Source organism: Burkholderia sp. S171, assembly GCF_009766085.1.
Classification (GTDB): Bacteria; Pseudomonadota; Gammaproteobacteria; order Burkholderiales; family Burkholderiaceae; genus Caballeronia.
The window spans coordinates 57071-114741 of sequence record NZ_LMUF01000010.1 but is presented as its reverse complement, the minus strand read 5'-3'; the positions used below and the strand labels follow the sequence as shown (position 1 = coordinate 114741).

The following is a 57671-nucleotide window of genomic DNA, read 5'->3' as shown; positions in this document are numbered from 1 at the left end:
TGTTTGGCCAAATCCGCAGACAAACCGCATGCTGCCATTGATACGACGAAGGATGACCATCAAATTCGACACGCCGAGAAGAAAAAATCCACTTTTTTGGCAACCGGTCCCTAAAACCCGGACCTTACAAGACATGTGACTTCCAGATCATCTGAAACGCAGCGGCAAGTATAAAAAGCAGCACCAGAATCCGGAATGAGCCCGGCGGCAGTTTGTCGCGAAGCGGGCGCACAAGCATGATGCCGATAATGACGGGAATACTTGCCGCGGTCGAAATAGCGATGTCGGTCAGGCTCGTGTGAGCGCCTCCGCTGAAAGTGAGAATCAGGGTGACGATCGACACAACGAGAATGATCGCGATCTGTTTCGTAAATGCCTTGCCAGTTGCCCCTGTCGCGATCAGATACATTGCAAGCAAAGGGCCGGGAACCGACGCGATACTTTCCATCACGGCCGCGCCAAACCCGAACACAAAACCCGCGGGCCTGGCCAGCCGAGGCGAAAGCGTAAGCTTTGGCGCCGCGAGCAACAACAGCGCAGCTAGCATCAATAGGCCACCGGCCGCGGCTTGCGCGCGATGCGGCGCGAGTGAAATCAAGACCGTCACGCCCACGATATTTCCCAGCACGGTGCCAACAAGCGGAGCCGCAATCCGGCGAACGGTGGGCAGCATCTCGCCGCCTTCCAGCGCTTGCGGGATGTTGCCGAGAATAATTGGCATCGACAGAAGAAGCACTGCCTGCTTGATCGGCAAGAATTGACTCAAGATTGGCATTGCAACGAGCGGCACGCCAATGCTGACAATCCCTTTGACCATGCCACCAAGCACCAGCGCGACAACGACCCCGAGTATTTCGGGCATATTGAGCGCATGAAGGCTAGCGCCGAGAACGCCGTCAGTAAAATTAATTTGGGCCGCCGTGAGAATGAGAGACGCCTTGGCCGCCGTGCGATACAAACGACCGAATCGTATGGATTTGCGTTGGAGACCCAACGCATTTCAAAGGCGATTATTTTAGCGCCAACTGCACGGCTTCATTGCCTGTGTCATGTGGCTCGTCAGTGCCGCAAACGTTTAAGTAGATCAGCGGTGGCGCTAACGCCTGGACCATACAGGCATGCGCTCGCTCATTTACTTCCGCTCTACTCGGAAAATCCCGCCGGCGGACGCGGTCGAAAACCCACGATCACAGCATTGGCATCTGCGAAAAATACATCCGGGAAGATTGTCGAGACCTGGGTCAGCGCAGTGCGGGCTGCCGTGAGCATCATCGATAGTTGCTGATCTGATGCCGACTCACCGAACAGCAGCCGTTGAACAAGTGCTACGCCGCCGATCCTCGCAAAGAGGCGCAAAACGTAGCCAAGGGAGGAATTGGTCAGCATTTCAGCGCCGTATGTGTCAGCAAGCGCTGTAAGGACGGCAAGTTCCACCTTGTTCGGTCGACGGGGCACGCGAGGCTCCGTTTGGCTTGTCCCCCTTAACGGCATGCCGCCGCGCGAAAGCGTGACGCGTGACTCCCGCGCAACAAGCGGGCTCTCTGCATCGAGAGCTTGAATCCCCGACCTCAGCCCCGCCCTGAATGCAGAAATGGCTGCGTCCATCCTAAGCACGAGACGAGCAGTCTCCTGGCTGGCTTGATCTGGCATAGGTTCGGACATGGGGAAAACTCAAGTCGACGGTGCCCAACTTTACACCGGAAATGCACACCCCACAAAGTGCGCGATGCGCCGCGCGAGCGAGCTTGTACAGACCCGGATCCAGAGCCCCTTTTCGCGCAAGCGCATAAGCCGGAGCCCGACACCGTTGCAAACGCTCAGGCATGTTTTTGGACTAAACGAACGATGGTGTTCCAACTACGCGTTGTAACAGGAATACCGAGGAGCTTCTCAAGAAATGCGTTGGGACTTCCTGGCGAATTTCCGACTTTGACACTGAGGCTAAACGCCTCGGAATGGGTTAATTGCAGCACCTTTACGTCGCCACGTTTCGATTCCAAGGGTAGCTGCAAAGCGGACGAATCCTCTGCTGCATGAAGGAAGGACACACAGCACGCGTGAACGCTATTCGACTCGATTTCGCCGAAAGGGTCGAGCGTGATGAGCTGAGTCAAATAAGCAATGGTGCGAATGTAGCCCGGCTCTTTAAGACCACACGTTCCACGAAGCGTCTCGCAAGCACGATTGAGCACTTTTTGCGGTTGACTGCCAGGGCTTGTTGTGAAGACCATGGTTCCATTTGTCAGGAACGAAGACGCCGACACCGCGCCTGCGGCAGCGAACGCTTCTTCGAACTGGACCTTGGTAGGGCAATTCGGCCGTCCGAGATTCAAGTTCCGAAAGAAGGCAACGTGCTTATTCATTTCGCAAGGCAAGGATGAGGAAATCGACAAACGACTTAACGCGCGGGGTCGTTTGCAGATGCTGCGGAACGACCGCGTAAATATCGGCATCCGGAGTCCGGTAGGCCTGCAATACGTGTATCAAGCGGCCGTCGCGCAAGTATTCGGCAATGTCCCACTCTGCGCGCATCAGGATGCCGTGACCGTCAAGCGCCCATTTGACTGCGATCTCGCCATCGTTCGTAGTGAGGTTGCCTCGGACCCGTATGACCTCGGCTTTCTCCGTCGCGCCGCGCCCCGTTATCAACCGCCAGATGCCGTAGCCATCATCGCCCTGGCGTATGCCGATGCAATTGTGCTGCGCGAGATCCTGAGGATGCCGGGGAAGTGGATGATCAGCAAAGTAAGCCGGTGCGGCGCAGAGCAAGCGCCGGTTCGGCGCTACCCGCCAGGCAATGACGCGCGAGTCCGGCGCCTCGCCGAACCGCACGCATACATCGAAGGAATTTTCGCTAAGGGGAGGAGGATCGACCGATAGCTGCAACTGCACGTCGACCTCAGGATACAGCTTAACGAATCGCGAGATGACAGGGGCAATATGACTGCGGCCGAAACCCAGCGTGGCATTCACGCGCAGCAACCCGCTCGGCGCAGCCGTCGCGCCGCCAAGCAGCTGCGCGAGCTCATCCATGTCGCTAAGGATTTTCCGCGCACGGGTCGCGTAGAGCTCGCCCTCAGGCGTGAGGCTCATCCGGCGGGTCGTCCGGCTCACCAGCGCGACGCCTGCGCGCGCTTCCATTTGAGAGAGGTGCTTGCTGACCGCCGCCGTGCTTAATCCCAACTCGCGCGCAGCGGCTGTCAGGCTGCCACAGCTCGCCAGGATGGAGAAAAAACTCAAGTCTTCTGCCTGTATTGGAGAGGTCATTGAGAGATCACTGGGAAGTCATTAGCCACAACATTATTAACTCAAAGTTAAAGACAGTTTAACTCCGGCCGCGTTTTGCGGGCTAGTTGCGCTTTAGCATGGCCGCATGTTTTCCAATTTCAGAGTCCACCGATGAAGCGTTATCAGATCGCCACCATCCCCGGAGACGGCATCGGCAAAGAAGTGGTGCCGGCAGCACAGGAAGTGCTGGAAGCACTGGCCGCGCAAACGGGTCGCTTTACGTTCGAGTTCGAAAACTTCGTCTGGGGCGGCGACTACTACCGTGAGCACGGAGTGATGATGCCAGCCAACGGCCTTGATGCGATCCGGCATAAGGACGCCATTCTGTTCGGCTCAGCCGGCGACCCGGCGATCCCCGATCACGTCACGCTATGGGGACTCCGCCTCAAGATTTGTCAGGGCTTCGACCAGTACGCCAATGTGCGTCCCACGAGAATTCTGCCGGGCATCGATGGGCCGCTTAAACGCTGTGGTCCGGCTGATCTCGACTGGGTAATCGTCAGGGAAAATTCAGAGGGCGAATATTCAGGGGTTGGCGGCCGAGCGCATCAAGGCCATCCGATCGAAGTCGCAACCGACGTTTCGATCATGACGCGAGCAGGCGTTGAACGAATCCTGCGTTTCGCCTTTCGCCTCGCAGCGTCGCGTCCACGCAAGCTGCTGACCGTTGTCACCAAGAGCAATGCACAGCGCCATGCAATGGTGATGTGGGACGAAATCGCCCTGGAGATTTCGAAGGAGTTTCCGGATGTCACATGGGACAAGGAACTCGTTGATGCCGCCACTGCGCGCATGGTGAATCGTCCTGCTACGCTTGACACGATTGTCGCGACCAACCTTCACGCCGATATCCTGAGCGACCTGGCTGCTGCCTTGGCCGGAAGCCTGGGCATCGCGCCGACGGCCAATCTCGATCCTGAGCGCCGCTATCCGTCCATGTTCGAGCCCATCCACGGGTCAGCGTTCGACATCATGGGCAAGGGACTCGCGAATCCTATTGGTACGTTCTGGTCAGTCGTCATGATGCTCGAGCATCTTGGCGAAATGGACGCGGCGCGCGTAGTGATGGAGGCCATTGAGCACGTGACGGCGAATCCCGCAACCCATACAGCTGACCTTGGCGGCACAGCAACGACCCGTCAAGTCACCAACGCAGTCTGCGCATTTCTCGCGGCGCATTCAACGCAAGCGCCGCAGGTTGCCTGAACGTGGTGCGTCAGAATGCTCGCCCCTTGCACGCAAATCGACAAGACGACTATCAACGTTGAGGGCGAGTAGACCTACCCACCTGCTTAGCAGCGCAACGCCGTAGAAATCCCCTTGAGGCCCGCTTCAAGTTCTGCGCGAGTCGGCCAGCCATATCCAAGCCTGAAGTACCGGTCGGACATTTCGAACCAGTGACCCGGACCTACGTAGGTCCCCTGCTCTTCAATCAGCCGGCGATAAAACGCGTCGGTCCCGCCTACAGGTTCGGATCGCATGCGCGGAAAACAAACCACGCCGCCCGCAGGCTCGACCCATTCAAGCAGATCTTCACCTGCAATCCAATTGCTTATTAATTCCAGGCGCTTGCGCATTTCGGTGAGCGTCGGTTCCAGAATCGCCTGCTTGTTGGAAAGAATCTGCTCGCCCACCCATTCGTCGATCACGCTGCCGCAAATGCTGATCTGCTCCTTCGCCGCCAGAAAGAGTTCCTGCAGCCGCGCATCCTTCGTGACGATCCATCCAAGCCGCAGGCCCGGCGCCCCATACGCCTTCGACAACGAGGACACGCTGATGACATGCGAACCTAACGATGCCGCGAGTGGCAACAGCCGACCATATGAAAGATCGCGATAAGTTTCGTCCACCAGCAGATAGCATCTACTTTTCCGCGCAAGCTCCACGAGCGCGTGCAACTCGGCCTCGGACACCACGACGCCCGTTGGATTGTGCGGGCATGTCACGCTGATCACCTTCGTTCGAGGCGTGATCGCTGCGGCGAGCTTATCGAAATCGATTGCGAAGGACTCCTCGAAAAGAAGATCGATATGCGTGATGTCGCAGCCGATCGCCTTCGGCGTTTCCAGATTCGTCGCATAGTTCGGACGGACCACGACCAGATGATCGCCCGCGGTTAGGAGCGCCGTGGTGATGATAAAGAGTGCCCCCGCTGCACCCGTCGTAATCAGAACATCATCGACGCCAAGCCCCGTGCTGTCACCGGCGATCAGCGACCGCAAGGCCGGGCTGCCCCGATGCTCGCCATAGAGCAGCTTCAGGTCCGGCACCTGCAGATTCAGGCTGGCAAGGGTCTGATCGGCGATCGAGCTTTCCGACAGATTGTATTGAATGCGCCCATACCCGAACTCTTCGGGGGACTCGACTTCGATGGACATCCGGACGTATTTCATCAGCCTCTCTCCACGTAAATGAAGGGCTTATGGTGACAGCCTGCGAAGGCCGCCGCCATCCCTCCACGGAGGGATCGGCTTGGCGCGTCCAAAGCCGTTCAGTCGAGCTGCCTCTGCAGGGCGAACAACTCGGCAAGCGAACCGACACCGAGCTTGCGAAAGATCTGCTTGCGATGATCCTTCACCGTATGGCGACTGATGCCAAGACGAAGCGCGATTGCCTCCGAGCTGCATCCGATCAGCAGCATTCCCGCAATTTCGGCCTCCCGCCGCGACAACGTCGCCATCAGCGCCGCCGCTGCGGGCTCCCGTGGTCCGCTTAGCACGGCCTGCCGGTCGAACGCCGCCGCCATTGGCGCGCCGAGGGCCGCCAGATCCTGCAGCTTGCCGGCGGACAACCTGCGTGCCGCGCGTTCGCGGTAGAAACTGAGTTCGACCACGCCCCCGCACGCCCCGAAGTACAGCCCGATTTCCTCCATTCGCGCGGGCCATCCCACCGTGCGGTAGCCGAGTTCCTCGTCCTCGCTCTTGATGAGATACGGCCGCACGTTTTCGCCGATGCCTTGCGCTCCAATCTCGTAGTCGCGCGCGCGAAATGCGCCAGGATGGGCGAGGGACTGCAGTACGGGATTCAGGTGATGCGTCACGGCGACGTAGTTCTGGATTCCCTGCGTGCCGTGCGCCGCATCGAAGTTATCGAACATGAGACCCGGCTTGTCATCCCGCCGATGAACGACGACCGCCGCCAGTTCGAAGCCGAGCCAATCGAGAACGGAGCGTGCCGTTACCGCCGCGAAATCGGGGTTGCCCATCGCGCCGATAATGCGCGGGAGGATAGCTGTCTGCGCTTGCATTTGAGGAACGCCTCGTGGAACGCTTGGGGTGCGGCAGATTGAATGACTGTCGGCAGCCCCTCCGGAGAGGGATGCACGAATGATCGAAGACGTGACACGATCATGGCACCGGCGCGGCGACATTCGCGCTGCGCCATTATTACTCTACACAAGACCAGAAAGGAATTCTTGCCATGCTAGTGGATCTATCAGGAAGGCACATACTCGTGACCGGCGCAAGCCGCGGTATTGGCGCGGCCATCGCCCGCAGGCTCGGCGCGTCGGGCGCGCGGGTTGCCGTGCATTATCGCGGGAGCAGGGAGGCAGCTGAAGCGCTCGCCACGGAGATCGGCAACGGCGCCGTGGCGTTCGGCGCCGACCTCGCATCCTCCGTTGCCACCGCAGCCCTTTGGACAGAGGTTGAGGCCGAGTTCGGCACGCTCGACGCCCTGGTGAACAATGCGGGCATCGCGATCGAATCGCCGCTTGCGTCGGCAACCGCCGATTGGCTCGCTCACTGGAACCAGACCATGGCGGTCAACCTGACGGCAACCGGACTGCTGAGCCGCGCCGCCATCGCACATTTTCAGACCCGAGGCGGCGGCCGGATCGTCAACATTGCCTCGCGAGCGGCATTTCGCGGCGACCAGCCCGACTACCTCGCTTACGCAGCCTCCAAAGCCGGCGTGGTCGCGCTGACCCGCTCGATTGCGCGCGGTTTCGGCAAGGCCGGCATCAAGGCATTCACACTCGCGCCCGGATTCACGCGTACCGAGATGGCGCAGGCATTCATCGATCAGTATGGCGAGGATTACGCCACCAGCGACATCGCCCTCGATCGCCTGACCGAGCCCGGCGACATCGCGCCGACCGTGGCATTCCTGCTCAGCGGTCTTGCCGACCACGCCACCGGCTCGACCATCGACCTGAACGCCGCCTCCTACGTGCGCTGATATCTTGGTTCCTTGAGTCGCGCACCGCATGACGGTGCGCGGCGTTTCCCATACGATCAGAACTTGTGACGAATACCGACGATCAACGCCGTCTGCACATCAGTCGACGAGTTGGACAGGTTGCTGATTGCCGCAACCGCCGTTTTTCCGGTCGAATCCTTCCCGCTTGCGTGCTGGTAGATGCCGACGAGATACAGGTCCGTGCGCACGGAGAGCGCATAGTTCGCCGCGAGATTGACCTGGCTGTAGCTGGCTCCAGAGATGCTGCCGATCGAACTGCCGCGCGTATAGGTGTAGGCCGTGCCCAATTGCAAAGCCGGCGTCACCAGGTAGGCGAAGTTGATTTCTCCGATATTGAACGTCGCGGTGCCCGTCAGCTTCTGCGGATTGAGGCCCGCGCCTGCCTCAGCGCCGATGTCCTTGAACTGAACGTTGCTGTACACGCCGCCAATGGTCGCGTTGCCGATCTTGTACGCGGCGCCTGCCGAGACGACCTGCCATGTATGCGCCGACGCAAACCCGCTATACACCGGGCTCGACATGTTGAGCGCCGAGGTCGATGTCGGCGAGTTCGCGCTGGGATTCGTGCCAAAGACCGAGAAGTTCGGGTCGCGCGCATTTTCATATGCCACGCCGAGGGCAAGGGGGCCGTTGTCATAACCCGCACCGACAGCATAGATCTGGTCCTGCGTGAATTCGCCTGCCTTGCCGCCGAAGCTGTAGAAGCCGCCGAAGGTCAGGCCGCTATAGTTGGGGCTGGCGTACTTGATCGAGTTGTTGATCCGGTTGGTGTTGTCGAGGTTGTCCATGTCGCCCGGATGCGAGCCGTATATGCTGCCCCACTCTTTCAACGTCACCAGCTTTTCGGCGTTGCCCGACTCGAAGCTGCCGACATAGTCGCCGAGCAAGTCGTACTGGCGGCCGAGGGTTACCGTGCCCATGGAGCTCGCGAGTCCTACATACGCCTTGCGGCCGAACTCCGCGCCGCCCTGGCCTAGCGTGCCGTTATCGATATTGAAGCCGCCCTCCAGGCGAAAGATGGCCTTCAACCCACCGCCCAGATCCTCCGAGCCGATCAAGCCCCAACGATCGCCTTGCAGGTTGCCGGAACCCAATTCGTACTGGCGGCTACCCTTTGAATTCGAATTGAACACGAAGCCATTGTCGAGGAGCCCGTAGAGCGTCACCGAACTTTGAGCGTGCGCAACGCCATACACCGACATGCACGCGGCAATTCCCAGGATTTGTTTCTTCATCGCCCCACCCCAAAGATATCGTGAATAGATAAAACAACTTGAAAATCAGGTCCTGTAAGCAGGATTGCGAAGGATCGTAAGTGCGCAATTTTTGCTAAGTAAGACCAGTTTTCAAGATCACGATCGATCTCGAAGATCATCATTTCGCGGACAGTGGATTTGTGCTTGTAGCGACCGGCAACGCACGATCCGCGCGCGAACCGTTGTCCATAGATGATTTCCCGGGTGATCGGCTAACTGGATAGCGATCGTCTGGAACGTTCTTCCCAATCGAAATTTGAACTTATACGATCGCCTCCGGGAATTGTCGGCGGGCATGAGGTTACGCCGAGGGCATCTTAATGATGCGTGCTCGATCAAAGAGAGCGGTGGAGGGTCGAGAGCTTATGGAATGACAGACATCGTTCGGGAGCTCATTGAGTTCCTCCCGATATTGCCTGGCAATTTTTCGCTTAGTGCGGGGGATTGCAGGGTATGTCGGTTTGCACAACGGGTTCACTTGCCAAGCAATGCTTAACGATCCGTTCCCGTTGATGATGCGTTGTCGTTGAGAACAATTGTGAATCGAGCATCGTCACTGATGCGATCAACTTCCAGCGCACCGCCAAGGCCAAGGGTGATCGCGTTTGCGATGTATAGCCCCAGGCCAAGCCCCGTTTTGTTCCGGGGGTTCCGCGACGACGTCACATTGAAGGGACTTGTCATTGGCCCGGGCGTGAACGAGGCGCCAGCCGGGATGCGGTTTGTTATCGCAATACGGCATTGAGTACCGCTGCGGCTCGCGCTCACGTGGATCGGAAAGCGCATGTCGCCGTGATGCCGGGCATTGCTCAGCAGGTTAGAGAGCGCCTGTACTAGACGGTCGCCATCCACGGGACAGTCTGCAAGGTCGCCAATCTCCACGGTCATCTCGACCCCAGGGTGCGCTTGTTGGGCGCGTTCGAATGTCGCGTACAGGAGCGGCGCGAGCGTTACGCTGCGAACGTCCATGGCCAGGCCCACACCCGTACGCAGGCGGCTTACGTCCAGGATGTAGGCGATCAGGGACTGCATGCGCTGCGATGAGTATTCGATGCGTTTGACGCCATCAGCATTCGATACAAGTCCTCGCCCCATCAGCGTGACGACCATATCGATGGCTTGCAGGGGATCGCGCAAGTCGTGCCCCATGATTGCCAGTAAAGCCGCCCGTTCGCGCTCGGCGACCCGGATGTGATCAAGCGCCACTTCCTGCAAGATCGCTTTCAGTTCACGGGATGCAAAACGGTCTGTCGCGTCCCAAGCTCGACTGCTGCCACGCACCGTCTCTTTCCAGACCTCAAACGATTTTCGTGGCCTCAGGTATTCGCCATGGGTGCCGCTCGCCGTGAGCTTGTCGGGTTGTCCCGCCCAATGAACTGTTTCAACGAGTTCTGCGCGCCACCAGATGATCGTGATCGCCGGCGTGCCGCTCAATTGGATCGCGAGAATGCCTGAGGCATGGTTGATCTCCGTGAGCAACCCGTCGAGTTCCGGTACATCCCGTGAAATGGAGTCGGTCACCAGCAAGTCCTGGTGGTGGTCGCTCATGTAGTCGGCCACCTTGATGGCAGCCGCGCGGTCGAGGTTAGCCGGAAAGGACCCCACCCGCTGGCCCATCAGGACCGACAGCGCGTCGCAACCAATCAGGCCGCGCATTGCATCATTCGCGGCCAGCAGGGCCGCCGTCGCGTCTTCCGATGAAGCCAGCGCGTTGGCGACCTGGCCACGCAAATCGTCAATGCGACGCTCGGCGATTGAGCGTTGCGACAGTTCGTTCCGCTCGACGGTGATGGACAGCACTTGCGTCAGGACGGTACAGGACACGCGAACCGCATGAGGAACCGACCGCGGCTCCATGTGATGACACGCGATAAGTCCCCACAGTTTGCCATCGACCACGATGGAAACACTCATCGAGGCCGCGACGCCCATGTTCTTCAAGTATTCGATGTGAATGGGCGAGACGCTGCGCAAGATCGAGTGAGTAAGGTCCAACGGCTTACCGTTTGCCGGCACAGTAACAGGTTCGATCGGAACCGGCGCCTCTCCAACATTTGCAATGTGCCGAATGGGATTGAGGACATAAAAACGTCGCGCCTGTGCAGGAATATCTCCCGCCGGATAACGTAGATAAAGGTAAGAGGCTAGTTGGGCACGCTTGGACTCAGCGTTCACACTGCCGCTCCCATCCGGCAGAAACTGATACGCCATGACGCGATCAAAACCGGTCAGCATGCGTATGGCATCGGTCGCGACTTGCAGCAGTTGCGCCAAGGAAGAGGCGGCACTGCGCTGTAGTTGCTGAATGCTTTGCTGTACCAGGTTGGCGTAATGCGTGGTCGGCGGAGCGCTTAGTGGTTTCGCTTCCCACTCGGCAATGAGCAAACCATCGGACCAATGCATTGCAAGTTCAAAACGACGATGATGCGCTCCGAAACATGGCACGCCCTCCTCAAGTAGCTCGGGTTGTGCCAGCCGCCGGGCGATGGCCTCTCTCGCGGTTTGATCAAAATGTGCATCGCTCATCTTCATGCCCAAGTCAGGCACGTGTCCGAGTAAAGACGTCGCGTTGACAGAGCGGGCGACGGTCAATCCGGCTCGATCGAATGCCACTAATGCGCCATGCGCCTGGATCAGGCCAAGCGCATGGATGGACTCGAGATCGCAGTTTTCAATCGTTGAATGCATGGCGTAGCCGTGCGGCCTCGCGTGGAACTGGGATGGGAGCGGTTGTGCAAACGCCACTTACGTAGCGATGCGATGGTGGGGTGCGGTGAAATGGAGGCTTGTGTCTTATTCTTTTTTGTAAGGAAAGGCCCCGCTCTGAGTCTGCCCCTATAGATGCAACATAGCAACCTTTCATATTCGATGTGGTCATGCATCTGCGCGATCTACCGATAACGCCCGCTGCCAATAAAGCCTCCGCCCCATTCATGATGTTGTTGCTGAGCGCGGGAACATCGCTTGCAGGGTCGACATTAAAACAAAACTCGCCCTTAGGACACATTCGTCCCACATAGCGGAGCCCACTCATGTCAAGTTTGCAAGCAGTGAAACCCTTACCCTACGATTCAACGTTCGAGCAGATCCCTGAAGACGAGGCCGAAACAACGCGTGAACTCATGGAAACGTTGCGCACTATTCTCGATACCACTTCGCATGACTACGGCCATGCTGTGCGCAGCGTGCATGCGAAAAGCCATGGTTTGCTGCAAGGCGAGTTGCACGTGGTCGCCGGGCTCCCGCCAGAACTGGCTCAGGGATTGTTCGCCACGCCCGGCAGTTATCCCGTCGTATTGCGGTTTTCGGCCAATCCGGGTGACCTGCTGGCAGACAGCGTATCGACGCCGCGCGGTCTCGCGATCAAGGTCATGGGAGCCGAAGGTCCCCGTTTGCCAGGAAGCGAATCCGATACAACGCAGGACTTTGTAATGCAGAATGCGCCGGCGTTTACCGCGTCTACCCCGAAGGCATTTCTCAAAACGCTAAAGCTGCTGGCTAAGACAACCGACAAAGGTCCGGGTATGAAGCAAGCCCTGTCGGCAGTTTTACGCGGTGCCGAAGCTGCGATCGAAGGCCTGGGCGGTGAAAGCGGAACTCTAAAAAGCTTGGGTGGGCACCCGCAAACCAACCTCCTTGGAGAGACGTATTACAGCGTGGTCCCGCTCCTCTACGGCACCTACTTCGCCAAGCTCAGCATCGCGCCCGTATCGGCCGGTTTGACCGCGCTGGTCGACGCGCCAGTCGATCTTAAAGACCGGCCCGACGGCCTGCGCGAATCGGTTAATGAGTTTTTTGCGTCAAGCGGCGGTCAGTGGGAGTTACGCGTTCAACTTGCCACTGACATTGAAAAGATGCCCATTGAGGATGCCGCAAAAAAGTGGCCCGAGGATGAAAGCCCGTACGTGGCTGTTGCACGAATTGTGGTCAACGCGCAGCCGGCATGGTCAGATGCGCGATCAACTGCGGTAGACGATGGAATGGCATTCAGTCCCTGGCACGGGTTAAGCGCTCATCGCCCGCTCGGCGGGGTGAACCGGACACGCAAGCCGGCGTATCACATGTCGTCCGAGTTCCGCCAGAGTCATAACGGCTGTCCGTTCCACGAGCCAAAGTCGTTCGATCCGCTGCCTGAATAAGACGGGCTTGTTGGTCTTGATGCTCCGCAAAGGGTTTTTGGCGCGGAGCGTCTCAAGCGATTTAGTTTAGTGCGCTAGGCGGCGCTATGGCCCGTGGAAATTGCTAAGAGCGCCGAGCCTGCTCAGAGGTCATGTGAAACGTCAAACCGGTTGATGAGTAACGGCGATCCCCACCTTATTCAAGAGAGTTTGTCTAACGCGAATACCCAATTTTTATGGTTTGTAAGCCAGTCATAAGATAGATAACCTTCGTACAGAAGCTTCATTCTGGCGTTGCCAGCCAGTTGTCTACATCACTCGGCGAGCGAACACGGGACGGCATTGTCGAGTCCTCTGGCATCTCTGGCACCTGTCGCTGAATAGCGGCGTTTGTTCGCGCGAAGCGTAATCTCCGCACCCTTTCCGGTTCCGAATTGCATGCTCAGTTTTACTGGCGGTCTTGTCCTCGTTGCAGCCCTGCTCCATGCAAGCTGGAACGCGATGCTGCATGGCAACGCCGACCGGTTCCTGTCCATGACGTGGATGAGCATCGCGATCGCGGCGGTCTCTATGGTCGTGATTCTCTTCACGCCGTGGCCGGCCAGCGCGGCCTGGCCGTACATCGTCGCATCGGGGCTCGTGCATATTGTCTATAACGTGACCCTTGTGCGGTCATATCGCCGCAACGATCTGGCGCAAGCGTATCCGATTGCGCGCGGCTCCTCGCCGCTGCTCGTTGCGCTCGGCGCGGCGCTCTTCGCGCATGAGGCGATCGGCCCCTTGCACGCGGTCGGCATCGTGATGATATCGGGCGGCATCATCGCGATCGCGCTACAGGGGCGTCGCGTGTCGCGCACGGGTGTGCTGGCCGCGTTGACGACCGGCGCGACGATCGCGCTCTACACCGTGATCGACGGCATCGGCGTGCGGTTATCCGGCGGCCAGGCGCTCGCCTACACCGCGTGGATGTTCCTGTTCTATTGGCTGATGCCGGTGCTATTCGTTGCGAAGCGTGGGCTTGCCGCGCTGTGGACACCAGTACGGGCGGCGCCCATGGCGATCGGCTCGTCGCTCGTCGGCGGCTTGGTGTCGATCGCGGCGTATGGCATCGTGATCTGGGCGTTGCAGTCGGGCGCAATGGGCGCGGTGTCCGCGTTACGCGAAACCAGCGTGGTGTTCGCGGTGCTCATCGGGCGAGTGTTTCTGGGGGAAGCGGTCAGTGCAAAGCGCTGGCTCGCGTGCGTGGTCGTCGCGGCCGGGGCGGTTTGTCTGGGGCTTTGACGCAGCCAGATTTTGATCTGCATTCGAGGCGCTGATTCGCGATCAAGCCGTTCGCAGAGAGCTAAGGCGAGCAAGCACTGGTATGCTTCGCAACCTGCACTAACCCGCTCCTGCCGGGCTAGTCGCTCACCATAAACTCCAGCCACATCGGGCGGATCAAAACTGGACGGGAACCAGCGATGAGCACTGCATCGAGCGACGACCCGCTACACACCGCTATACCGCTAAGCCGCTTGTTGTTACCAGAGCGGCCGACGCTCGCGCCCGGCATCGTGCATAGCAATTTCAGCGTGCGGGGCGACGCTCGTCAAAGCTTCCTGGCCTGGCAAGAGCGCATGAGTCCCGTCTACGACATACGGCCTCCCTCAAAGCAACCTGACGATACGTTCGATGCCTCGCTGTCCCGCTACACGATAGACAATTTGAGCCTCTTCGATTTCTACACCGGGCCCAACCTGTCGCTACTGGGACCGCATCTGGAGGAATAGGCGGTTTTGGCGGTCACGCTGACGGAGCGGCTCTGTCGAAAATTGGGCGCTCTGCCATGAGAGCGCCCAAGGTCAACGATGCTGGCGAGCGCTACGTCGTGGTGGACGAAGTGCTCAGGATCACTACTTATTTTCGGTTTTCTTACTGAACGCCTCGAACGCCTGCTTGTAGTCCGGATGCCAGCGCGACAGCGGCGCGCGGTTCTCGACAATGTCTCCCGCAGCCCACAGGATGCGTTTCTCGTCGAGGGAGCGAGGCACGTCATTGTCGGGACAGAGAATGTAGAAGTCGCCGGCGTCCAGGCGTTCCATCATGAAGTCGACGGTTTGCTCAGGCGTCCAGGCGCCGGCCGGCTTCTCGGTTCGACCATGAGCTGCAAGGTCCGTGAATACAAAACCCGGGATCAACAAATGAGCGCTTAACCGGCAATCCGGCGTGTTACGCAACTCGTGCTGCAGCGCTTCGGTGAACGCCTTCAGGCCTGCTTTGGAAACGTTATAGGCCGGGTCGCCGGGCGGCGTAGTGATGCCTTGCTTGGAGCCGGTGTTGATAATCACACCCGGTCGGCCGCGCGCGATCATGGCAGGCACGAAAACCTGGGTGCCGCGGATGGCGCCCCACAGGTTGACATCGAGCACCCGTTCCCAGTTAGCGGCCGGACCGAACATGGCGCTGCCAGGTTGAATCCCGGCGTTGTTCATGAGGATATCTGTACCACCGAAGCGTTTCTGAACCGCTGCCTCCAGTCGACGCAGGTCCTCCACGCGGCTGACGTCCGTCTCGGCGGCCATGACATCGTCCGCTCCATGGGCCGCCAGGATGGCGACCTCTTGCGCTGCGTGCGCGAGTCGGTCCGCACCCAGATCCGCGATGCAGACGCGCAGTCCGAGTTGCGCAAATCGCTTGGCTGCAGCGAGGCCGATACCGGCAGCACCGCCCGTGACAACAGCGACGGATCCGGCAGTGAAAGCAAAATGTGTCATCAATGATCCTTCCCTTCTTAGGTGAGTACCTGGCAGCATAACGCGCGATATGAAACCGTGCGGGCAACGATAAATAGCGTGGCCGCCGCTAGCCGCAGGCGCTCGCTTACCGGCGTTCAATGTCCTCAAGGAAGTCTGAAACTCTAGTCAAGCCCTCTTGAAGGACATCGAGTGGATTAGCGAAACCAACCCGGATATACCCTTCCATTTCGAACGCGCTACCCGGCGTGAACATGACGCCGGTCGCCTCGATCAGCGCGGTGCAAAATTCCGTCGACGACATGTCGACATCGAACTTGAGCAGGCACACCGTCGCGGCCTTGGGCTTCACATACGATACCCCTTTCTGCTTGCCGACCCAGTTATCGAGTACCGCGAGATTCGTCCGCGTAATAGCATGGTTGCGAGCCAGGATCTTGTCCTTGGCCTCAAGTGCAATGGACGCAAGGTGATCGTCGATCATCCCCACGCTGATGGTGTTGTAGTCCCGGTGAATACACACCGCGCGAATCAGGTCGACCGGTCCGGCAATCCACCCCAAGCGCAGTCCCGCCAGCGACCACGTTTTCGACATGCTGCCGGTACTAATACCTCGTTCATAAAGATCGGCGACAGACGCGGTGAATCCTGAGCCTTCCTGGTCCGTGCCTCGATAAACCTCATCGCACAAGAGGTAAGCGCCACACGATTGGGCGATGGCCACCACCTCCTTAAGAAAAGCCTCATCCATCAGCGAGCCCGTCGGGTTGTTCGGGTTGTTGATGGCGATGAGCTTTGTCTTCTGGTTTGCCAGCTTGCGGAGTTCGTCGAGATCCGGCAGGAAACCGTTCTCTTCGCGCAGCGTCATGGTCTGCACGTCGGCACCATAGCTTTCGGGAATTGAATAGTGCTGCTGGTATGTCGGCAACACCGCGATCACACGGTCTCCGGGCTCGATCAGGGTTTCGTATACGAGTGCATTGCCGCCGATAGCGCCGTGCGTCACGACAATATTCTTCGGCGCCTGCCGCTCATATAAAGCCGCGATGTTGGACCGCAACCGGTCCGACCCTTCGATCGCTCCATAGGTCAGCTTCATGGGCAGAAGCTCGTCGATCAGGCTGCCGCGCTTGCCCGTCAATTCAAGCAATTGCGCCACCGTCAGCGATTCAACACAGGTTTCAGCGAGGTTATAGCGCGCCGCATGCTCGTACCGGTCCATCCAGCGTTCGACAAGAAAGTCTTTGATCTTCATTGAAATCTCCGTGGATCGACTACCTGTAACGATAGCCGAAATGATGGGCTAAAAAAACACAACCGGACTGCGTCATCCCTGCTGAAACGGCCAACATCCACACCGTTCATTTTTTAGTTTGACCGATTATATTTTACAGTCTATCTTAGACTAATAAGTACATTTCGGTAAACGACATGACGCTATTGACTGACCATTCCGAGTTGCCGGCCCTGTCGCCGGGCGCCTCACATCGCCTGTTGAAACACACCTTCGAGGGCGTTGGGTCCGTTGGGTCGTCGGTTGGGTCACCACTCAGCGCTTATATCCAGGCGGGTCTGCATGCGGATGAGTTGCCCGGCATGCTGGTGATCCAGCATCTGCTCGATGCACTGGTCAAGCTCGATAACGCGGGCCGCATCCGCGGACGGATTGTCGTGCGGCCGTTCGCCAACCCCATTGGTTTGGGCCAACGCGTGTTCGGCGCGCATACAGGACGCTTCAATCTCGACAACGGCGAGAACTTCAACCGCCGTTTTCCTGATCTCACCAGCCGCGTGGAGACAGCGCTGGCTACCCGCGATATCGGCCATAACAACGTCAAGAGCGCGAAGGCTTTATTCGCGGATGTGGCCGCAAAACTAACGCCACTCGATCCCGTCGCAGCCATGAAAGCGGCGTTGCTGACCGAAGCATTGCAACACGACATCGTGCTGGATTTGCATTGCGACACGGACGGCATCCTGCATCTTTACAGTAATCGCAGCCAGCGCGCGCAAGCGGTTGCGCTGGCTCGCTGCATGCAGATCAAGGCGGTGTTCCTTGAGGAACGCGCAGGCGGAGCGCCGTTCGACGAAGCCATTGCGCAATGCTGGTCGGTGCTTCAACAAGCAGGCGTAGTAGATGAAGAACACGCCGCGTTCTGCACCTCGATCGAACTTCGCGGACAGGCCGACGTGTCGGATGTTTTTGCGCTTGCCGATGCCCAAGGCATCCTGCATTACCTCGCTTTGCGCGGTCTCGTGGATCTCGATGCCGACAATGACAACGGTTTTCATCCGCTAGCCGAGAAAGATGTGATGGTGTTCCCGCTCGAAGGTGTGTCGCATGTGCCGGCTCCGGTCGGAGGTCTCGTCGCCTATAAAAAGCGTCCCGGCGATACCGTCAAAGCCGGCGAACTCATCGCCGAGATTATTCCGCTGCTTGGTGAGATAGGCGCCGCGCGTCATCCGGTATTCAGCGATGTCGATGGACTGCTGATCGTGCAGCAATACATGAAGCTCGTGCGCCCCGGCCAGCGCGTCGCGTTGCTTGCAGGCAAAGAAGCGTTGCCTCATCGCAAGACCGGTCACCTGCTCAACGACTTTTAGCTGCGTCCAGGCGCGGGTCCAAGCCACGTCGCGTCAACTCCATTTTCTTAGCCCTTTTCATTCTTTAAAACGCGGAAGTGAGGATAGTCATGAGGCAAAATGCGATAAATGCGCTGCTTGCGGTTGCGCTATGCACGGCGTCTATGTCGGTAGCGGTGCAGGTTCAGGCGAAGGAGATTTCAACCATCCGCTTCGGCGTGGAAGCGGCTTACCCGCCGTTCGAATCGAAAGCGGCGGACGGCCAGTTGCAAGGCTTCGACATCGACCTTGGGAATGCGCTTTGCGCGCAGCTGAAAGCGAAATGCGTATGGGTCGAGAATGCGTTCGATGGGCTGATTCCCGCGTTGCAAGCACGCAAGTTTGACGCGATAGACTCCGCGATGAACATCAACGCGAAACGCAGCGAGCAAATCGATTTTACGCAGCCGCTGTACCGAACGCCTGCACAACTGGTCGCACGCGCGGGTAGCCCCTTACAACCCACGGCTGCGTCGCTGGCATCGCATAAAGTGGGCGTGCTGCAAGGGTCGATTCAGGAGCAATACGCCAAGGAAATGTGGGCCACGAAAGGCGTGGACGTGGTCAGCTATCAAACCCAGGACCTGGTCTATGCCGACCTGGCCGCAGGACGCCTGGACGCGACGTTCGTTGACGCGACCGCGGCGAGTCTTGGCTTCCTGAATCAGCCCGCCGGCAAAGGTTTTGCGTTCGCGGGACCGCCGGTCAAGGACGCAAAAGTTATCGGCACAGGAGTGGGTATGGGTGTGCGCAAGGGTGACAAGGAACTGGTCGACGCGCTCAACGGTGCGTTCCTGGAACTGAAGCGCAACGGCACTTACCAGAAGTTGTTGAAGAAATACTTTACGGTCGATCTAGCGGTCGACTAAGCCGCGCGTGCGGAACATCGCACGACTGTTCCGCACGAACCGACATTGAATAATGACTAAAGCACGTAATTTGAAAATTGCCTCTGGACCAACCGTCGAGCTTACGGTGAGTCCTTCGTCTAAGCCGACCTCCAAGCCGCCGACCAAGCGGGTGATCAAGGGGAGCGAACCCAAGCCGTCAGCGGAGATGCTTGCTCGCTACAGCGGCATCGCCGACGGTATCGTCTTGCTGTTTCCGCCATACACGGAAGTCGTCATTCACGACCTCAGCACGCAAACCGTGGTGCATGTAGCGAACAACCAGTCCAAACGCGAGTTGGGCGACGAATCATCGCTTGATGACATCGAGTTCGATCCGGACGAAAGTGTGATCGGTCCGTATGAAAAACTGGGCTGGGACGGCCGCAAGATTCGCTCGGTCAGTATTGTCGTGCGCAGCGATACAGGTCAGGCGATTGGCGTCATGTGCATCAATTTTCATATTGCGGCGCTGGAGCAAGCCAGGCAGGCGCTTGACCTGCTCCTCTCAAGCACCGCGCTGCAACCGCAGCCCGAGAAGCTATTCCAGGACGACTGGCAAGAGCGCGTAAATATCTTTCTCAACCACTGGCTGCAGGAACGCAAGCTTGCCCTCTCCATGCTGACGCGCGAGCACAAGCGCGCACTGATCGAAGCATTGCATGAGGAAGGCGCGTTCAAGGGCAAGAGTGCGGCTAACTACGTGGCGAAAGTGCTGTCGATCGGCCGCGCCACGGTGTTCAATTACCTGAAGGAATTGAGGGGCAACGAGTGATGAATGATCTGTTTCAACGCATTGAGGAAGCGCATCGCGCTATTCGACCGCAAGTAAGCGTGACGCCGCTTGCGTTCAGTCCGATGTTGTCGAAGGCGACCGGATGCGACGTGTACTTGAAGTGCGAGCATCTGCAGCATACCGGCTCGTTCAAGTTTCGCGGCGCGATCAACAAGCTGCGCCTGCTTGACGCTGATGCTCGCCGCAATGGCGTGCTGACAGTGTCGAGCGGCAATCATGGTCAGGGCGTAGCGCTCGCCGGCAAGCTTGCGGGCGTGCCCGTTACGGTCTATGCGTCCACATCCGCAGTTGCGATCAAGCTCGACGCTATTCGTGCACTGGGCGCCGAGGTGGTGACGCTCAACGACACAACGCTGGCCGTCGAACTGGAAGCGGCCCGGCAAGCGAAGCTCCGGGGCATGGCGTTCGTGTCGCCTTACAACGATCTCGACGTCATAGCCGGTCAAGGCACGATCGGCATGGAACTGCATGAGCAGGCGAACGGCACGATTGACGATCTGGCGGCGGTGTTCGCCTCCGTTGGCGGCGGCGGCCTTATCTCGGGTATCGGCACGGCGGTCAAAACGCTGCTTCCACGCACCGATGTGATCGGCTGCTGGCCTGCGAATTCGACCGCTTTGTATAGCTCGCTCAAAGCGGGCAAGATCATTGACGTTGAGGAAAGCGAAACAATTTCCGATGGCACGGCAGGTGGAGTAGAACCCGACTCCGTGACCTTCGATATTGGCCGGGAAGTCATTACCGGTACCGCGCTGGTGACAGAAGAAGAGATCAAGGCAGCAATGAAGCTGCTTGCGCAAACCGACCGCTGGATGGTGGAAGGTGCAGCCGGTGTCGCGCTGGCGTCAATGCTGAAAATTAGCCCCCAATATCAAGGCCGTGCAGTAGCCGTGGTGCTGTGCGGACGCAACATCATGCTGAATAAATTCATCGAGGCCGTTAAGTGAAAATCTGGACGAAAGACGAGATCATCGCGCGCTTCAACATGGAACGCGCGGTGCAGATGATTAAGGAAGGGTTCGTGGCCTATTCCCGCAAGACCGTCCAGGTGCCGCCGGTCCAGAACTTCCAGTTCGATGCGGCGAATGGCGACTGTTGTGTCAAGTCCGCTTATGTCGACGGTGCAGCGGCTTTCGCGGTCAAGGTGTCTACTGGCTTCTACGATAACCCCAAGCAAGGCTTGCCGAGCAACAACGGCCTGATCGTGCTTTTTTCCGCCACAACAGGCGAACCGCTCGCGCTGCTGCAGGATGAAGGCTGGCTCACCTGCGTGCGCACGGCGCTCGCCGGGCAGCTCGCGGCACGATTGCTCGCGCCGCGTGAGGTGCGCGGGATTGGCATTATCGGCAGCGGCGAGCAAGCGCGGTTGCAGCTTGAGTATTTGCAACCGGTGACCGGTTGCCGGGACGTCTTCGTATGGGGACCCAGCGCGAAAAACCGTGGACACTACGTGGAAGAAATGTCGGCACTGGGCTTCAACGTGCAGGCGATGGACTCCGCTGAGGCCGTCGCGGCGAACGCTAACCTGATAGTCACCACAACGCCATCGCGCGAACCGCTGCTGCGCTCCGAGTGGATCCGCAACGGCACGCATATCACCGCGGTCGGCGCGGACAGCGCGGGCAAGCAGGAACTCGATCCGGCAATCGTCGGGCGCGCCGGGGTGATCGTGGTGGATTCTATCGATCAGTGCAGCAAATACGGCGAAATCTCGCATGCGTTATCCGCCGGACTGATTCATGCGAAGCAGTTGCTTGAACTCGGCGCATTGCTTGACGCCGGCCAGCGCGCTCGCGACGACTCCAATCCCGCCCAGATCACCGTGGCCGATCTCACCGGCGTAGCGGTACAAGACGTGCAGATTGCGGCCAGCCTGGGTACCTGAACGGTTTGACGCATCGCCATTTCAGCGCGGCCATATGCCTCTTGCCGCGATCAACCCGCCGCGCTGAAACGCGTACCGTAATACGGCTGCGATAAGGTTTTCGCAGACCGTATGAGGTCTTCGAGCATGGCTGCGCGCTTGTTCGGGTCGGTGTCGCGGCTGGTCATGAAACACAGCGCCGCAACGGCTTGTCCGTTCTTGTCGCGCACGGGCGCCGCCATGCAATATCGGAACGTATGGGACAGGCCTTCCGTGCAGAAAAATCCTTGTTGCGCGGCACGCTCGACATCGCCCAGGAATTCCGGCACTTCGATTCGCTTGCCGTTATCGAGCACGAAGTCTTCCTCTGGAATCAGCGCGAGAATTTCATCCACGCTTAAATGACCGAGTAGCAAGCGACCAGAAGCAGTCCAGGGAATAGGGACCTTCACGCCTATATCTGAACTGATGTTGAACGGGCGCGAACTGTTTTCCGACAACACCACCGTGTACTTGTTGCCCTCCAGCATGCAGAGCTGCGCGGTCTCGTCGTGGCTCCGGACAAGGCCAAGGATAACCAGATGCGCCCGGCTGATCAGGTCGTTGTGCACTGCATAGTCGGACCCGTAATAGTGCATCTCCCGGCCGAAGAACACGCTGCCGTCCGCGCCCGCTTCCAGCCAACCGGCCTCAGTCAGGATCGTCACGAGCTCATAGATACTGGAACGCGGCGCACCCGTTGCTTCAATCAGTTCGCGCATGGTCATGGGACGCCGCACGCTATGCAATTGCTTGAGGATGGAGACGACCCGGTCGACTCCCCTCGCCCTTGAAGATTCCTGTACAGACATGACTCAAACTCCGTCGGCAATATGATTCGCTTAGCTTTTCTTTGACTGACGCGAGCTTAGCGCATGCGCGACTGCATATCGCGGCCGCAAACCAGTCGCACTCAATGGTCGAGTACCCGGTGCAGAAATTGTTGCGTGCGCTCGTTCTGCGGGTTCACGAAGATCTGCTCAGGCGCGCCCTGTTCTGCTATCACGCCCTTGTCCATGAACACCACGCGGTCTGCCGTCTTGCGCGCGAAACCCATTTCATGCGTGACGACCACCATGGTCATGCCGTCGCGTGCAAGGCCGCGCATGACCTCGGTGACTTCGCCCACCAGTTCCGGATCGAGCGCGGAGGTGGCTTCATCGAAGAACATGATGCCCGGCTCCACAGCTAGCGCCCGCGCAATGGCTACCCGCTGCTGCTGGCCGCCCGACAACTGGCTCGGATAGTGGTCGGCGCGGTCGGCGAGACCTACGCGATCCAATGCGTCCATCGCGCGCTTGCGGGCGTCGGCCGGATTCATCTTGCGTGCCTTGATCAAGGCCAGTGAGACATTCCCCAATGCATTCTTGTGCGGGAACAGATTGAACTGCTGGAACACCATGCCTACGTGACCGCGAATTTCGCGTGCGCGGCGCGCGTCGTGGAGGGGTACTTCGTTGACCCAGACCTCGCCGGCATCAGCGGTTTCAAGACCGCTCATGATTCGCAAGACGGTGCTCTTGCCAGAACCGGACGCGCCAATGAGGACGAGCACTTCGCCCTGGCGTACGTTGAGGTCGATCTGCTTGAGCACCTGGAGCGTGCCGAACGACTTGGTGACGCCGGTCAGGTTGATGATGGGCTTGATAATGGGCTCGGACGCGATGGCGATGTTCATGACAACAGGCTCCTTCTTCGATCATGGCGGCGCACCCACCGCGACAGGGGAAAGCACACAATGAAATACAGCACGGCGACCAGGCCATAGATTTCCACCGGCTTGCCGATCCGGTCGACAATTGCTTGGCCCTGATGCATCAACTCCGACATGCCAATCATGCTGACAATCGATGTGTCCTTGATGAGGGACAGGTACTGGCCGATCAACGGCGGCAGCACGATCTTTCCGGTCTGCGGCAGGATCACTGAAAAGAACGCCTGCGTCTTGCTTAGTCCGAGGATCTGCGAGACTTCCCACTGCCCCTTCTGGACCGATTCAATCCCCGAGCGGAAAACCTCTGCAATATAGGCGCCTTGATAGACGCTGAGCCCGATCACGCCGGCGGCGAATACATCAATGGCGTAACCAAAGTACGACACGCCGAAATAGATGAACATCAGCGTGATCAGGACCGGTGTGCCGCGAAACAGCTCGGTGTAGAGCCGGGCAAGCCGTGGTGTACCCCAAGGCCCGAAGGTCCGCAAGACGGCTGCCAGCAGTCCGACAAGCGTGCCGCCCACAATGGCCGCTACAGAAAGAATCAGCGTGGTCAGCAGGCCTTGAAGCAGGATGGGAAGGCTGGACATCAACAGGTCGCTTGTCATGTTCACTCTCCTGTTCCAGGGCTGACGCGGCGCCTGATGAGCGATGGCCGGCGCGTGCGTTTTGCCAACACGAGCGGCGGATGAAACAGCCGCGCCCCGATCATCCCGGCGACCCAGGACAAAAAGTTGCTCAGCACCAAATAAGCGATCAGCGTAATCGTGAACGTCTGGATGTACAGCAACGTGCGCGCGTTGATCACGGTCGCCATGCCCGTCAGCTCCGGCAAGGCGATAGCCGACAGCAGTGACGTCCCGAGCAGAAGCTGGATCAGGTTGTTCACGATCGCGGGATAAACGGCGCGTGCGGCCTGCGGCATGACCACCTCAATGAAGATCTGCGAACGCTCCAGCCCGAGAATGGATGCCGCTTCCAACTGACCGCGCGGCACGGACTGAATACCCGCCCTGAATACTTCTGCAAGGTACGCACCAACGTTCACGCCCAGCGCAATCACACCCGCCGTATACGCGTCGAGCGTGATGCCCATTGAAGGAAGGCCGAAGAAAACAATGAAGATCTGCAACAGCACCGGCGTGTTGCGGATCACCTCGATATAGCAACTCGATATCGCGCGCAGCACTGCGACGCGTGACGTGCTGGCCAGCGCGGCCAGCAGGCCGAGCAGCATCGCGACGACGAAGGCCAGCAACGTGACCTGAAGCGTCAGCCACGCCGCCCGGACAAAATCGTTCAGATAGCCCGACAGGGTCACCCATTGATAGCTCATTGCTCCTCCGTCGTCAGCCTTGCGCGATGCATGCTGCGTGGCGTTAAGTACCCCAGCTTCAGTACTGCGGCTTCAGTACTGCGGATTCAGCGGAAAACGCGGATCGGCGCCGAACCACTTTTTGTAGAGCTGGGCGTTCAGCTTCGACGCGTTGACTTGGAACAGGAACAGGTTCAGGTAATCAAGCCAGACCTGATCGCCCGCCTTCACACCGAACGCGTTGTATTCAAGCGGAACCAGCGCTTCGTCGGTCACGGTCAACTCGGGGTCGAGCGAAGCCTGATACGCGAGGAAGTTGTTGTCTTCGATCATTGCATCGGCCTGACCTTGCTTGACTGCAAGAATGGCCGCCTGCGAACTGTCGAACTCCTGGATCTTCACCTGCATGTTCAGCGCCCGTACTTCGTCGCCATTCGTCGATCCCTTGACGGTCGCGATCGTGCGGTTGGACATGTCCTTGATCGACTTGATGCCGCTGCTCTTCTTCACAAGCAACGCCTCGCTGGCGACTACGTAGGGATTGGTGAAGCCGATTTCCTTGGCCCGTTCCAGGTTGCGCGTGAAATTGCAGAACACCACGTCGACCTTGCTGGTCTGCAGGTTCGGAATACGGTTGGCGCTCGTCGTATTGACCACCTCCAGCTTCACGCCCATTTGCTTCGCCAGCTCTTTCGCCAGGTCGACGTCGTAACCATCAGCCGCTCCGTCCTTGTTGTAAAAACCGAAGGGCGCAAAGCTCAGGCAATCGCCTACGCGCAGCGTGCCTCGCTGCAAGACCGCCTTCAGCGTGGACTCTGCCCCGCCATCCTGAGCCGGGGTGGCAACCTTTGTGCAGCCGGCCAGCGTCAACAGACCAGCCACCGCGAATAAACAGGCGATACGTGCGCTTTCTTTGACAAGTCTCATTTGGGTCTCAGCCTTGAAAGTGAAAATGTCAGTTCAGGGACAAACGACGGTGGCCAGAGAAACCCCTGGATTCAACGCCCTCACCATGCCGGCGCATCGGCCTGCATAAAACGATGTTGTGCACGGCCCTGCGTCGCGTGAACGCGGTGCCAAGGCCGGCTAGAACGAGTAGAGCTGATTGTCTGATATATCGGAATCATGTCCGGCACAGCAGATGAACGAAGTCTTTCACAGAAAAAAACACGTGGCAATGGGGGATGCCGCTGATTCGAAGCGGTGTTTTAAGCACCTAAATGTCGTCTTGCATTTCGCTACTGACGCGAGCGTTGCGGATTTTCCGCAGCAAGTTTCTCGTATGGAACTCGAATAGCGCATTCTGCGCGACGCTCATCGTTTCGGTTGGCCGCAGTTGAAGGACGGCGACAACGCAATGGTCAGGCGTTGATCGGCGGATGCGGATGTTGCAATGCCGATGCGATGGCCGGAGGCGTCTTTGTGGTGGACCGCGACAGCTTCACGAAGATCAGCTCATCCCGACAGGCGCTGTTACGAGAAGACTGTATTGCAGTCTCTATACTAAGCACTTCTACCTTTTTAAATTACAGATTGGATCGGGCTTTTGGCGCGGCTAACGGCCAAGGCGAAACTAGCCGGTCGTCGACATCGGCATCCGACCGACACGCTGTCGATACGCGTGCTTGCGCGAAAATTCCGAACTTGGCTGACACGCATAAAGCCTGGTCACACACCATGCTCAACGCAAATGTGACCCACCCACACCTCTCAACCGACGATAGGCACTCGGGCTCATGCCCATGATTCGGCGGAAGTGGCCATTGAATGTCGACACGTCGTTGAAGCCTGTTTCCAGCGCTACGCTCAGGATGCTTTCGCTGGATCGGCGAAGACGCACGGCAGCCTCGTGCAATCGCGTGCGCATCAGGTACTGGTGCGGCGTCACGCCCACTACTTGCAGGAACAAACGCAGAAAATGATAAGGGCTGGTCGCCGCGTCGCTCGCGAGATCCGCTAGCAGAAGCGGCTGATGCGACTCCTGCTCGATCCGGCGCAAGGCTGCGGCCACCCGCAGTTCATCGCGAGGACTCGGTAGACGCGTGCGCCGCCTGACGCCCGGCAACGCAGCCGAGACCGTGCCAGCCAGGCATATCGCCAACTCCTCGAGCGCTGCGAGATCACCGTTGTCACGCGCCGCTTGCGCAGCGGCAACAATGGGTATCAATGCAGGCAGGGGCGGCAAATTGGGGACATCGAATGCAATGCGCCGTGCGCCCGGCACGGCAGTGATGATTTGCTCGAAGAATTCGGGGTCGAAATGAAACGAGAGGCAGCGGTCCCCTGCACTGTGCTCGTGGCTGCATTCATAACAATGCCGTTCATTGCCGAGCAACACTGCGCCCGGTGCAAGCGTTGCCGATCCCTGAGTTGAGCGATAGCGGAACGTCCCCGACGTCACCGCGGCAATGCACAGGGACTCGTGCCGTTCTTCAAACGGCCGATCGTGCGGACTCGCGGTGCAGACGACGTCGTGGACGCGCCACCCGGTGCCGGATGCGAGGAGTTGAGGGACCGAAGCCATAAGCGAAGATATAGCAATTTTCCCCAAGCCGGGCAACCTGCCATTCCATAGGATAGGGAAATCCTAATCCTTAACGAGGCTCTTGCCATGCCAACATCTTCATGCCTGATTGCCGCTCTTCATACCAATGAGCCCGCTGCCGACCGGGCCGACAAAATGAAAACTTACGGCTGGTTGATCGGCCGCTGGGAGATGGACGCCGTTGTCTATGACGACGACGGCCATCCGCAAACCGGCCGCGGCGACATTCGTTTCGGCTGGGTGCTCGAAGGGCGCGCGATCCAGGATGTATGGAGTCTTCCCGGGGTCTTCCATGGCACCACGCTGCGTGTCTATGACCCAGCTCTGGACGCCTGGCACATCGTGTGGAGCGATCCGCTTCGTCAATATTATTCGCGGCAGCTGGGCCGTATTTCGGGTAACGATATCGTCCAGGAAGGTCACGATAGCGCCGGTAACGCCGTACGCTGGAGCTTCAAGGAGATCACGCCCGTTTCGTTCCGGTGGACTGGCGAACGATCTGCAGATCAGGGACAGACGTGGCGCCTCAAATCGGATTTCTCCGCACGCCGCGTGAAAGCCTAGCCAGGCGCCGACCGTGAGACTTGAGCCTGTGACAGGCTCATTGAAAGGCACACGGCTGGCCGTTTATCAAGCTGTCCGTGCCGCACCGGACGTTGCAGAATCGATATTGCGAGTCTTCAGCGCGAGCAGCAAGACGAACAAGGCGGAACACAACACCGGCACGGACGCCGCGTGAAACAGCGACGCGTTGGACCAGTTCAGCGCGATCAACTGACCGCCGACCAGTGGCCCGATTACCGAGCCAATGCGCCCGATACCCAGGCTCCAGCCGATTCCCGTCGAACGCACCGACGTGGGGTAATAGTGCCCGGCGAGCGCATTGACCGCCGGCTGGCCTCCGACCACACAGAAGCCCCCCGCGAATACGACGATCAGTAACCACGGCAACGCATGCGCCACGGTACCAATCATCCCAACGAAGATGGCAGCGAAGAAGAAACATACGAACAGCACCCGGACAAAGCCAAAGCGCTCGATAAACCAGCCAAGCAGCAAGGTGCCGAGCACGCCGCCGGTCTGCAATGCGGTACCGACAATCACAGCGGTTCCCGGTGAATAGCCGGCATCGCGCATGACGGTCGGCAGCCAATTCGACAGGAAGTACAGGTCGATCAGGTTCATGAAGCTGATCGACCACAGAATCAGCGTCACTGCTGTGCGGCCTGCGCGAAACAACTCGGCAACAGGCGCACCGCCGGTGTTCTTTTCGCGGACCACGATGGTCGCCGCCGCGTCAATCCGTAGCGTCGGGTCGAACCGTGCAAGCCATGCGCGTGCACGTTCCTTGTGACCCTTCAGCACCAGGAACTGCAGGGACTCGGGCAAGCTCATCGTCATGGCGACAACTAGCAGAAGCGGCACCACGCCGCCCAGATAAAACACCGAACGCCAGCCGTAGTTCGGAATCAGCCATGCGCTGACAAAGCCGCCCAGCGCCGCGCCGAGTGTAAATCCGCATGAAACAAGCATCATTCGCTTCACGCGATGCGCTTGCGGACTAAACTCACCGACGAGCGCCATCGCGTTCGGCATGATGCAACCCAGGCCGATACCCGTGACAAAGCGCACTGTAATCAGTGCGGAGATCGTGGTGACGAAAGGGGTTGCAAGCATCAGCAAGCCAAAGCAGAGCATCGACACGATCAACACCGGTCGCCGCCCGATCTTGTCGGCGAGTACCGAGAGGCCCAGCGCACCAATTAGCATGCCGAACAGACTCGCGCTGAACACGGGACCGAGCGACGCCTTCGAAACATGCCATTCGCCAATAACGCTCGGGGCCACATAGCCCATCGCCTGGGCATCGAAACCGTCGATCACGAGGCATAAGCCGCACAGCAAAAGCAATACGAAGTGGAACACCGGCCGGTGTGTTTCGTCGAGCACCCGCTCTACTTCGATCACGTCGGAATTCATGAATGGTCCTCGCTTGTGCGCTCACGCCATGCAAGCGATGGATCGCTTCGCGCGGTGTATTAGTGCCGCTTAATCCGGTTCTTAAGGGAGAGGTCAACGTCGCGCTGACCCGTGATTTCGCGAGTTGCGGCATACCCGACGCATGCCGTTCTGCGACGCCCATTGCAGCTCCGGACAACGCCTCAGGAATTACGAATTGTACAATTCGTTTCCCAATAGTGAATTTACGTTAACCCTTATTCGACTTTGATTGCTCTTTGAATGCCAGTCGAAAATTCAGATCGAGCGAAGGCGCACGTGCCGAATCCAACGTCGGGAGTGCACCAGGATTGCTTGTGACGATGAAATATCAGACGAAAGGCCCTTCGTTTGCGCGGTGCAAACGAAGGGCCTGATTGATCGGCAGAAGGCGCTCAGACGCGCGGGAAAATGGTTGAGGGAGCGTGAACTTGCAGCGACTCCATCCGCCTATTTAACCTGCGACACCTGCACCAAAGCATCGATGGCAAGGGCATAACCCTTGATGCCCAGACCGACGATGATCCCGCGCGCTGCGGGAGAGATATACGAGTGGTGGCGAAACGATTCCCGCGCGTGGACGTTAGAAATATGCAGCTCGATCAGCGTGACGCTCGCGCCCTTGATGGCATCGTGCAAGGCGATCGACGTGTGCGTGAAAGCGCCCGGGTTCATCACGACCCCCAGCATGTTGCCCGCCGCTATCTCGCGGCCCGCCTCATGGATCCAGTCGATCAGCACACCCTCGTGATTCGACTGCCTGCACTCCACCTCCACGCCGAGCCGCTCGCCGGCTTCCTTGCAAAGCGCCTCGACCGTGGCGAGCGTGTCGGACCCATACTGCGCGGGTTCGCGCTGACCTAGCAGGTTCAGGTTGGGTCCGTTGAGAACGAGCACCTTCTTCATGACATCACCTCATCAATATTTGATCTGCGAGACCGCGCGCAATTGCTCGGGTGTGGCTGTGCCGAAACCAAAGAACTCCAGGTAGGCCGGAATCATTTCGAAGAGCATGTCGGTGCCGACCTGCACCGTACAGCCCTTCTCTTTGGCTGCGCGCAGCAACGGTGTGTATTCGGACTTCATGACGACTTCACCAACGAACGTGCTTGGCGAGATGCGGTCGATGTCGAACGGCAGCGGATCACCCTCGTTCATTCCGAGCGGCGTTGCATTGACGACCACATCGTAGCCCGCTGGATCTTTGGACCCTGTCGTCACCACAAGCTGCGAATAGTGCTTGCGCAAGCGGTCGGCGAGCGCTTCGACTGCTGCGGTGTTGGTATCGAAGAGGGCCAGGCCCGTCACGCCCGCTGCCGCCAGCGATGCCGCGATAGCCGAGCCCACGCCGCCACTGCCAAGCACGAATGCACGCGCGCCCTTAAGTGACCGGCCCTTGCGTTCAACGCCTCGCGTGAACCCCGCGCCGTCGAACTGATCGCCGAGCAGCGTGCCGTCCGGGCGCCGAAGAATGGCGTTGCACGCACCGGCAATGCGAGCGGTAGGCGTGAGTTCATCGACGAGATCCGTAGTGGTGACCTTGTGCGGCATGGTCACCAGCGCGCCGCGAATGTTGGTCAGCCGAAACAGGGATTGCAGCACCGTCGTATAGTCCTCCGCCTTCACGCCCATCGGCATCACCACCGCGTCGATGCCGTTCTGCTCGAACCAGGGGTTGTAGATCATGGGCGCCTTGAATCCCTCCGTCGGATAACCGAGGTGGGCAATCAGGGTGGTTTTTCCGCTAATCATGGCTGCATGCCTCAAGAGATTCGGCGCTCGATCCGCCAGAGTTAGTCTGCCAATTCAACGCGACGTACATCGCCGACGATAAACACGTACGACAGCGCCCCCACCAGCGCAGCCGAGCCAACATAAGCCAGCGCGTAAAAGAACGAGCCGGTCTTCGCCACGATCACGCCGATCACCAGCGGCGTCACAATGCCCGCCAGGTTTGCGCAAAAGTTGAAGATGCCGCCGGTCAGTCCCATCAGGTTCTTCGGCGCGATGTCCGAGATCAGCGTCCAGCCGAGCCCAACCATGCCCTGGCCGAAGAACGCGATCGAGAGAATGGTGATGACCATCGCGTCGCTGTTGACGAAGTTCGCCGAGATGATGGTAGATGCCCCCAGCAAGCCGACGATGATCGGCAGCTTGCGCGCTATGTTGGCCGAGCCAGTCCGCTTGAGCAGAAGGTCGGACACCCAGCCGCCGAACATCACGCCAACCGCTGCGGCGAGGAACGGCATCACGGCGAAGAAACCCACCTTGAGCCAGCCCATATGCCGCTCGGTTGCAAGATAGGTCGGGAACCAGGTCAGGAAAAAGACCAGCGTGGTGTTGCCCGCGAATTGGCCCAGGCATGCACCCGCGATCTGGCGACGCTTGAGCAACTGGCCGACATTGCTCCACGAGAACGCCAGCGTCTGCTGGCCGCCGGGCGACTCAAGTCCGCCGCCTGCTGCAATGTAGTCGAGCTCCGCTTGATTAACGGTCTTCGAGTCGTGCGGCTCGCGATAAAAGAGCCACCACACAATGCCGAACGTAATGCCGAGAACACCAACGACCACGAACAACGCGCGCCAGCCGAAGCTCCCCATGATCCAGAACAGCGCCGGCGCGAAACACGCGAGGCCGAGGTATTCGCCCACCGTATAGATCCCGGTCGCTCGTGCGCGCTCGTGTTGCGGAAACCATGTGGCGACCACGCGGCTGTTGACCGGAAAACACGGCGCCTCGCTGATGCCGAGGCCAAAGCGAAACAGCAGCAATGACTTGAGGCCGACAGCGAACCCTTGAAACAACGTAAAGAGCGACCAGAAGCTCAATGCGAGGAAGTACGTGACCTTGCTGCCGAAGCGATCGAGGAACACCCCGCCCGGTATCTGGGCAAGCGCATAGGTCCATGAGAACGCAGAGAAGACAATTCCCATCACGGCTGCGTCGATACCCAGTTCCTTGGTCATCGTCGGTGCCGCGATGCCCAGGACCGTACGATCCAGATAGTTGATCATGGTGCCCACCGCGAGCAGCGCGAGGATCACGAAGCGGGTGCGCGAGCGCGTGCGGACCGCCGCTCCGGCATGCACCGCAGGGGAATTATGAACGTCTTGCATGAGGCGTCTCCTGACTCAAAGTAATGATATTCCCACCCTGCGATCGTGGTTCGCGAGCGATGTTATTGAAGTAGCGATCCTGGCGGATAACCACGCACAACACTGCATTCCGCCACGGCGGGCCCGGGTATTCCCCAGGCCGCTGTTGCACATGGCGCGCCCCGCATCAGAAGCGGTGAATGATACCCACGCCGGCCGCGAACTGGCTTTGCGACGAAGAAGGCGCCGACTGGAATCCATCGCCCAACGTGGCCGTTGCATTGATGATGCTGGATTCGCCCGGCGTTCCCAGCGTCTTGCCCTTCGTGCGCTGGTACGCCTGCAGTGCATACAGGCCGGTTCGTTTTGACAAAGCGTAGTACTGGGACAAGTTGAACTGGTGGTATTGAGCGACGCTGTCTATGCCGTTCGCCTTCGTGGCACGCGTGTAGCTGTACCCAGTCCCCAGATCAAGCGCAGGCGACGCGTGCCAGTGAAGCACGGCACCGGCCGTATTAAAGATTGCGGTATCGCGGAACAGCGAGTGAATACCGGGAATGTACTGCACATTCGAGTAAGTCGCCGACACGTCCCACGCGCTATTGAACGTATAACCCGCGCCGACCGCGAAACGCTGTTGTGCCTGCGCCGTCTGGTACCCGTTGGTCACCGCCGACACGCCCGATTGCCCGTTCGAATTCGTGGTCGAATCCGTGCCATACGCGCCGCCGCCTGGCGTCGAGTTGTTGATACGCGTGATGCCCGCCGCGATCCCGAATGGGCCGTTGGCGTACTGGACCGCGCCGCTCCATGTCGAACCCTGGTTCACGCTGCCCGGCACGCCCGCGAACGAATACGAGCCGCTGAACGTGAATCCGTAGAGCTTGGGTGATGTATAGACCAACGAGTTGTTCGCACGATAGATGGTGTCCAGTTCATCGAGATCGCCGGGGTGCGCGCCGTAGAAACCGGTCAGCCAGTTGGTCGGGCTATACGGCGAAAGCAACGTATAGTAGGACGTGTACTGGCGTCCGGCTGTGAACGTACCGTACGTGGGGTTGGTCGCACCTACCCATGCCTGCCGGCCGAATTCTGCGTTGGTGTACTGCTGTGCGCCGCTTGCGCTGTTAAAACCCGACTCAAGCTGGAAGATCGCCTTGGTGCCGCCACCGAGGTCCTCGCCGCCCTTCAGTCCGAAGCGGCTGCCCGCCCATACGCCCGATGACATCTTGATGTTGGAGCGTCCGTTCTTGGTTGAACCGAGTGTCGTCTGGCTGCTTTGGTAAGTCAGCGAGTTATCGACAATACCGTACAGCGTCACGCTGCTTTGTGCATGTGCGGACGTCGCCATTGCTACCGTGATGACGACCGCCGCTCCCGCCTGTCTGGATTGCTTCATCTACGTCTCCTCCTTCAATTTTTTCGGTTGGGGTCACTGCTGCAGGTTTTTTTACTAAGCTTTCCTAACCTATAAAGCTTTTGGGCGATAACGGTTGGAAAGTTCTGGTATTAGAGGAATATGTTCAGCGAAAAAATGAAGCTCAGTGCTGACTGAATGTGCCGCGCTTGAGGTGTTGGATCAGCACGTCCCCACAATAAAGTCATATCCAATCGTGGGCAATGTTTTGCGCTTGAAAGAAATCGATTATCGAACGCGAGTGTTCGATAATCGCGCATTACTGGGGTTTGCACTAAGGCTTGAGATCACTATTCCCTAGCCGTAAACAACCTTTCTCGCGGCGCCAAAGTCCTCCGCAGACGCTCGTCCAGATCGACGGTTGACGCAAGCTGACGAGTTCGGGTGGCGTCAGATCAATTGCTGTCAGCGCAGCGAGCGCGAATTGGCGTGACATGACTTATCCCGCTTCGCTCATGGCTGGGGCGGAATGCGACAACTTGTGTGCCGTGCGCTTGAGCAGATCAAGGGCAACGTCCACGATCATGTCCTCCTGGCCGCCCACCATCTCCCGCTTGCCGAGTTCGACGAGGATGCCGACCGTCTTCAGGTCGTACCGTTTCGCCGCCACTTCGGCGTGACGCAGGAAGCTCGAATACACGTTTGCATAACCGAGTGCTAGCGTCTCGCGGTCCACCCTCACGGGCCGGTCCTGGAGCGGACGGACCAGATCGTCGGCGGCATCCATCAGCTTGTACAGATCGCAGCCGTGGTGCCAGCCCTGCCGCTCTGCCGCTGCGATAAACACTTCGAGCGGTGCATTGCCCGCACCGGCGCCCATGCCCGCGAGGCTGGCATCGACACGATCGCGGCCCTCCTCGATCGCCACCAGCGAGTTGGCCACGCCAAGGCTCAGGTTGTGATGCGCGTGCATACCGGTTTCCGTCTCGGACTTAAGCGCGTCTTTGAACGCGCGGAAACGGTCTCGTACGTCGTTCATGCCCAACGCACCACCTGAGTCCACCGCATACACGCAGGACGCGCCGTAGCTCTCCATCAGCTTCGCTTGCTCAGCGAGTTTTTGCGGCGTAGTCATGTGGCTCATCATCAGGAAGCCGACCGGGTCCATCCCCAACTCGCGAGCGAACTCCAGATGTTGCCGCGACACATCCGCCTCGGTTCAATGGGTCGCCACCCGGACGATGCGCGCGCCGGCATCGAATGCATTACGCAGATCGGCTCACACCGTTCTCCGAACACAGGTTCTGACACGCTTCGCCACCAGTGACTGGACCCGCCCAAGGGACACCCCGCGCTATCCGCGTGAACGACCCACCAAATCAGTACGTACGACGAACTACACAGCTAAGCCACCAAGAAACTAAGCAAGCAAGAAACCAACCCACAAAAATGCGTGAAGCCGGCACCGACGAAAACAACCGCATAGGCCATGCAATCAGCCCACAGAGACATGAAGCCGCAAGACGCGTGATGCCATGACGGTGACCTACGGAAATAACCGAAATAACCGAAATAACCACTCAGAGCACTAAACCAACGCATCAAGAAATGAAGCAAAAAATAAGGGTAGGGCCGTGCTGACCAATGGGGCACGGGTGCTTGCCCGAGAGCACTGGTGGCGAAGCGTGTCTATGTCAGGATTCGCGAGAAGGAGGGCTTCAAACATCCTTCGCTCTGCCGAGCACCGTGCTTTTGGGGCACCTATGAATGGGAACTGCACGCTGTGGACACTTAGGGTAGCGTGGTTGAAAGCGTTTTCTTTGCTTCGTTTCTTTGTCGCTAAGGACCAAGAAATGACGCGCAGCCACGCGCAGTGGCTAAAAGTGATAAAGAGAAAATTCGACTCATGCAGACCACTAACACCGAAAGCACCACCCCGGCACTGACCCCAACCGCCAACCCCGAAACCTCGCCCCGCATCCCAAACCGAGTGCGAACGAAAACCTATTCCTAAACCTCCCTCGCCTTGCCTAGTGCAATCAGATTCCCTTCCCCAAACCCGTGGTCTCCACGCCTCTCGACGATTTCAAAAAACATATCGCCGCGATCACGTTGAATAAAGGTTTGGAGGAAGAGCCGCGCGCTACCATCGGCGGAAATCGAACCGTCCACCAGAATGCCCCTCGACCGCAGCGCCTCCACGTCCAGCCCATGCCCGGGTAAACGTTCATCGAGTTGCTCGTAATACCTTACCGGCGGCTCCACAAAACGAATGCCCCGCGACCGCAAGATATCCACCGACGCAAAAATATCCTTCGCCACCAGCGCAATATGCTGGACCCCCTCACCCGTATGATCCGGCAGATAGTCCTGCATCAGACTCGTGCGGTAGGTCCCTTCCTCATAAACGGGAATGCTCAACGTCTGGCAAGGCGACACAATGACAGGCAGATCCTGCGCCACCTTCCAGTCCGGATGAACCGCGTGGATCTCCTTGAAATGAAGGACCTGCAGGTAAAACTCAAGCCAGTCCGCCAGCCGCCCCGCCCCAACCGTCTGGGTGAAATGATCGACCTTGCTCAAACCTGCATCGTTGGCATGCAGCGCCGCCTGCGTTTCCTGCGGGTCGAGCCATGCAAAATCAATATCGTAGATAGACCGTGCCTTTTCGCTCGGCGCCTGCCGGCCTTCCCAATGGTCCACGAAGTAAATATGCGAGTCCCCGATACCCTGGATCGCAGGTATCAACAATTCGTTCGGCCCAATGCGCTCCCCCTCGAAATCCCAAGCCCCGGCTTCGATGGCACGCTCGTGCGAAGTCTGCGCATCGAACACCCTTAGTCCGATCGCGCAGATACCCACGCCATGATTGACCGCGAACCGCGCCGCAAACGAATCGTCGTCGGCGTTGATAAGAAAATTAATGCCGCCCTGGTGATACAGCGTGACGTCCTTGCTGACATGGCGCGCCACTTGCGTAAAGCCAAGTTGCTCGAAAAGCGTCCGCAACCGCGCCGGGTCCGGACTCGAAAATTCCACGAATTCAAGCCCGGCGACGCCTAGCGGATTGTCGCTGTCCTGCAGGGATTGTGCCGAGGCAGCGCCAGGCAGGGAAGCATCGTAGGTCATCGAAAATCACCTCTGAGAAAGTCCGATCCGTCTCTGTCTGTACATCCGTGCGTCAGGCGTCGCAGCTCGCTCTGCCGCGCTGACGCGCTGACGCCGAGACAGATTATCGTCTCTGGCATCAACGCGTCAAACTGTTGAGCACTGTGTCATGCCAGCAGGGCGTCCGCCAGACCGCAAACCGTCAACTCGTCACGCCGCCCCAGCCGGCCGTTCCTGATTCCGTCGCTGCGCATGGGCTGCGAGCCGAACCGGCGCGTTCACCGCGCCATAACCATCATAGGTGCCCTTGCGTTGCACAATCTCCAGGAAAAACCGCTCCGCAAACTGCTCCGTATAAACCTGGAAGAACTCGCTGCCCGCGTTGTCGCGGTCATACAGGATGCCGCCCTCGCGCATTTGTGCGAGCTGGGCCGGATCGAGATCGTAGCGCGCATCGAGATCGTCGTAATAGTTGCGCGGAATGTGCAGCAGCGGCACGCCCCGCTCGCGCAACTCCGCGACGGCCGCGAAAATGTCGTCGGTCGCGAACGCAACGTGATTCAGCCCGGACCCACGGTAGGTCGACAGCGACTCCACAACCGCCGTATGCCGGTCCGCTGACGCGTTGAGCACGATCCGCACGGAACCGTCCCGGCTGCGCACTGCGCGGCTTCTGATGAGGCCGTAGGGGTCCGGTAACAGGACCGACGGCTCGGCATCGAAACCGAACGTCGCCTTGAAAAAAAGCACCCACGTATCCAGCGTATCGGCGGGCAGGTTCAGGCACACATGGTCGATGCGGCGCAGGATATCGGCCCGGTCCTGCTTGCCTGTCTCCGTCAGGTTGAAATCGGTCTCATAGAGCGTGGGCTCACCCGGCGCTTCGTCGACGAAATATTGCAAGCTGTTATCGGGTGCCTGCACGCCCGGCACCACGCGCTCGTTGGGGCCGACCTTGCCCGAGAAAGGCGCGTAGCCGAAAGCGGCCGCGCGCTCGAAGGCTTGCGCGGCGTTATCGACACGATATGCCGACGCGCAGACCGACAAGCCATGAGCCTGATGAAACGCGCTCGCGAAGGAATCGGTTTCGCCGTTCAGGAGAATGCACGCGTCGCCCTGCGCGTACAGCGTGACATTCTTCGAACGATGCCGGCCAGCCGCGCGAAAGCCCAGACGTTCGAGCCATTGGGCAAGCGTCGGACCACCGGCTGAATCGACGGCGAATTCGAGGAACTGAAAGCCAGTGTGCGCAGGCGCGGCGGGCGGATGGAATAACGTCTCATGCGACGTGGCCTTCAAAGCGCCCGCACATTGCTCTTCCAGATACAGCAGCGAGCGATAACCGTCGACCGCTGTCGCTGCGTTGGGCGCCGCGCGAAAGCCGTCGTTGAAAATCTCCAGAGAGAGCGGCCCCGCGTACCCCGATGCCAGTACCTGACGCGTAAAGCCAGCCACATCGAGATCGCCTTGCCCCGGGAAACAGCGGTAATGCCGGCTCCATTCAAGCACATCCATTGCCATCTTCGGCGCATCCGCGATCTGCACAAACGTGATCCGGTCCGCTGGAATGCGAGCGATTTCATCGAGTGAGTCGTTAATGGAAAGCGTATGAAAGCTGTCGAGGATCAGGCCGAGGTTCGGATGATCGAGCGTGTCGACCAGCCGCCATGCATGTTTGTACGAGTTGACGTGCCGCCCCCAGGCCAATGCCTCGTAACCCGCCATCACGCCTTCCGAACGCGCGAGGTCGGCGAACTGACCGAGTTGATCGACGATCAATGCATCCCCACCAATGGAATCTGCCGATGCATTGCTGCACACCAGCACGCGATCCGTGCCGAGTTCATGCATCAGTTCGAACTTGCGCCGCGCGCGTTCGAGGTTGCGGGCCAGTCGTTCCGGCGAGACACCCTCGAAGTCGCGGAAGGGCTGGAACAGCATGATCTGGAGGCCAAGGTCAGCGCAGATGCGCCTCACGTCGGCAGGTGAGCCATCGGAGTAGAGCAAGTCGTTTTCGAAAATCTCGACGCCGTCGAACCCGGCGCGACTGATGGCGTTGAGCTTCTCGACCAGCGTGCCGCTGACTGAGACGGTGGCAATTGAACGTAGCATCGTAAGTTCTCTTTCAACAGGCAGGCCACCATCGGTATGCGGGGCACCGCCGTATTCCTGTCGCTATATCGGTCGCCGGCGAAAGACTAAAGCGCAGGCAAATGCAGCAGTTGCCGGGCCTGCGCCGCGGTTGCAACCGGACGCCCATACTCGCCGCACAGCGCAGCCACGCGGCTCACCAGTTGCGCGTTGCTGGTGGCAAGCGTGTCCTTGTCCCAGCGAATGTTGTCTTCAAGACCGGTGCGGCAGTGACCGCCCAGTTCCAGCGTCCAGTGGTTCACCTCAAGCTGATGCCGGCCGATACCTGCTGCTGTCCAGGTTGCATCGGGTAACTCGGCGCGCAGCCGCTCGACTTCGAATTCAAGGATTTCGCGCTTGGCCGGCAACGCATTCTTCACGCCCATCACGAACTGGACATGCACGGGAGATGTCAGCAGCCCCTGCCCAACCAGATCGACGGTGCTATAGAGCATGGCCAGATCGAAGATTTCTATCTCGGGCTTGACGCCGTGATCGAGCATCGACTTCGCGAGCGAGCGCACGAAGTCAGGTGGGTTTTCGTAGACCGTGGTCGGAAAGTTGACCGACCCCGTGGCGAGCGAAGCCATGTCCGGGCGCAGGTCGAGCATCGCGCCGCGCTGCTCGAAAGAACGTCCGCGCCCACCTGTTGAGAACTGGATGATGATGTCCGGGCAATGCTGCCGGATGCCGTCTTGAAGCGCCTCGAAACGCGAGCGGTCCGAGCTGGAATTCTCCTGCTCGTCGCGCACATGCAGATGCACGAGCGACGCACCCGCTTCGTACGCGGCGTGGGTGCTCTCAACCTGCTCAGTGATCGAGATGGGTACCGCCGGATTGTCCTTCTTGCGCGGCACGGAGCCCGTGATCGCAACCGAGATGATGCAGGGATCAGTCATGATTTACTTTCCATTGAATGAGGTGAGGGTCCATGCCGCTAACCGGGCAGCCCTGCTCTCAAGTCCGTTTCATGCCGCCCGCAACAAGCACGGAAATCAGGCAACCAATAGCAAGGTAAGCCGCAACCGGATGCCAAGAGCCGCCCGCGAAGCTCACCAGTGCCACGGCGATGAACGGCGTGAAGCCGCCGCCGACCACACTCGCCACCTGATAACCCACGCCTGCACCGCTGTATCTATATTCAGTACCGAAGAGTTCGGTGAACATCGGCTGCTGGACGCTGACCACCATGTCGTGCGCGATATTCGCCAGCATCACCGAGAAGATCACGATCCAGACGGTCGAGCGGGCGTCGAGTGCGAGGAAAAACGGAATGGCACTGAGCATGCCGACGACAGCGCCAATCATGTAGATACGGCGGCGGCCAAAACGGTCGGCGAGCATCGCGAAACACGGAATGGTCACGATGCTGACCGCCCCCACGAGCAAGCCGATGTTCAGGAAAAACTGGCGGGGCATGCCGAGGTTCGTCGTCGAATAGCTAAGCGCAAACGCAGTGACGATGTACATCGTGAAGAGTTCGGCGAGGCGCAGCGCGATGATCAGCAAGAATGCTTTCGGGTGCTGGCGCAACGCTTCGAAGATCGGCAGGCGCCCGGTTCGCTGGCCCTTCTCGATGACCTTCTTGACGAACTCCTGCGACTCCTCCATGCTCGAACGCACCCACAGCCCGATCAGGACCAGCACGACGCTGAACACGAACGGGATGCGCCAGCCCCAGGCCTTGAAGGTGGCGTCGTCCATGGTCTGACTGAGGATCGAGACAATGCCCGTTGCAAGCACTAGTCCTACGCCGTAGCCGACCTGCACGCCGCTGCTATAAAACGCCTTCTTTTTGCCGGGCGCGCTCTCTACCGCCATCAATGCCGCACCGCCCCACTCGCCGCCGACCGCAAAGCCCTGGATCGCACGCAGGGCGATGAGCAGGACCGGCGCCCACCAGCCGATGGATGCGAACGTGGGCAACAAACCGATCATCGCGGTCGAGAGACCCATCATCATCACGGTCAGCACCAGCATGCGCTTGCGGCCCAACCGATCGCCGTAGTGACCGAACACAAAACCACCGAGCGGGCGAAACAAAAAGCCTACGCCAAAGGTCCCGAACGCAGCGAGCGTGCCCATTGCAGGGCTGACTTTCGGGAAGAACTCAGTGTTGAAAACGATCGCGGCGATGATGCCGTAGAGCAGGAAGTCATACCAGTCGACCACTGCACCGACAAAACTGCCAAGCGCCGCCTTGCGTGCCCGGCTCTTCTCCCGGTCGACTGCTGCGACGTCTGAAGACTGGATAGCGATAGTCATTGCGTTGTCTCTGATGTGTATTGATGTTTGGGCTGCAGGACATGTCCTGCAGGTAAAAGCGCATGGCACGCCGCAGTGAATGGAGCATAGGGCGGCGGCTTCGCCCGATCAATGCTTGCCGCGAAAATGAAAACGATTATCGAACGCCGATGTGCGATTAACGATCGTTTTCGGGGTTAGCACTAAGCCGGGATGTCGGTGATGAGCGGGCGCGCCGCGGTGTCTGAACGGCGACGCAGCGCATCCGGCGTGATCAAGTCCAGCAGATATCCATCGTCCGAACGCACGGATTTGGCAAGTTCCGGATAACCGAAAAACTCGAGATAGAGCGGCGTTTGCTGGATGAGCATGTCGAAGCCGGGTTCCGCAATCAGCCCTCGCGAACGGGCCGCGCGCAGCAACGGGGTCGGCTGGTTTTTCATCAGGATGTCGCATACGACCGCGTCCGCGCGAATCGCATCGACATCCACGGGAAGCGGATCGCTGTCCTTCAAACCAAGCGGGGACGCGTTGATGACCACGTCATAATCGTGCGGATCATTGGTCGACACATCGCGAGCCTGGATGTGGAAATCGCGCCTCAACACGGCGGCGAGATGCTGCGCTTTACTATGGTCGGGGTCGAAGAGCGCGAGTTCGGCCACACCGGCTGCAGCCAGCGCGGTCGCCACCGCCGATGCCGCGCCGCCTGCGCCCAGCATGAGGATCCGGCGACCGGCGTAAGCAAGGCCTGCGCGGTCCATCGAGCGGATAAAACCCACGCCATCGAACAAGTCTCCTTCGAGCTCGCCATCCGGATTGCGCCTGATCGCATTAACCGCATTCGCGGCCAGCGCAGCCCGCGAACAGCGGTCCACCGTCGCCGCGGCTGCCGCTTTGTGGGGGATGGACAGTGACACGCCGCCTACTGTCGGCGAGGCGAGAAGGCAACGCAACGTCGCCGCAAGATGGCCCGCCGTGACGCGCAGAGGCACCATCACGGCATCGACTTCATGCCGCCTGAACACCTCGTTAAAGACCTCGGGCGCACGCACCTGATCGACTGGATCGGCGATGCAATAAAAAATCCGGGTCGTGCCGGTAATTCTCATGATGTCCCTCTCTGCTCCATAGCTTCGTTCATCAAGCCGGTGAAACAAAGGATAGGGATTGACCTCGCCGACACGAAGCAATGTTTCAGGGATGTGCGCGATAATCGCTCGTATCTCACCACTGATCGCACGGAACGAGGGTTAATGCTGATGACGAAACGACCGCCGTTGGACAAACGCGACTGGATCGCGGGGCTTGAAAAAGGCTTGGCGGTGCTCGAGGCATTCGACAGCGAGCACGCCCGCATGACCCCCACGCAAGCAGCGGCCCGCACGGGCATGACCCGGACCGCGGCGCGTCGGCATTTGCTGACGCTGGAGAGTCTTGGTTATGTTGAAAGCGATGGCAAATTGTTCGGGCTGACGCCGCGCGTGCTGCGCGTTGGCTGGTCGTATTTTGATTCCGCGCGCTTGCCGAAACTGGTGCAGCCGTATCTGCAGCAATTGAGTGCGACGCTCAACGAGTCGGTTTATATCAGCGTGCTCGATGAATGGGAGCTGGTTTTCATTGCACGCAACGGGACCTCGCGGGTCATGACCACGGGGTTCGTCCTGGGCGCCCGGGTGCCTGCGCCGTTAACTTCGCCAGGAGTCGTGCTGCTTGCTTACAAGCCCGACGAGGAAGCCGTTCATGAGTGGTTGAATACGACCGTACTGACGCCATTTACGCCTCATACGCTGACGAACACGGTGCGTCTTGCGGAAAAAATCCGGCAAGCCCGTGCCGATGGTTTTGCAGTCATCGAACAGCAGTTGCAAGTCGGCGTGCGCGGTATTGCGGTGCCTATGAAGGACCGGCATGGCGAGGTCGTCGCCGCGCTGAGTACGAACATGCCGATGGGCAGGGAGACCACTGAGGCCGCGATTAACCGTGTAGTACACCACTTGCAGGAGACCGCACTGGCGATGCTGAATGTGCTTTAGGACGATGGCTTTTTGCGGGCTCGGTTCATCATGCTGAGCAAGCCCCGCTTGCGCCGGTCCAACCTTCTCTATTGTCACTGCGTAGTCAATGAATCAAGCACCTATTCGTTGCGTTATTCAATGTGGCTGGCACGGAGCCGGATAGAAGCGCGTGGTTTTGATACCCTCTGCCGGTCCGTAACGTCTGATGCTGCCTTCATCACGCGTGACGTTCTCCGTTAGCGCTCTTTCAATCACACAACAATGAACCTCAGACACCTGCAGGCCTTTGTCGTCCTCGCGGAAGAACTCAACTTCAGCCGCGCGGCGGAGCGGCTGCACGTTGCGCAGCCGGCGCTAAGCCAGCAAATACGCGCACTCGAGGCACGCATGGGCACGCAGCTGGTGGACCGTGGCAGCCGGCCGCTGAGGCTCACGGAAGCGGGCAGCTATCTGTGTATCGAGGCGCGCCAGATCCTTGCTTCATTCGATCAGGTCGCGCTAGGTACCCGCGAGATCGGCCTGGGCATGCGTGGCTGGCTTGGCATCGGCTTCACCCGTTCAGCGATGTACAGCGTATTGCCGCCTGCGCTGAAGTCGTTTCATCGGGATTACCCCAAGGTCGAGTTGAAGCTCTTCGAAATGCTTACTGAAGAGCAAGCCGATGCACTGCATGAGACGCGCATTCACATCGGCATCGGCCGGCAGGTTCCTCCCATAGCAGGATGCACTACGTTGCCGCTGCTGCGCGAACGCGTGATGGTCGTTCTCCCGCCGGACCATCCGCTTGCTGGCGAGAAGAAGGTGCGCATCGCCCAGCTTGCCGACACGCCCCTGGTGCTTTACCCGAAGCATCCGAATGCGCAGTTCTCACGCTTTGTAGAGTCGCTTTATCGAAACGCGGGCATTACACCGCATATCGCGCATCAGGCTTACGAGATCCAGACGGCCATCGCGCTGGTTGCGGCGGGGCTGGGTGTGACATTTGTGGGTGAATCGGTCGCGCGGCACGGGCGCTCGGATGTGGTGTACCGGCGCCTGAGCGGACCGCTGGCATCGCAGACCACGACGCTTGCGGCAAGCTTTCGCAGCGACGACAGTTCGCCTCATCTGCAAGCCTTTCTTACCTGTTTGTCGCCTGCGGGGAAAGACTTGCCGAAAGATCCAACAGAACTATAAGAAAATTATTATAAAAGGATAAAAACACGGTCTTGGACGCGTGGCACGGCAGTTTGTAACATGAGTCGTCGATTCATGGGGTTGCCGGAATGAGGCATCCCCGTAGCGCTTGCGCTAACGCCCGCCATTTACCGCGGGAATCAGCATTGTGAAATTCAACCGTAAGTAGACGCATCGTACGAAATCTTCCTGCGTCGGAATAATGGTTTTCGGATAACGCCGTCTATCACCGGCTTCCCGTTCGCCGCTGGACATCGCTTTCTTGCTCCTCTGCTTACGGGTTCCTGTCGCTCTTTGATAGGTAGCAGACAAGGCCGTTAGTAATGCTCAATGACCGTGAAATAACGCATGGCCGCTTCAACCAGCATCAGGTCGTTGTACCTGCTGCATAGGCTGTCACCTGAGAGCGATTCACGGCTGGGCAAACACGTAAGCACTGGCCGCTAATCGAGTATTCGAATCACCGTGGCATCACCGTAACGACAGCAAACCACAACGACGCCCGATCCTACGGGCGCTCTACAGCAGGAGACATTGATGATCGATCCGATCGAAAGCGCAACCATGCGCCGAGTCTACGGCCGCCTCATGCCGTTGCTCTTCGCCATGATGTTCTTCAACTATCTTGACCGAATAAACATCGGCTTTGCCGCGCTTGACATGAACAAGCAGCTCGGTTTCAGCCCGGCCGTGTTCGGCTTCGCCGGAAGCATTTTCTTCTTCGGCTACATGCTTCTTGAAGTGCCTAGCAACCTGCTGCTCCATCGCGTTGGTGCCCGGCGCTGGATCGCCCGCATCCTGCTGACGTGGGGAGCGGTCGCTGCCGCAACGGCGTTCGTGTTCAACGAGTACAGCTTCTATGTACTGCGCTTCCTGCTGGGCGTCATGGAAGCCGGGTTTCTTCCCGGCGTGGCCGTCTACCTGACGAAGTGGTTCCCGCAGCGTTACCGCGCACGTGCGGTGGGCGGCTACATCATTGCCGGCTCGTTCTCGGCGGTGCTCGGCGGCCCGATTTCAACGGCGCTCATGACCTACGCGAATGGCCCGCTCGGGCTGCAGGGATGGCAATGGATGTTCATCATGGAAGGTGTCCCAGCCATGCTTCTTGGTCTCCTGACGCTGCGCCTGATGACCGAGCGCCCTGCTGACGCCGCGTGGCTGACGGACGCGCAAAAGCAGTGGCTCGAGTCAACGCTGACAAAAGAACGCGAGGCCCTGGGCGCCGACAAGCATTTTTCGATGCTGCGCGTAGCCAGCGACATCCGCGTATGGAGCCTCGCGTGTTTGTTCGGCTGCGCACTCGTGGGTGTTTATGGCCTGTTCCTGTGGTTACCGCAGATCGTCAAGAGCCTCGGCAACCTGAGTAACCTCGAGGTGGGTTTCCTGTCCGCCGCCCCGCCGCTTCTGGGTGTGCTCGGCACGTTGGTCATCAGCCGCAGTTCCGACCGCACCGGCGACCGGAAGAAGCATCTTGCGTTCGTGTACGGAATGAGCGCGCTCGCTATTGCAGGCAGCGCCTACGCGCCAAATCCTGTGATCGCCTACGTGCTCCTGTGCGTGACCGGACTTTTCATTTATGCCGGCAACCCGCTGTTCTGGAGCCTCGCCTCTTCGTTCAGGACCGGCGCGGCCGGTGCCGCGACGATCGCGCTCATCAATACCGTTGCCCAGTTCGGTGGGCTTGTCGGCCCCTGGAGCATCGGGCTCGTGCGCAGCGCCACGGGCAACTTCAAGCTGGCGCTCCTGACGATCGCGGCCTTCCTGGTGGTGGCAACCATCATCGCGCTGGTCATGCGGGTCACGCCTTCGGAAGACGAGATCGACGCACTGCCGGCCGGCGAATCCCGTGCAGGACACCTTCACTGAACCTTGATCTGGAAACCCGCAATGATCATCGACTGTCACGGTCACTACACGACCTCCCCGCGCGAGCATGAAGCCTGGCGTGCTGCCCAGATAGCAGCGCTCAAAGACGGCACGTCCCCGCCGCCGCGTCCGGTCATCACGGACGAGCAGATTCATGAAAGCATTGAAGCAGGTCAGTTACGCATTCAACGGGAACGCGGTACCGATCTGACGATCTTTTCGCCACGGGCTGCCGGCATGGGGCATCACCTGGCCGGCGCCGATGCCAACGCGCGTTGGTCGCAGGAAAGCAATGACCTGATTCATCGCGTTTGCCAGATGTTTCCGCGCAACTTCGTGGGTGTCTGCCAGTTGCCGCAAGCGCCCGGGGTATCGCCCGGGAACTGCATTCCCGAGTTGCGGCGCTGTGTTGAGCAGCTTGGTTTTATCGGCTGCAATCTCAACCCGGACCCATCGGGCGGTTATTGGACCGGACCGCCGCTGACGGATCGTTCGTGGTATCCGCTCTACGAAACGATGGTGGAGCTCGACGTGCCGGCCATGATCCACGTGTCGTCGTCGTGCAACCCCAACTTCCATGCGACCGGCGCGCATTACATCAACGGCGACACCTCGGCGTTCATGCAATTGCTCACGGCGGATTTGTTCGCCGATTTCCCGACCTTGCGTTTCATCATTCCCCACGGCGGGGGCGCTGTCCCTTATCACTGGGGGCGTTATCGCGGGCTCGCTCAGGACATGAAGCGCCCGCTGCTCAAGGACTATCTGCTCAAGAACGTGTTCTTCGATACCTGCGTGTACCACCAGCCCGGCACGGACCTCCTGGCGAAAGTGATTCCGGTCGAGAACATCCTGTTTGCGTCGGAGACGATCGGCGCGGTTCAGGGCATCGACCCCGAGACGGGTCACTACTACGACGATACCCGTCGTTATATCGACGCGATCCCCTGGCTCACGCCGGCCGATCGCCAGCGTATTTATGAAGACAACGCGCGCGCCGTGTACGGGCGTTTATCCAATCAACTTCAAAACCAGCTTAATCATCAGCTTTCCTAAAGGAGATGATCGTGACAAATCCACCCGGATGGCGCCGTCATGCGTCGGCCACGCAAGCCAGCCCCGAGATACTGGAGACACTGCGCGGCCTCGCTGTCTCTCTGCTCAGCGACAACATGGCGCGTGTCAGCGGCACAATCGGGCTCGTGCCGTATCACCGTCCCAAGCCCATGGCCGGGACGGCGGTGACCGTGCGCACCCGTCCTGGCGATAACCTCGCCATTCATCGCGCATTCGATTTTTGCCGGCCCGGCGACGTGCTGGTGATCGACGGCGGCGGTGATATTACGCAGGCGCTGATGGGCGAAATCATGGCGACCTATGCCGAAAGCCTCGGCGTGCGGGGTCTGGTCATCGACGGCGCAATCCGCGACGTGGGCGCCATTCGCGGACACGACTTCCCGGTCTATGCGCGTGCCGCGACGCATCGTGGCCCTTATAAGAACGGTCCTGGTGAGGTCAATGTGACGGTCACCGTCGGCGGCATGGTGGTGCAGCCCGGCGACATCATCGTAGGCGATGAAGACGGTGTCCTCGCAATAGCGCCAGCGGACGTAGCGGCGGTCATTGAAGGGGCGAAGCGGCAGGCGAACAAGGAAGCGGCCGCGTTGCGTTCCATTGCCGAGGGCCATTTCGATCGCGAATGGATCGGTCCACAAGAGACGAAGATGATGGGGGGATAGCTTTGATTGGTTTCATTGCGCCTGCGGCGGCAAGGTCTGGAGAAACTCGGCGAGATAGCTTTTCCAGACCTCGGGATGGGCAATAGTCTCGTTCCCGTAAGAGCGCTCGCTCTCCGGCATCTCGACAAAGCGCCCATGCGGCACGCGCGGCACAAGACGCTGCATGATGCCAAGATCGGTCGGGTTCAGCAGGTCGTCGGAGAAATTGAGTGCGAAGAGCGGCGCCTTGATTGCTCCAAGCGCCGCTTCGGGGTTGTAGTCCCACGACGATTCGAACCAGTACATCACATCGTTGGCGTCGTATTGGCGACCGCTGTAGACGGCGGCGTCGTAGGACCATCGTGAGGTACCTGGCGTGGGCGATAACGCCTGCATGCGCGCGGGGTTCTTTGTGATCAGCGTAAAGACCGGCATGGCGCGTAACCATTGAATCGGCTGGCGTAGGTAGTTGCCATCGTTCCAGTCAGGATCCCGCCGGATGGCGTCGATAATCATTTGCCGCCAGAAACCATTGCGTCCGGTGAGTGCGACGGGCTGGCTCGCGATCGGCATGAGACCGTCCATCATGTCGGGATATCGTTCACCCCATAGCCACGTCTGCATGCCGCCCATCGATGTGCCGAGCACCAGCCGCAAATGGTCGATGCCCAGTCCTTGCGTGACGAGCAGGTACTGCGCCTGAACGACGTCGTTGTATCCGTATTCGGGGAACTTCGCCCGCAGCCCGTCGCTGGGTTTGCTTGATCCGCCTCGTCCAAGCCCGTCGGGAATGATGATGAAATAGCGGCTGGCATCGAGCGGCTGGCCGGGGCCAAACAGTTCCTGGCGCATGGCTGCGGTGAGGAACGCGCGGCCGGTGTCGGCCGTACCGTGCAGCAGCAAGACGACGTTGGTGAAGTGTCCGTTGCCATCGCAGTGGGGTACGCCGAGCGTGACGTAATGGAGCGTGACCTGGGGCAGCGAAGAGCCGTCTTCGAAGTGGAAGCCCGTAGCAACGAAGTCGCCGGATTGCTCGTATAGCGGCGGCTGTTGTGCGCCGGCATGAGGAATGAAACACGCCAAGGCGAGCGCGAGCAGGAGGGAGCGCATGGTCTCCTCGCTAGTTGAGGTCTGACCTTTTAGTTTAGGCCGATCCTCACCGGCTTATACGTATTTCGATACCCGGACGCTATCCGGACGCAAACTCGAACGTTCAAGCGCGCCCCGCCCCGTTACGCAAGCGCCGCAACGTCTCCGACGGTAATTCGCCAAACTGCTCGCGATAGTCGTTGGAGAAATGGCCGAAGTGCCAGAAGCCCCAACGCGTTGCTGCGTCAGTGACCGAGCCTGCATGCAGCAGATCCTTGCGGACGCGATCGAGCCGAACGGCACGCAGATACGACGCCGGATTCGTGCCGAGGATTTCATCGAATGCATACTGGACCGTGCGCCGGCTGACACCCAACCGCAAGCACAGGTCAGCAACCGACAGCGGGCAATCCGCCGACGCTTCCACCAACTCGCGCACGGCGCCCACCAGCTTCCAGTTGCGGGATGGCCCGGCATGCACGTCGGTATCGCTGACATCCACCAGCAAGTCGGATAGCCCCACGATCACGGACCGTTCAAAACTCGCGCACACGCTCGCGTCGGCGAGCGACGATGGTGCACACGTGACCGCATCCAGCAGACCCGCCAGCGTGCTCCTGAACGCCTGCAACCGGACAGGATCGGCATTGAGCACCCCCGGTTGATTGCCGAGCGCTTGCTGGACGTTGTCCATAGCAAGCCGAAGTAGCGGGTCGGACAGTTCCAGCGGCGCGATCTCCAGATTCACGACCACGTGTTTGTCGGGCGACAAAAACTCGAACCCGCCGGGCCCGGAGAAGACATGCAGCCCGTCAAGATGACTCACCTGACCGCATAACAACGCGTGGCCCTCGAGCTGGAACGGAATGCCCACGGCGATCCGCGAAAAATCCACGCAACCACGCTGGTAGACAGTCCGGTTCATGCGTTCGACGAGGATACGCACCGCGCCCGCATGCACGGAACTGACCGAGCCGTCGAAAGCGCCCCGCGAGATCTGGCAGTAGGTCTGGTTCCAGCTTTCGAGCAGCCGGGCCTGCTCGTCAATGCTCCGGCAGCAATGGATATCGACGGCCGGACGCACCGGTTGGACCGCTTGCATAAAGACTCCTTGGCGGACGGTACGCATCAAAAAAGTGTAAATGACCAAAAAGCAACCAAAAAGCCTGCCAGTCATTCTGACGCACGCCGAGCGCCACGGTAAGCGCCGCGCGCGTGCGCGCCCATCGCTGAAAACCCTGCCCGGAGCGCCTTTGAGCCTCAATGCGCCACCGTTTGCAGTTTTTTCTCGCTCTATCTCTCTCCATTGCCAATTTTGGATAGTGCGTAAATTGCATCGCGCCTAGCCTAAATAAAGGATAAAACGACGAGAGGTCAGGAATGGGCAAATCCGAGTCAATTGGCGGAAAACTCGCGGGCAAGATCGCGATCGTGTCGGGCGGCGCCACCGGTTGCGGCGGCGCGGCTTCCGTGCTGTTCGCCAAAGAGGGGGCGCAAGTCGCGGTTGTCGATATCAATGCGGACGCCGGCACGCAAGTCGTCGCGCAAATTCGCGAGAACGGCGGCGTGGCGGAGTTCTTCAAGGCGGACGTCGCGAAGACCGATCAGGTCGAGACCGCCGTGGCGCGAATAGTTGAGCGCTTCGGCACGATCAACGTGCTGTTCAATCACGCGGGCAGCATCGTCGTCAAACCGTTCCTCGATACCACCGACGAAGACTACCAGTGGCTCATGGACGTCAACGTCAAGAGCATGTTCACGATGACCCGCGCCGTGCTGCCGCACATGCTTGGGGCAGGCGGTGGCTCGATTGTCTGCACGGCGTCGATCTCGTCGACGGCAGCCACCCCGCTCGAAGTGCTGTATTGCACGACCAAGGGTGCGTGCGCGATGTTCGCGCGGGCGATCGCCGTGGAATATCGCGAGCGTGGAATTCGCTGCAATGCGGTGTGTCCGGGGTTCATTGATACCCCGCACGGGCAGCGTGAAATCGCCGCGCTGGCGCAATACGGTTTCGATGCAAGCGAAGCGGCGCTCTCGCTTCAGCAGGGCCGGCTTTGCGCGCCCGAGGAAGTGGCCAAGGCAGCACTCTTTCTCGCCAGCGACGACGCCAGTTTTATCAACGGCGCGCATCTCTATGTCGATAACTGCTTTACCGCCGCGTGAGTATCGCCGCGTGAGTATCGCCGCGTGAGTATCGCCGCATGAGTTCGCAGCGCCAAGCCAACGTCCACCAACAGCTTCAGCGATAAGGATCGACCATCATGGACATCAACACGGCAGTTCCGCCGCCAGAGAGCGCGGATAGCGACGTTTCATTGCTGCACAAAATGGGGTACGCGCAGGAGCTGTCCCGTCGCATGGGCGCGTTCTCGAACTTCGCCGTATCGTTCTCGCTCATCTGCATTTTGTCCGGCGGGATCACCTCGTTCCAGCTTGGACTCAGCGCGGCCGGCGGCGCATCGATCGGACTGGGCTGGCCGCTCGGCTCCGTCTTCGCGCTGGTGGTTGCCGCCGCCATGGCGCAGATCGCCTCGTCTTATCCGACGGCCGGTGGTTTGTATCACTGGAGCTCGATCCTGGGCGGCAAGACCTGGGGCTGGCTCACCGCCTGGTTCAATCTGCTGGGCCTCGTGTTCGTGGTCGCCGCCATCAACTTCGGCACATGGGACCCGTTCTTTCGCACCCTCATCGCGCCGATGTTCGGCGTCAAGCCCGAGTCGCTCGGCTGGTGGCATCAGACCATATTTCTGACGTTGATTACGGCGTCGCAGGCTTTCCTGAATCACCGTGGTATCCGCATCGCCAGCAAGATTACCGATGTGTCGGGCTACCTGATCTTTGTCGTGACGGTGATCCTGGTTGCGTCGCTGGTGATCTACTCCCCGGTCAAGGTGGACTTTTCGCGACTCTGGACCTTCAAGAATTTCACGGGCGTGGACGGCGGACAATGGCCCGCACAAACCATGGCGATGGCGTTCCTTTCGGGGCTGCTGCTGACCGCCTATACGATCACCGGTTTCGATGCCTCCGCGCACACGTCCGAAGAAACTCACGATGCGGCGCGTAACGTGCCACGCGGGATCGTCAAGTCGGTGCTCTGGTCGACTTTGTTTGGATATGTGCTGGTCTGCTCGTTCGTGCTCGTGATGCCGGACATTGGAGCGGCGATCAAACAGGGCACCGGATTCTTTGAAGCGATCCTCGCGCCGATTCCGGGACCGCTGCGGATCGTGATCGAGTTGCTGCTGTTTTTCATCAACTACGTATGCGGACTTGCCGCGGTGACGTCAACATCGCGAATGATGTTTGCGTTTGCACGTGACGGTGGCTTGCCCGGGTCGAAGTTCCTGCGCAAGGTCAATGCGCACCGGACGCCGGGTATTGCGATCTGGGTGTCGGCGGTGCTTGCCATTGTCATCACGTTATATGGCGATGCCTTCTCGGTGTTGAGCGCAGGCAGCGCGGTGTTTCTGTTCATCTCGTACGCCATGCCGGTCGCGGCAGGGATCTTCGCCGAAGGCAAGACGTGGACCGAGAAAGGACCCTTCCAGTTGGGGATGTGGTCGAAGCCGTTTGCGGTGGCGGCCGTTATTGGTGCGTTGATTCTCGCTTATGTCGGCATCCAGCCGCCGAATGAAAAAGTGATTTATGTGATTGTCGGGATGCTCGCGGTGCTGATGCTGATCTGGTACGGCGCAGGTGTACGCAAGAGTTTTGCCGGGCCGCCAGTAGGCAATCTGTCAAAAGAACGGCGAGAAAAGATCGTCGGGCTTGAAGCGCAGTTGGAAGAGAACGTGGAGTAAGTTTTCGCTCGCGCCGGTGAATGGATTAACGTTCAACCGGCGCGAAGCCATCACTTGCCGCGGCGACGTTCGAACGACTCGATAAACAAAGCGTTATCTGCCACGCTCCCAACGCTCACGCGCATGCAGGTTTCATAACCCGGCTCGCGCCAGGGCTTCACAATCACCCCGTCCTCAAGCATCCTCCCCGCGAGCTTGGCTGCGTCCTCTCCGCAATCGAAGAACACAAAATTGGCGCGCGAGCATGCCGGATTCACACCCAGCCCGATCAACGCAGCGCGCATCCATTCACGCCCCGCTCGAGCCTGCTCCACGCTAGCCGCAACATGCGCCTGATCGCCGAACGCCACCGCCGCGGCCTCCTGCGCAATCTGGTTGATATTAAACGGCGTACGCACGCGGTTCATCAGCCCGGCGAGTTCTGGCGCCGACGCCACGCCGTATCCCACCCGCAACGCCGCCAATCCATACGCCTTCGAAAAGGTACGCAGCAACAGCCACGGCAAACCTGATTCACGCAGCACAGCAAGACTGTCCGGGTAACCGTTTTCATTGGAGGCATATTCGAAATAGGCCTCGTCCCACAGCACCAGTGTCCCCGGCGACACCGCGCCCAATAGCCGATGCATTTCAGCAGCGTCCATCGCGCAACCAACTGGATTACTAGGATTACTAATAATTAACATCCGCGTTCGCGGCGAGATAGCCGCGGCTAATGCGTCGACATCGAATTCGAAGTCCGGCCGCATCGGTACCGTGGTCACCATTGCGCCAACACTTTGCGGATAGATGATGTGTAAGCCAAACGACGGAATCACGGTGATCACTTCATCGCCGGGCGCGAGGAACGTATGGGCTGCAATGGCGAGCAAGTCCTCGGAGCCGTTGCCGAACAACAACTGCTCCTGATTGACTTCGAGCCGTTCAGCAATCAGCGTACGCAACGCGCTGCATGAAGGATCGGGATACAGCGCGAGCGTGCCGGCCGTGGTGAACTGGGCAAGATGCGCAAGCACGGCCGCGCTCGCCCCACGTGGATTTTCATTGCTGCCGAGCTTGGCGACATGCGAGACGCAATAACGCGCCCGCACGAATTCCCCCGATAACCCCGCGTTGTAAACAGGCAGGCCGCGCACTTCGGCACGCAGGCTTTCTATAAAAGCAGTCACGCTCATTGAGTTCCTTGTTCGTTTCGAGCGTCTTGATCGCCCGCGGCAGGCAGCACCTTGCCGGGATTCAGGATGCCGTGCGGATCGAGGGCATGCTTGATCGCTTGCATACAAGCAAGTTCGGCGGGACTGCGCGAGTAGCCCAGGAACGGCCGCTTAAGCACGCCAATCCCGTGTTCCGCCGATATGGACCCGCTGTAGTCGCGAACCATGCCATACACCGCATGGTCGACCTCTTCCACCGTCACGCCGGGGATAGAACGGGCATCGAGCGTGACATGCAGATTCGAGTCGCCGATATGACCGAAATACAAACCGTAGTGCGTCGGCCAGCGTGCAGTGAAGTCCTTGCGGCAGGCATCGACGAAATGACCGATCTCGCCTATGGGCAAGCTCACATCCAAATTGATCGGCTCGATCTTCACCGGCAATTCGGCCGTCGCCTCGCGAATCGCCCACAACGCCTGAGTCTCCGCTTGCGACTGCGCAACAACCGCATCCGTCACGACGCCCGCTTCAAGCTGTGCGTTGAGCGCTGCGGCGAATCGTTCGCCGTGATCGTCAGAGAACCCGGCCTGTTCGATCAATGCGTAGAGCGGATACGCCTGGCCAAGCGGCGACTGCCGGGAGCGTGTCAGTCCAACACCAAAGTCGTAGAACTCCGGCCACATGATTTCGAATGCGCCGATTTCATCGCCAAAAGTGGCTTGTAGCGAGCGCAGCAACGCTACTGCACCGTCGTAATCCTTCAGCGCGCACAACGCGGTATTGCGCGCGGCGCGGCGTGGTTTCAAACGTAACACCGCACGCGTGATAACCCCAAGCGTCCCTTCTGAACCGATGAACAGGTTGCGCAGGTCGTAGCCCGTATTGTTCTTGACCATCTTGTTCATCGAACTGAGCACGCTGCCGTCGGCGAGCACGGCTTCGAGTCCGAGCACTTGGTCGCGGGCCGTGCCGGACTGCAGCACGCGCACGCCGCCGGCGTTCGTAGCGAGGTTGCCGCCGATCTGACATGAACCGCGTGCACCGAGGTCGAGCGCAAATTCGAAACCCGCTTCCTGCGCGGCGTCCTGCACGGTTTGCAATGTGGTCCCGGCAAGCACCGTCATGGTCGCGGCCGCACGATCAACCTCTTCGATGCCCACCAGTCGTTCGAGCGACAGGCAAATATCGCCGCCGGAAGGAATGGCGCCGCCGGCCAGCCCGGTCATGCCACCCTGCGGGACAACGCTCTGACGCGCTTCGTTGCACAGGCGCAGCACGGTGGCGACTTCATCGGTTGAACGCGGCAGCACGACCGCTAACGGAGGCACTGGTGAGCTCCCACTCCAGTCGCCGAGATAGCGTGGTTCGATGGCATCGCCGACACGCACGGACTCGGCACCAAGTGCATCAATCAGCGTTTGTATTATGGGTTTCATCGTATGCTCAGCCATTCGCGCGCTTCTTTCTATAACCCATGGAATCGTTGATCCGCCCCAGGATGTAGTCACCCGCCGCCACCGGTTCATACAGCGGCTGCTGGCCCGCAAGACCAAGATCGCGCGGGTCCACGCTTGCACCGTAAGTCGGATCGTAGAAGGTCGCGATCGAATATCGCTCCTGGCCCGAACGATTGATTACGCGATGCAGCGTCGAACGAAAGCGATCGTTCGACCAGCGCGCCAGCAGATCACCCACGTTCACCACCAGCGTTCCCGGAATCGGCGGCGCGTCAATCCAGCTATCGGTTGCAAGCTCCTTCACCTGCAGACCGCCCACGTTGTCCTGCCACAGCAGCGTGATGCACCCGTAGTCTGTATGCGGCGCGACACCGAACTGATCCGCGTCCGACTTGGGCGCTTGCGGCGGGTAATACACCATCTGTGTGCGCTGCATGCGCTTCGTGTATTTACTGACGAAAAACATTTCGTCGATATCCAGGCTCACCGCAACAGCCCGCAACAAATCCGCGCCACATTCGCCGATCGCTTCGTAGTACCCATAAAGCGCCGGTTGCAGCGACGGCATGAAGTCAGGCCAGTTGTTCGGGCCGCGCAGCGCTTCACCAGCAAGCACGCTCGGATCGTTTTCCGGCAACTCCAGGCCGATGCTGAAAAACTCCTTGTAGTCAGGTTTGGTGGCCTGATACATGACGGCGTCTCCAAGGGCATTAAAGCCGCGATGCCGATGATTCACCGCAGCACGCCGCTTCACTTCCGGTGGATACGCAAAGAATTCGCGCGCCGCTTTCACCGCGCCGTCGAGCACATCGATTGGCACGCCATGGTTGCTAACGTAGAAAAATCCGATGCTCGTGCACGCGTCGCGGATCGCGGCGGCGGCTTCGCGCAAGCCGGCGGGATCCAACGCACGAACGGCCGCCAGATCGACGACGGGGATGTGAGAAGTCGAGGTCATCCAGATGCTCCGAAGTTTTATGCCGTCTATACCGTGCGACTCGAACGAGCCTTTGCACGTGTGTGACGAACATCATGCCGAACGGGCGCAAGACGCGCGGCCGACCCAAAAAACGTTTTACTGCGCGCCGCCATGCAATGTCTGCACGGGGCTTGTCATGACTAACGTTCCGCTGCCCCGGCCTGGCCGCAAGCGTCTGCAGATAAGCCGTAAGCGCCTGCCGGAATCCAGATCAAGTGTCTGTATATACCGCCAATTAGCCGAGCGCAACCCGGCGTTTTCGCGAAGTCTGTAAGCCTTGAAATGGTGTGGCAAGAAGTATTTTTGACACGCTTGGCAATGCAAATTGACGGTATATACTGAATCGCACCACATGCAGGTCGGCGCACCGGTTCGCACATTTGCCCAAGCCGGGTGCACTTTTAACCAGGGGAGTTCAACAATGAATTTTTTCTCGAAGTGGAAGGGTCGTCTGCTCGTGGCCGCACTGGTCGCGACAGCGGTTTCGGCGCACGCGGAAGACCAGTTGGCGAAGGTCAAGAAGGCGGGCGAACTGGTGGTCGGAACCGAGATGCAGTTCGCACCGTTCGACTTCCTGGAAAACGGCCAGCAACAGGGCTTTAACAAGGACTTCTTCGCCGAGTTGTCGAAGGAGCTGGGTGTGAAAGTACGCTCTATCGACCTGCCGTGGCCCAGCGTGCTGCCGGGCCTCGAAGCCGGCAAGTTCGATATTGTCAGCGGCCCGGTGACCATCACCAAGGCGCGCATGGAACGCTACGAATTCACCCTGCCGATTGCCGACGGCACGGTTGCGTTGCTCAAGCGCGCGAACGACACCAGCATCAAGACGAACGCGGACGTTGCCGGCAAAGCAGTGGGCGGCGGCAAGGGTTCGGCGCAGCTCGATCAGTTGAAGCAGTACGTTGCCACGCTGCCGGGCAAGACGAGCGTGCGTGAATACATCGACAACAACCAGGCCTATGCGGACCTGGCTGCGGGCCGGATTGTTGCCGTGGGCAATTCGCTGCCGAATATCGCTTACGTGGCGCGCCAGCGTCCGGACACATTTGCGGTCGTTCAGCCACCGTTCGGCACGAAGGTATATTTTGCTTACC

50 protein-coding genes and 1 pseudogene (1 of these 51 cut by a window edge) are annotated in these 57671 nt (G+C 59.4%); 19 read left to right on the top strand and 32 right to left on the bottom strand.

Features of this window, described 5'->3' with window-relative positions:
- Nucleotides 1-124: 124 nt before the first annotated feature.
- The 4 genes from GSQ93_RS06220 to GSQ93_RS06205 all read right to left on the bottom strand — a co-directional run bounded on the left by GSQ93_RS06220 (nt 125) and on the right by GSQ93_RS06205 (nt 3267).
- Nucleotides 125-862, bottom strand: coding sequence for a sulfite exporter TauE/SafE family protein (locus GSQ93_RS06220; RefSeq protein ID WP_158934754.1), 738 nt, complete (start codon nt 860-862; stop codon nt 125-127).
- A gap of 281 nt (nt 863-1143) precedes the next feature.
- Entirely contained in the window at nt 1144-1455 is a 312-nt protein-coding gene (locus tag GSQ93_RS06215) for a hypothetical protein (protein ID WP_158934753.1), read from the bottom strand.
- A gap of 362 nt (nt 1456-1817) precedes the next feature.
- Nucleotides 1818-2363 carry a DUF1697 domain-containing protein gene (locus tag GSQ93_RS06210; RefSeq protein WP_158934752.1) on the bottom strand — a complete coding sequence of 182 codons (546 nt, stop codon included), beginning with the start codon at nt 2361-2363 and terminating at the stop codon, nt 1818-1820.
- The gene (locus GSQ93_RS06205) at nt 2356-3267 is read right to left on the bottom strand and encodes a LysR family transcriptional regulator (RefSeq protein ID WP_158934751.1); all 912 of its coding nucleotides are present in this window, start codon (nt 3265-3267) and stop codon (nt 2356-2358) included. The genes GSQ93_RS06210 and GSQ93_RS06205 overlap by 8 nt, the downstream gene beginning before the upstream one ends.
- A 132-nt stretch (nt 3268-3399) precedes the next feature.
- Here GSQ93_RS06205 and GSQ93_RS06200 point away from each other — a divergent pair, with 132 nt between their 5' ends.
- A complete protein-coding gene (locus GSQ93_RS06200; protein WP_158934750.1) occupies nt 3400-4494 on the top strand; it encodes a tartrate dehydrogenase in 1095 nt (364 codons plus the stop codon).
- Between the two features lie 86 nt (nt 4495-4580).
- Here GSQ93_RS06200 and GSQ93_RS06195 read toward each other — a convergent pair whose 3' ends face one another.
- Nucleotides 4581-5681 (bottom strand): aminotransferase class I/II-fold pyridoxal phosphate-dependent enzyme, encoded by a 1101-nt coding sequence (locus GSQ93_RS06195; RefSeq protein ID WP_158934749.1) that lies wholly within the window; start codon nt 5679-5681, stop codon nt 4581-4583.
- A gap of 98 nt (nt 5682-5779) precedes the next feature.
- Nucleotides 5780-6535: a helix-turn-helix transcriptional regulator gene (locus GSQ93_RS06190; protein ID WP_158934748.1), complete on the bottom strand. Its 756-nt coding sequence runs from the start codon at nt 6533-6535 to the stop codon at nt 5780-5782.
- A gap of 173 nt (nt 6536-6708) precedes the next feature.
- Between GSQ93_RS06190 and GSQ93_RS06185 the strand changes: the two genes are divergently transcribed.
- Nucleotides 6709-7467 (top strand): SDR family NAD(P)-dependent oxidoreductase, encoded by a 759-nt coding sequence (locus GSQ93_RS06185; protein ID WP_158934747.1) that lies wholly within the window; start codon nt 6709-6711, stop codon nt 7465-7467.
- 56 nt (nt 7468-7523) lie between these two features.
- Here the strand turns inward: GSQ93_RS06185 and GSQ93_RS06180 are convergent, their stop codons facing one another.
- Nucleotides 7524-8723, bottom strand: a complete 1200-nt coding sequence (locus tag GSQ93_RS06180) for a porin (RefSeq protein ID WP_158934746.1) — start codon at nt 8721-8723, stop codon at nt 7524-7526.
- Between the two features lie 513 nt (nt 8724-9236).
- The gene (locus GSQ93_RS06175) at nt 9237-11432 is read right to left on the bottom strand and encodes a GAF domain-containing protein (protein ID WP_158934745.1); all 2196 of its coding nucleotides are present in this window, start codon (nt 11430-11432) and stop codon (nt 9237-9239) included.
- A 344-nt stretch (nt 11433-11776) separates the two neighbouring features.
- Here GSQ93_RS06175 and GSQ93_RS06170 point away from each other — a divergent pair, with 344 nt between their 5' ends.
- The 3 genes from GSQ93_RS06170 (at nt 11777) to GSQ93_RS06160 (ending at nt 14631) form a co-directional block, all read left to right on the top strand.
- Nucleotides 11777-12883 (top strand): catalase family protein, encoded by a 1107-nt coding sequence (locus tag GSQ93_RS06170; RefSeq protein ID WP_158934744.1) that lies wholly within the window; start codon nt 11777-11779, stop codon nt 12881-12883.
- 417 nt (nt 12884-13300) lie between these two features.
- Nucleotides 13301-14143 (top strand): DMT family transporter, encoded by an 843-nt coding sequence (locus tag GSQ93_RS06165; RefSeq protein ID WP_158934743.1) that lies wholly within the window; start codon nt 13301-13303, stop codon nt 14141-14143.
- Nucleotides 14144-14322: 179 nt separating this feature from the next.
- Nucleotides 14323-14631: a hypothetical protein gene (locus GSQ93_RS06160; RefSeq protein WP_254073776.1), complete on the top strand. Its 309-nt coding sequence runs from the start codon at nt 14323-14325 to the stop codon at nt 14629-14631.
- A 123-nt stretch (nt 14632-14754) separates the two neighbouring features.
- On the opposite strand, the gene GSQ93_RS06155 is transcribed toward GSQ93_RS06160, so the two are convergent.
- Nucleotides 14755-15615 (bottom strand): SDR family NAD(P)-dependent oxidoreductase, encoded by an 861-nt coding sequence (locus GSQ93_RS06155; protein ID WP_158934742.1) that lies wholly within the window; start codon nt 15613-15615, stop codon nt 14755-14757.
- A 106-nt stretch (nt 15616-15721) separates the two neighbouring features.
- On the bottom strand, nt 15722-16849 hold the full coding sequence (locus GSQ93_RS06150; RefSeq protein ID WP_158934741.1) for an aminotransferase: 1128 nt from the start codon (nt 16847-16849) through the stop codon (nt 15722-15724).
- A 176-nt stretch (nt 16850-17025) separates the two neighbouring features.
- Here GSQ93_RS06150 and GSQ93_RS06145 point away from each other — a divergent pair, with 176 nt between their 5' ends.
- The 5 genes from GSQ93_RS06145 (at nt 17026) to GSQ93_RS06125 (ending at nt 21784) form a co-directional block, all read left to right on the top strand.
- Nucleotides 17026-18198: a succinylglutamate desuccinylase/aspartoacylase family protein gene (locus GSQ93_RS06145; RefSeq protein ID WP_158934740.1), complete on the top strand. Its 1173-nt coding sequence runs from the start codon at nt 17026-17028 to the stop codon at nt 18196-18198.
- A gap of 89 nt (nt 18199-18287) precedes the next feature.
- Complete coding sequence (locus GSQ93_RS06140) at nt 18288-19085, top strand: ABC transporter substrate-binding protein (protein ID WP_158934739.1); 798 nt, start codon at nt 18288-18290, stop codon at nt 19083-19085.
- A gap of 106 nt (nt 19086-19191) precedes the next feature.
- On the top strand, nt 19192-19878 hold the full coding sequence (locus tag GSQ93_RS06135) for a transcriptional regulator (protein WP_301952048.1): 687 nt from the start codon (nt 19192-19194) through the stop codon (nt 19876-19878).
- Nucleotides 19878-20846, top strand: coding sequence for a threonine/serine dehydratase (locus GSQ93_RS06130; RefSeq protein ID WP_158934738.1), 969 nt, complete (start codon nt 19878-19880; stop codon nt 20844-20846). The genes GSQ93_RS06135 and GSQ93_RS06130 overlap by 1 nt, the downstream gene beginning before the upstream one ends.
- On the top strand, nt 20843-21784 hold the full coding sequence (locus GSQ93_RS06125) for an ornithine cyclodeaminase family protein (protein ID WP_158934737.1): 942 nt from the start codon (nt 20843-20845) through the stop codon (nt 21782-21784). Before GSQ93_RS06130 ends, GSQ93_RS06125 begins: the two co-directional genes overlap by 4 nt.
- Nucleotides 21785-21834: 50 nt before the next feature.
- Here GSQ93_RS06125 and GSQ93_RS06120 read toward each other — a convergent pair whose 3' ends face one another.
- The 6 genes from GSQ93_RS06120 to GSQ93_RS06095 all read right to left on the bottom strand — a co-directional run bounded on the left by GSQ93_RS06120 (nt 21835) and on the right by GSQ93_RS06095 (nt 27358).
- Entirely contained in the window at nt 21835-22614 is a 780-nt protein-coding gene (locus GSQ93_RS06120; protein WP_158934736.1) for an IclR family transcriptional regulator, read from the bottom strand.
- Between the two features lie 101 nt (nt 22615-22715).
- A complete protein-coding gene (locus tag GSQ93_RS06115; RefSeq protein WP_158934735.1) occupies nt 22716-23480 on the bottom strand; it encodes an amino acid ABC transporter ATP-binding protein in 765 nt (254 codons plus the stop codon).
- Nucleotides 23477-24127 carry an amino acid ABC transporter permease gene (locus GSQ93_RS06110; RefSeq protein ID WP_031365052.1) on the bottom strand — a complete coding sequence of 217 codons (651 nt, stop codon included), beginning with the start codon at nt 24125-24127 and terminating at the stop codon, nt 23477-23479. The genes GSQ93_RS06115 and GSQ93_RS06110 overlap by 4 nt, the downstream gene beginning before the upstream one ends.
- A 2-nt stretch (nt 24128-24129) precedes the next feature.
- A complete protein-coding gene (locus GSQ93_RS06105; RefSeq protein ID WP_158934734.1) occupies nt 24130-24855 on the bottom strand; it encodes an amino acid ABC transporter permease in 726 nt (241 codons plus the stop codon).
- 72 nt (nt 24856-24927) lie between these two features.
- Complete coding sequence (locus GSQ93_RS06100) at nt 24928-25761, bottom strand: transporter substrate-binding domain-containing protein (RefSeq protein WP_158934733.1); 834 nt, start codon at nt 25759-25761, stop codon at nt 24928-24930.
- A gap of 754 nt (nt 25762-26515) precedes the next feature.
- On the bottom strand, nt 26516-27358 hold the full coding sequence (locus tag GSQ93_RS06095; RefSeq protein ID WP_158934732.1) for an AraC family transcriptional regulator: 843 nt from the start codon (nt 27356-27358) through the stop codon (nt 26516-26518).
- Between the two features lie 87 nt (nt 27359-27445).
- Between GSQ93_RS06095 and GSQ93_RS06090 the strand changes: the two genes are divergently transcribed.
- Nucleotides 27446-27943: a hypothetical protein gene (locus GSQ93_RS06090; protein WP_158934731.1), complete on the top strand. Its 498-nt coding sequence runs from the start codon at nt 27446-27448 to the stop codon at nt 27941-27943.
- A gap of 66 nt (nt 27944-28009) precedes the next feature.
- Here the strand turns inward: GSQ93_RS06090 and GSQ93_RS06085 are convergent, their stop codons facing one another.
- From GSQ93_RS06085 to GSQ93_RS06035, 11 genes and pseudogenes are all read right to left on the bottom strand, one after another.
- Complete coding sequence (locus tag GSQ93_RS06085) at nt 28010-29359, bottom strand: MFS transporter (RefSeq protein ID WP_158934730.1); 1350 nt, start codon at nt 29357-29359, stop codon at nt 28010-28012.
- Nucleotides 29360-29827: 468 nt separating this feature from the next.
- Nucleotides 29828-30283, bottom strand: a complete 456-nt coding sequence (gene aroQ, locus GSQ93_RS06080) for a type II 3-dehydroquinate dehydratase (RefSeq protein WP_158934729.1) — start codon at nt 30281-30283, stop codon at nt 29828-29830.
- Nucleotides 30284-30295: 12 nt separating this feature from the next.
- Nucleotides 30296-31129: a shikimate dehydrogenase gene (locus GSQ93_RS06075; RefSeq protein ID WP_158934728.1), complete on the bottom strand. Its 834-nt coding sequence runs from the start codon at nt 31127-31129 to the stop codon at nt 30296-30298.
- Between the two features lie 41 nt (nt 31130-31170).
- On the bottom strand, nt 31171-32493 hold the full coding sequence (locus tag GSQ93_RS06070; RefSeq protein WP_158934727.1) for an MFS transporter: 1323 nt from the start codon (nt 32491-32493) through the stop codon (nt 31171-31173).
- A gap of 166 nt (nt 32494-32659) precedes the next feature.
- Nucleotides 32660-33871, bottom strand: a complete 1212-nt coding sequence (locus GSQ93_RS06065; RefSeq protein ID WP_158934726.1) for a porin — start codon at nt 33869-33871, stop codon at nt 32660-32662.
- Nucleotides 33872-34328: 457 nt separating this feature from the next.
- Nucleotides 34329-35105: pseudogene (gene dmpG, locus GSQ93_RS06060) on the bottom strand (4-hydroxy-2-oxovalerate aldolase); the annotation flags it as partial.
- A gap of 734 nt (nt 35106-35839) precedes the next feature.
- Complete coding sequence (locus GSQ93_RS06055; protein WP_158934725.1) at nt 35840-36958, bottom strand: 4-hydroxyphenylpyruvate dioxygenase family protein; 1119 nt, start codon at nt 36956-36958, stop codon at nt 35840-35842.
- A 189-nt stretch (nt 36959-37147) separates the two neighbouring features.
- A complete protein-coding gene (locus tag GSQ93_RS06050; protein ID WP_158934724.1) occupies nt 37148-39049 on the bottom strand; it encodes a bifunctional sugar phosphate isomerase/epimerase/4-hydroxyphenylpyruvate dioxygenase family protein in 1902 nt (633 codons plus the stop codon).
- Nucleotides 39050-39135: 86 nt separating this feature from the next.
- Complete coding sequence (locus GSQ93_RS06045; protein ID WP_158934723.1) at nt 39136-39966, bottom strand: 3-keto-5-aminohexanoate cleavage protein; 831 nt, start codon at nt 39964-39966, stop codon at nt 39136-39138.
- A gap of 58 nt (nt 39967-40024) precedes the next feature.
- The gene (gene shiA / locus GSQ93_RS06040; RefSeq protein ID WP_158934722.1) at nt 40025-41332 is read right to left on the bottom strand and encodes a shikimate transporter; all 1308 of its coding nucleotides are present in this window, start codon (nt 41330-41332) and stop codon (nt 40025-40027) included.
- Between the two features lie 182 nt (nt 41333-41514).
- Nucleotides 41515-42423, bottom strand: a complete 909-nt coding sequence (locus tag GSQ93_RS06035) for a shikimate dehydrogenase (RefSeq protein WP_158934721.1) — start codon at nt 42421-42423, stop codon at nt 41515-41517.
- A 150-nt stretch (nt 42424-42573) separates the two neighbouring features.
- Here GSQ93_RS06035 and GSQ93_RS06030 point away from each other — a divergent pair, with 150 nt between their 5' ends.
- The 5 genes from GSQ93_RS06030 to GSQ93_RS06010 all read left to right on the top strand — a co-directional run bounded on the left by GSQ93_RS06030 (nt 42574) and on the right by GSQ93_RS06010 (nt 48110).
- Nucleotides 42574-43347 carry an IclR family transcriptional regulator C-terminal domain-containing protein gene (locus tag GSQ93_RS06030; protein ID WP_158934720.1) on the top strand — a complete coding sequence of 258 codons (774 nt, stop codon included), beginning with the start codon at nt 42574-42576 and terminating at the stop codon, nt 43345-43347.
- A gap of 243 nt (nt 43348-43590) precedes the next feature.
- Nucleotides 43591-44505: a LysR family transcriptional regulator gene (locus GSQ93_RS06025; RefSeq protein ID WP_158934719.1), complete on the top strand. Its 915-nt coding sequence runs from the start codon at nt 43591-43593 to the stop codon at nt 44503-44505.
- A 537-nt stretch (nt 44506-45042) separates the two neighbouring features.
- A complete protein-coding gene (locus GSQ93_RS06020) occupies nt 45043-46371 on the top strand; it encodes an MFS transporter (RefSeq protein WP_158934718.1) in 1329 nt (442 codons plus the stop codon).
- Between the two features lie 21 nt (nt 46372-46392).
- Nucleotides 46393-47427 carry an amidohydrolase family protein gene (locus GSQ93_RS06015; protein ID WP_158934717.1) on the top strand — a complete coding sequence of 345 codons (1035 nt, stop codon included), beginning with the start codon at nt 46393-46395 and terminating at the stop codon, nt 47425-47427.
- Between the two features lie 11 nt (nt 47428-47438).
- Nucleotides 47439-48110 carry an RraA family protein gene (locus GSQ93_RS06010; RefSeq protein ID WP_254073775.1) on the top strand — a complete coding sequence of 224 codons (672 nt, stop codon included), beginning with the start codon at nt 47439-47441 and terminating at the stop codon, nt 48108-48110.
- A 12-nt stretch (nt 48111-48122) separates the two neighbouring features.
- Here GSQ93_RS06010 and GSQ93_RS06005 read toward each other — a convergent pair whose 3' ends face one another.
- Together GSQ93_RS06005 and GSQ93_RS06000 are read right to left on the bottom strand one after the other, a co-directional pair.
- Nucleotides 48123-49199 (bottom strand): alpha/beta fold hydrolase, encoded by a 1077-nt coding sequence (locus GSQ93_RS06005; RefSeq protein ID WP_158934715.1) that lies wholly within the window; start codon nt 49197-49199, stop codon nt 48123-48125.
- A gap of 103 nt (nt 49200-49302) precedes the next feature.
- Nucleotides 49303-50280, bottom strand: a complete 978-nt coding sequence (locus tag GSQ93_RS06000) for a helix-turn-helix domain-containing protein (protein ID WP_158934714.1) — start codon at nt 50278-50280, stop codon at nt 49303-49305.
- A gap of 278 nt (nt 50281-50558) precedes the next feature.
- Between GSQ93_RS06000 and GSQ93_RS05995 the strand changes: the two genes are divergently transcribed.
- Together GSQ93_RS05995 and GSQ93_RS05990 are read left to right on the top strand one after the other, a co-directional pair.
- Nucleotides 50559-51344: an SDR family NAD(P)-dependent oxidoreductase gene (locus tag GSQ93_RS05995; RefSeq protein ID WP_158934713.1), complete on the top strand. Its 786-nt coding sequence runs from the start codon at nt 50559-50561 to the stop codon at nt 51342-51344.
- Nucleotides 51345-51442: 98 nt separating this feature from the next.
- On the top strand, nt 51443-52984 hold the full coding sequence (locus GSQ93_RS05990; protein WP_158934712.1) for an amino acid permease: 1542 nt from the start codon (nt 51443-51445) through the stop codon (nt 52982-52984).
- A gap of 50 nt (nt 52985-53034) precedes the next feature.
- Here GSQ93_RS05990 and GSQ93_RS05985 read toward each other — a convergent pair whose 3' ends face one another.
- The 3 genes from GSQ93_RS05985 to GSQ93_RS05975 are packed head-to-tail and all read right to left on the bottom strand — an operon-like array spanning nt 53035 to nt 56556.
- Nucleotides 53035-54159 (bottom strand): aminotransferase class I/II-fold pyridoxal phosphate-dependent enzyme, encoded by a 1125-nt coding sequence (locus GSQ93_RS05985; RefSeq protein WP_158934711.1) that lies wholly within the window; start codon nt 54157-54159, stop codon nt 53035-53037.
- Nucleotides 54156-55577 (bottom strand): FAD-binding oxidoreductase, encoded by a 1422-nt coding sequence (locus GSQ93_RS05980; RefSeq protein WP_254073774.1) that lies wholly within the window; start codon nt 55575-55577, stop codon nt 54156-54158. Before GSQ93_RS05980 ends, GSQ93_RS05985 begins: the two co-directional genes overlap by 4 nt.
- A 7-nt stretch (nt 55578-55584) precedes the next feature.
- Nucleotides 55585-56556 (bottom strand): isopenicillin N synthase family oxygenase, encoded by a 972-nt coding sequence (locus tag GSQ93_RS05975; protein ID WP_158934709.1) that lies wholly within the window; start codon nt 56554-56556, stop codon nt 55585-55587.
- 442 nt (nt 56557-56998) lie between these two features.
- Between GSQ93_RS05975 and GSQ93_RS05970 the strand changes: the two genes are divergently transcribed.
- A protein-coding gene (locus GSQ93_RS05970) for a transporter substrate-binding domain-containing protein (protein WP_158934708.1) crosses the window boundary here: on the top strand, nt 56999-57671 show its 5' portion. Its footprint extends 155 nt past the window's final position; 673 of the gene's 828 nt are visible here — the first part of the coding sequence; it begins with the start codon at nt 56999-57001; the stop codon falls past the right edge of the window.

Coding starts and splice junctions, on each gene's coding strand:
- GSQ93_RS06175 (WP_158934745.1), bottom strand. CDS start 11,432: ATGCATTCAACGATTGAAAACTGCGATCTCGAGTCCATCCATGCGCTT.
- GSQ93_RS06120 (WP_158934736.1), bottom strand. CDS start 22,614: ATGTCTGTACAGGAATCTTCAAGGGCGAGGGGAGTCGACCGGGTCGTC.
- GSQ93_RS06200 (WP_158934750.1), top strand. CDS start 3,400: ATGAAGCGTTATCAGATCGCCACCATCCCCGGAGACGGCATCGGCAAA.
- GSQ93_RS06045 (WP_158934723.1), bottom strand. CDS start 39,966: ATGACTGATCCCTGCATCATCTCGGTTGCGATCACGGGCTCCGTGCCG.
- GSQ93_RS06050 (WP_158934724.1), bottom strand. CDS start 39,049: ATGCTACGTTCAATTGCCACCGTCTCAGTCAGCGGCACGCTGGTCGAG.
- GSQ93_RS06075 (WP_158934728.1), bottom strand. CDS start 31,129: ATGATTAGCGGAAAAACCACCCTGATTGCCCACCTCGGTTATCCGACG.
- GSQ93_RS06185 (WP_158934747.1), top strand. CDS start 6,709: ATGCTAGTGGATCTATCAGGAAGGCACATACTCGTGACCGGCGCAAGC.
- GSQ93_RS05990 (WP_158934712.1), top strand. CDS start 51,443: ATGGACATCAACACGGCAGTTCCGCCGCCAGAGAGCGCGGATAGCGAC.
- GSQ93_RS06005 (WP_158934715.1), bottom strand. CDS start 49,199: ATGCGCTCCCTCCTGCTCGCGCTCGCCTTGGCGTGTTTCATTCCTCAT.
- GSQ93_RS06220 (WP_158934754.1), bottom strand. CDS start 862: ATGCCCGAAATACTCGGGGTCGTTGTCGCGCTGGTGCTTGGTGGCATG.
- GSQ93_RS06180 (WP_158934746.1), bottom strand. CDS start 8,723: ATGAAGAAACAAATCCTGGGAATTGCCGCGTGCATGTCGGTGTATGGC.
- GSQ93_RS06170 (WP_158934744.1), top strand. CDS start 11,777: ATGTCAAGTTTGCAAGCAGTGAAACCCTTACCCTACGATTCAACGTTC.
- GSQ93_RS05980 (WP_254073774.1), bottom strand. CDS start 55,577: ATGAAACCCATAATACAAACGCTGATTGATGCACTTGGTGCCGAGTCC.
- GSQ93_RS06105 (WP_158934734.1), bottom strand. CDS start 24,855: ATGAGCTATCAATGGGTGACCCTGTCGGGCTATCTGAACGATTTTGTC.
- GSQ93_RS06145 (WP_158934740.1), top strand. CDS start 17,026: ATGACGCTATTGACTGACCATTCCGAGTTGCCGGCCCTGTCGCCGGGC.
- shiA (WP_158934722.1), bottom strand. CDS start 41,332: ATGACTATCGCTATCCAGTCTTCAGACGTCGCAGCAGTCGACCGGGAG.
- GSQ93_RS06085 (WP_158934730.1), bottom strand. CDS start 29,359: ATGAATTCCGACGTGATCGAAGTAGAGCGGGTGCTCGACGAAACACAC.
- GSQ93_RS06055 (WP_158934725.1), bottom strand. CDS start 36,958: ATGACCTACGATGCTTCCCTGCCTGGCGCTGCCTCGGCACAATCCCTG.
- GSQ93_RS06025 (WP_158934719.1), top strand. CDS start 43,591: ATGAACCTCAGACACCTGCAGGCCTTTGTCGTCCTCGCGGAAGAACTC.
- aroQ (WP_158934729.1), bottom strand. CDS start 30,283: ATGAAGAAGGTGCTCGTTCTCAACGGACCCAACCTGAACCTGCTAGGT.
- GSQ93_RS05995 (WP_158934713.1), top strand. CDS start 50,559: ATGGGCAAATCCGAGTCAATTGGCGGAAAACTCGCGGGCAAGATCGCG.
- GSQ93_RS06190 (WP_158934748.1), bottom strand. CDS start 6,535: ATGCAAGCGCAGACAGCTATCCTCCCGCGCATTATCGGCGCGATGGGC.
- GSQ93_RS06070 (WP_158934727.1), bottom strand. CDS start 32,493: ATGCAAGACGTTCATAATTCCCCTGCGGTGCATGCCGGAGCGGCGGTC.
- GSQ93_RS06205 (WP_158934751.1), bottom strand. CDS start 3,267: ATGACCTCTCCAATACAGGCAGAAGACTTGAGTTTTTTCTCCATCCTG.
- GSQ93_RS06100 (WP_158934733.1), bottom strand. CDS start 25,761: ATGAGACTTGTCAAAGAAAGCGCACGTATCGCCTGTTTATTCGCGGTG.
- GSQ93_RS06115 (WP_158934735.1), bottom strand. CDS start 23,480: ATGAACATCGCCATCGCGTCCGAGCCCATTATCAAGCCCATCATCAAC.
- GSQ93_RS06035 (WP_158934721.1), bottom strand. CDS start 42,423: ATGAGAATTACCGGCACGACCCGGATTTTTTATTGCATCGCCGATCCA.
- GSQ93_RS05985 (WP_158934711.1), bottom strand. CDS start 54,159: ATGAGCGTGACTGCTTTTATAGAAAGCCTGCGTGCCGAAGTGCGCGGC.
- GSQ93_RS06150 (WP_158934741.1), bottom strand. CDS start 16,849: ATGAAGATCAAAGACTTTCTTGTCGAACGCTGGATGGACCGGTACGAG.
- GSQ93_RS06110 (WP_031365052.1), bottom strand. CDS start 24,127: ATGACAAGCGACCTGTTGATGTCCAGCCTTCCCATCCTGCTTCAAGGC.
- GSQ93_RS06030 (WP_158934720.1), top strand. CDS start 42,574: ATGACGAAACGACCGCCGTTGGACAAACGCGACTGGATCGCGGGGCTT.
- GSQ93_RS06065 (WP_158934726.1), bottom strand. CDS start 33,871: ATGAAGCAATCCAGACAGGCGGGAGCGGCGGTCGTCATCACGGTAGCA.
- GSQ93_RS06165 (WP_158934743.1), top strand. CDS start 13,301: ATGCTCAGTTTTACTGGCGGTCTTGTCCTCGTTGCAGCCCTGCTCCAT.
- GSQ93_RS06090 (WP_158934731.1), top strand. CDS start 27,446: ATGCCAACATCTTCATGCCTGATTGCCGCTCTTCATACCAATGAGCCC.
- GSQ93_RS06000 (WP_158934714.1), bottom strand. CDS start 50,280: ATGCAAGCGGTCCAACCGGTGCGTCCGGCCGTCGATATCCATTGCTGC.
- GSQ93_RS06130 (WP_158934738.1), top strand. CDS start 19,878: ATGAATGATCTGTTTCAACGCATTGAGGAAGCGCATCGCGCTATTCGA.
- GSQ93_RS06020 (WP_158934718.1), top strand. CDS start 45,043: ATGATCGATCCGATCGAAAGCGCAACCATGCGCCGAGTCTACGGCCGC.
- GSQ93_RS06155 (WP_158934742.1), bottom strand. CDS start 15,615: ATGACACATTTTGCTTTCACTGCCGGATCCGTCGCTGTTGTCACGGGC.
- GSQ93_RS06160 (WP_254073776.1), top strand. CDS start 14,323: ATGAGCACTGCATCGAGCGACGACCCGCTACACACCGCTATACCGCTA.
- GSQ93_RS06195 (WP_158934749.1), bottom strand. CDS start 5,681: ATGAAATACGTCCGGATGTCCATCGAAGTCGAGTCCCCCGAAGAGTTC.
- GSQ93_RS05975 (WP_158934709.1), bottom strand. CDS start 56,556: ATGACCTCGACTTCTCACATCCCCGTCGTCGATCTGGCGGCCGTTCGT.
- GSQ93_RS06210 (WP_158934752.1), bottom strand. CDS start 2,363: ATGAATAAGCACGTTGCCTTCTTTCGGAACTTGAATCTCGGACGGCCG.
- GSQ93_RS06095 (WP_158934732.1), bottom strand. CDS start 27,358: ATGGCTTCGGTCCCTCAACTCCTCGCATCCGGCACCGGGTGGCGCGTC.
- GSQ93_RS06140 (WP_158934739.1), top strand. CDS start 18,288: ATGAGGCAAAATGCGATAAATGCGCTGCTTGCGGTTGCGCTATGCACG.
- GSQ93_RS06015 (WP_158934717.1), top strand. CDS start 46,393: ATGATCATCGACTGTCACGGTCACTACACGACCTCCCCGCGCGAGCAT.